We start from the raw sequence: 57,671 nt of genomic DNA, 5'->3' as shown, positions 1-57,671 counted from the left end.
CAGCGCGAGGCGACCCAACCGGCGATGTCTTCGGCGCGCGTGGCGTTGCCGGTGAACTCCAGCATGAACGCAACGGGTTCGCTGCGCGTGGTGCCCGGCGAGCGCGCAACGAAAACCTCAAGCGTGCCGCCGTTGAAATCAACCATACGCGGCGAGGCATCGAAGACCGACTCCGCCGACGGCCGAGGATAGAGCAACAACCGATCGGCGGGGCATCCGAACAACATGGTGAGGGCGTAAACGGTCAACAGCGCCAGCGCGATCTTTCGTCCCCGTCGCCAGGGTCGGCGCGATCGTGCTGGTGCTGGTGCATCGGTCATGTAGCCTCACGCGAGTAGCCGCCGCGCTACTTCGCGGCCCAGTTGAAGCCACGCCGCATGAGGGTGAGGCAGGGCTCGGCCTCGACGATGTTCGCTTGATGGCCTAGCGAGTTGTAGAAGACCTTGCCCTTGCCGTAGTACTTCGTCCAGACGACCGGCATGTCGAACTTCCCGTTCGGCACGTGCGGGCCGTCCGCCACGGGCATTTCCGTGGTCGCCAGCACGCGCGCCGCCGGGTCGACGTGCATGTAGTATTGTTCGCTGGAGACGTCGAAGTCCCCGATGCCCTGCGTGATTTCGTTGCCGGTGTTCAGCACCTTCACGCGGTACTTGGTGCCGTCGTTGCCGGGGTGGCTGACCCACTGGCCACCGGTCATGAACTGCCACTCGGTGTTCTCGCGGAACGAGTCACACATGCCACCATGGCAACCGGCGATGCCCACGCCGTTTTCACGCACGGCCTTAAAGACCGGCTCGCCCTGCTCGTTGGCAAGCTTACCCATCGTCCAGACCGGCACGATCAGCCTAAGGTCGTTCATGCTGCCGACGTTCTTAAACGCGTCGAGCGTGTCCGACATTTCGACTGTGAAGCCATCCTGCTTCAGGACGCGCTCGAAAATCTCGGCGACCTGCTTCGGTTGGTGTCCGTCCCATCCGCCCCAAACGATCAACGCGACCCGTGCCATGTGCTGCCTTTCCGCATTATCTGATAAACCAAGAACGATCCATTCGTTCCGGAGGACGATCAATGTACCACACCGGTTTAATGCCAGCGATTGCTTGCGCGCGTGATCAGTAGAAGGTAATAGACGTACCCGCAGATCAACACGAGCCCTTCCGTGCGGCCCGGCTTCCACCGTCGCGCAGCCACGGGTAGCAACGGGAGCGCGAGCGCCAGCAGAACGGTCGTCTCGACCCGCCAAAAACCGATCGCAAACGGCATGGCCACGACCCTGTCCATCTCGAAGGGATCGACAGCGCCCGCATCGGTCAGCGCTACCGTTCGCACGTACCAGACGACGACGGCGACCGGCAGAATGAACGTGAGCGCGATCAGTACCGCACCCACCTGCGCGCCGATCGCGATGCCCGCGCGGTTTGTCTGGCTCAGGAACGTCGCCTTCCCCACGCTGGGGAGCATCAGCATCGCCGAGATCAGCGTAATGCCCACGACGCCCGGCGATAGCCCGCGTCTGGCGGCAGACAGGTCGAGCGCCCCGCGCACCGCCAGCCACCCCGCCACCACGGCCAGCAGCAGCGTGAGCAGTGCCTGCAGTACAACGAGAACATCCAGCCGCCTGCGGGCGGTGGTGACGGGGACGACGTCCGCATCGGTCAACAACGTAGGCGACGCGTCACCTGCGCGCCACACGGCTCCCACCGCCGCCCCCAGCACCGCGAGCATCGCGGCCTCCTGTAGGCCAATGCGGGCGCCGAAGCCCATCATCAACAAGAGCAATACCACCGGCAGCAGTAACGGCCACGCACGCGACGACGGCGGTAGTTCCAGTTCCGAAGGCCCCGTGAGCACCGTGCCGACAATGATCGCCAGCCCCGCGATCGACGTTCCGAGCACCACCGCCATTACGAAGTCCGCCTGCCCCAACAGCGCCCCCGCCCACGCCACCGCCGCTAGCGGTAGCGAACTGCCGACCGCGAGCCAGCCGGGCGAAACCGCATCATCGGTCACCAGGTCGATCGCCGACCACGCCACCGCGTAGATCAGCATCGCCGCGCCGATCAGCAGCAACGTCCCCACCAGTTCAGGTCCACCAAAAGCGTTCAACATGGTCGGCAGGAGTGTCGGGGGGTCAGGGTGAAATGGCAAGAATTGCCGTACCGCGTGTCAGCGTCATACCGCGACGGGCAGTACCCGCCGGAGTCGGCCGATGACCTCTGGCAACACCGCCAGCGTGCGATCGATCTCCTCGTCCGTCGTGAACTTCGATAGGCTGAAGCGGATCGACCCGTGGGCGTACCTTGGATCAATACCCATCGCCAGCAACACTGGCGATGGTTCCAGGCTTCCACTGCTGCAGGCCGAGCCCGCGCTGGCGTAGATGCCCTGTTCGCTCAGCAACAGCAGGATGGCCTCCGCTTCAAGCCGGTGGAAGCCGATGTTCGTCGTGTTCGGCACGCGCAGGTCAATGCGGCCGTTCACCGCTGACTCTGCAATGCTCGCCAGCACTTCTCGTTCCAGCCGGTCGCGCAGCGTCGCCACCCGTGGCATCTCCTCCATCGCAGTCTGCGCCACTTCCGCAGCCACGCCCATTCCGACGATGCCCGGCACGTTCTCCGTGCCGCCCCGCCGCCCTCGTTCCTGTGGCCCGCCGATCAGCAACGGCGCGACGCGCAGGCCCTTTCGCACATACAACGCGCCGATTCCCTTGGGGCCGTGGAACTTGTGCGACGCGAAGCTCATCAGATCGACGCCGGCGTCCATCACGTCCACAGGCACCTTACCGATGGCCTGCGTCGCGTCGCAATGAAACGCCACCTTCGCAGCCCGGCAGATCTCGGCGATCTCCTTCACCGGAAAGATGACGCCAGTCTCATTGTTGGCCCACATAATGGAGACGATGGCCGTCTGCTCGGTGATGGCGCTGCGCAACTCATCCAAGTCCAGTGAACCATCGCGCGCGACCGCGATCGTGACGATCTCCGCACCTTCCTTCGCCAGTTGCTGGCACAGTTCCCGCGTCGCGGAATGTTCGACGGCACTGATGACGACACGGTTGCGCGGTGCGCGCGATCGCAGCACGCCGCGCACTGCAGTGTTTATGGATTCTGTGCCACCGCCGGTAAACAGGAGCGACGCATCGGTTGCGCCGATAAGCTTCGCGACCTGGCCTCGCGCCTGGTCGACCGCCTGCCGGGCCAATTGCCCAAAGCGGTGAACACTGGATGGGTTACCGTAGCCTTCGCGTAGGAAAGGCAGCATCGCGTCGATCGCTTCCGGCGCGGGCCGCGTGGTGGCGTTGTTATCGAGATAGACCTGTAGCATCGCGTCCGATTGTACGCCGTTTGGCTTACTGGCGTTACGCCGTAACCGTCGGCAATTTCAGTCCTTTCAAAAACTATCGCAGCGAATCGCAACGTCGCGCGGTCTGCCTTATACTCGACTATCGGGAGGACGCATGACCGACGCCTTGGCTAGCATCACCGAATCCATCGGCCCACACCTGAAGGCGGTCGAACAACGCTTTCACGACGAGCTCTCCAGCGACCTGCGCTGCGTGAACACGCTCGTGAAGCACGTCAGCCGTTTTCGTGGGAAGATGTTGCGGCCGTCGCTCGTGCTGCTGGCCGGCAAGGCAACTGGTGGGCTGACCGACGCCCACACGACCCTCGCGACTGTCGTCGAGATGGTTCACATGGCCACGCTGGTCCACGACGACGTGTTGGACGAAGCCGAGCTTCGCCGCAAGGGCGCCACCATCAACCACCTGCGCGGCAATGAGGCTGCAGTGCTGCTGGGCGACTTCCTGATCAGTCACAGCTTCCACCTCTGCAGCAGCCTGCAAAGCCAGTACGCCAGCCGCCTGATCGGCCGCACGACGAACCAACTGGCGGAGGGCGAACTGCTGCAGATCGACAATCGCGGCAACTACGATCTGGACGAGGACACCTACCTCCGCATCATTACCCGCAAGACCGCCAGTCTGTGCGCCGCCTGCTGTCACTTGGGCGCGTGGATCAACAACGCGCCCGCCGAGCACACCGCCGCGCTCGAGACGTACGGCCTGTCCCTCGGCATGGCGTTCCAGATTCAGGACGATGTCTTGGACATCGTCGGCGACACCGGCGTGGTCGGGAAGACGCTCGGCATCGACGTCGCCAAGGGCAAGATGACGCTGCCGTTGATCCACTTCATGCGCACCGCGCCGGCCGAGCACCGTTCCCTGTTGCGCTCCCTGCTGACCGGGAACGACCCCGACAAGGCTGAGCAGATCCGCAACCTGATCCTGCCGTCCAACTCGATCAACTTCGCCGTCAACCGCGCCCGCCAATTAGTCGACAAGGCCCGCAACACGGTTGCCATTCTGCCGCGAACCGATGCGCTGCAGACGATGGACGTGATGGCCGACTTCGTCGTCAACCGCCCGATGTAGCCGCGGCGGAGCCCGCTACTGCTGATGATGCATGAACACGGCTTGACTTGCCGGTCATCCGCTATAAAGTATGTGCTCCACACCGGCAACGGCGTGGCAGCAGAATCCCGGGGCTATAGTGAAATGGGATCACGCGACCATGGCATGGTTGAATTTGGGGTTCAAATCCCCATAGCTCCACTGAAGTTACGACTCGCCAAGGGCTTTCATTCTGAACGCCGTTTCGAAACACCCACCAATTTGACGAGATTTTCCTGCTCATCAGCGGGTGGCAATTTCCTAGTTTCCGTGCGCGGAGATTGGGCTTCGCGATGGGTTGCAAGCGATCCTCTTGAGTAGACGACCGGCGCTGCGCGGCCGCATGACCACGCAGAAGGTCTGGCTCTTCAGCCCGCCACTTCTATGCGGTGATCGGACTGGCCAGGTTTCGGCTCGCAGGGAGCACGACGCGTTCGAATGTCCCGCGCTCCTCGCTCGTCCGGGCGGCAACGCACATGGCGGCGCTGAGGATGCCATCGGCGAGGGTGGCGTGTGAGACGTCGCGGCCCTTGATCACGTCCAGGAAGTTTTGCGCCAGCACGGTGTCGCCGCCGTGGTGACCGCTTGGGACTTCGACCTTGATCGTGTCGACGGCGCTGTCGTGATGTTCGGTGACGCGGATCGTCTCCGTGTGCCACTCGAACTCGAGCGTCGCCTTGTAGCCCGTGATGCGCGCGCCGCGCCAGCCGGCCGATCGACGCGTGACGAAGTTGTGCGCGTACGACGCGTGCACGCCGTTGGCGTACGAAATGAGCGCCGAGGCCGCGTCGTGGTGGCGGATCGAGTCGCTGAAGGCGCATTCGTGATCGTCGCGGCCCATGCCGCCGTCATCACCACGAGCACTGATGTTCTTCGGGCTTTCCGGGCAGGCATCGACGCGGTCGCACGCCGAGCAGCGCAGGTTGGCGGGCATGTGCCCACCGTAAATGCGCCGTGTGCCCATCGTGGCCACGGCGACCGGGGCGGCGCCCACGAGGCGGTTGATGTAATCGAAGTCGTGCGTCGCCTTCTGCAGCCATAGGCCACCGGTGACGTCGTAGTCGCGGTACCACTTGCCAAAGTAGACGCCGCCGTACGGCACGTAGTTGAACGCCTGCACCTGGTTCACAATGCCCAGTCGGCCGGAATGGACGATGTTCATCACCCGAGTCATCAACGGCGTGATGCGCAGCGGAAACGAGACGACCACGCTCGTCTCGCGGCCGACGAACGCGTCATGCAGCGATTGAAGCTGTTCGGAATCGATGCCCACCGGCTTCTCGAGGTACAGCGGCAGCCCCGTCGGCGCCACCTTGATCGCGAGCGGTGTATGGAGGTTGCAGCGCGTTCCGATCACGATGCCATCGAACTCGTCGGCGTGTTCAAGCAACTCATCTGCGGTATCGAAGAACCGCGTGCCGTCGAACGGCACCTTCTGACCCTTAAGTTGTTGCCGAACCATTTCCGGAGCCGGATCGGCAACGGCGGCGAGCGCGACGGTCGCATCTTCGTGCATGAACGTCGACAACATCGACGCGGCGCGAACGCCCAAACCAATTGCTGCGATGCGTATCATGGAAACCTTGCTCCCGCCGAGTGTGGGTCGAACTGCTATCTACTTTAGCGCTGTCGGACGACTAGTTCAGGAAGACCTGCGCAATCCACATCAGATTGGGACGGTTGGTGCTGCCTTCGCCCGGCTCCTGATGAATGCGGATCGCTTGGTACGGCTCGCTCGGCAACTCGACCTTTGTCACCCGTGCGTCGTTTTCGGTCGTACGCTTTGTATCGCGCCAAGTCGAATCGGCTCCCTGCTTCACTTGCACCGTGAAGGCGCGGGAAGGGTGCGACGGTTCCCAATCGATGTGCAGCGCGCCGCCCTTGCGTGGCTCGGGCAGTTGAAATTCGATCCAAGCCGGCTCCTCATCTTCGGCCGAGGCCCAAGCGGCCTTTGACCAATGCAGCGTCGTGCGATCCGTCACGCCATCGACGATCGGATCGATCTTGTAACCCGCATATGCGCTGGACGGCTTGATCGACGTACCGACCGGGAACCCGTTGGCCGTCTGCGACAGCTTGAGCGCCAGCAGTTCCGGGGTCGTCATCTTCTTGAGCCACTTCCGGTCGGGCTTGCCCACGATATTGTTGGCATACACCGAATCGAGGCTGATCGGCGCCGCCGCGAATAGGAAGCCGAACGTCGCGGCGCGGTTGGCAGCCTCTTGGATGCGCTCGACCTCGTGCTCAGGCGCGTAGTCGAGCACGAACACCTTCAGCGGGTGCTTCTCGAGCACGGGCAGGATCTCGCGCTGGGTGCGCGAGAGGTGGTGATCGATCGACTGCGGGTAGTTCATCATGTACGTTTTGCTGTCGAAGTCGTACGTGGCAGTATAGCTCTCCAGCATCAGCGCGTCGGCGATCGGCGCCAGCAGAGGCAGGAGCGGGAAGCCCTGGTTCAGCACGATCGGCGCATCCGGCAGCGCCGCCCGCAATTCCTGCACGAGCTGCACCATGCCAGGGGCAGTTTCCGGATTGGCCATCGCGGTGTCGATCGTGTCGAGGAAGATGCCGTGGTAGCCATCTTCGTTCACCAGACGGCGGGCCTCTCGGACGCGGTCCTCGCGCCACTTGGGGTCGTTCGCGTTCGTATAGTAGCTGAGCCAGATCGGGTTCATGTCCGGCTTGTTGTCGCTATCCTTATCGAAGTAGAAGCTGGCGAACCCGCCGGGCCCGGTGCCATCGCCCTCTAGCGGCTTGGGCGGTTCCGATTCTCCCACGCTGATATAGCCGACCGTGACGACGCCGGCGTCGTTCAGCCGTTTGATGTCGGCCGGCTTCATCTGCGGCGAGTGGAGCACCACCACGTCGTAGTGTGACAGTTCCTCGACCTTGCCCGAGCCGTAGTAGCAGTAGTAGCTGGCCGCAGCCTTCACGCGTGCGCGTGCCGACAAGTGCCGATTCTCCTTCGGCGCCGCCATCTCGGCTGTGGGCTTGGTCGCGGGGGCTGCGTTCGGGTTCAGCGTCACGCGGATCGGCTTGGTATCGGGGGCCTTGTCCAGGCGGTTCATCCAATCGGCGCTCATCGCCCAGACGGCCAGATCTACAGACTTGCTCCGGAGCGAACTCGAGTCCATCGTCACGACGAGCGTGTTTCCATCGACCTGTCGCTGTACCGCCGACACGGGCTCCCAAGCCCACACGTCGCGCGTGTCACCATTGTGCGAGAGCAACTGGTCGCCGCTCACGAGCATCTCGAACCCAAACTTCGGCTCGGCCGGTGGCTGGAAGCCTGTGGTGGCCTTCGTGTCGGTGTCGAAGAAGATCAGGTAGGTGCCGAAGTCGCCCTCACCGGTTGCAGTAACCTTGACGGTGAGACGGCCGTCCGATTCGGTCGTCTCGATTGACGTCACATCACGGGTGGGGTCGTTCGTATCGCCCTTTGGATCGGCATGCAATTCGGCCAACGATGATGCGGTAAGGGTCAGAATGAGGCCGGTGGTGATATTGGCGGCGAAGCTGCGGAAGCGCATGGTTGATGCTCCTTGGAGGCGGTGGGCCGTGTGTCGGAAGATGATCGACGGCGGACGAGGGCGACGACGGCTACTTGTTCACGTACCACTGCAGTTCAGCCTTGGCAGTGACCTGCGGGCCGAATCCGAAATCGAGACCAGTGATGTCGTTGGTGGTCAAACCGGCGATGTCCTTGCCCTGCTCAACCGCGGTCACGTGACCGTCCGCGAACAGCACGTTTAGCCGGCCCCTGCTTCCCGACTTACCGTGGCGCGGCCACTCGACCTGGTCGCTATTGGCAGCCGTGAATGTGTTGGGAGACCACGGGCTGAACAAGATCGTGCTGTGCACTTCACCGACCAGCAGTTTCGTTGAGCTGTTGCGCACCTGCGACCGCTTTGGCCACGAATGACCACTGATGTCGTCGACGCCGTACCCGGTAGGCGACCAAGGGGCGCCGTCGTAGATCGTCATGAAGTTGTTAATGCCGTAACTCGTGTTGAACAGGTCAACCTCGGTCGCAAATGTGAAGGGGCGAAACGGATCCTCGTCCGTCGGGCAGAGGAACACGCTTCCCTGCGGGCTTTCGAAGCCAGGCACGAGTTTGTCGATAAGGATGCGCTGGTGCCAGTAGACGACCAGCCCAATCTCGCCGGCTTCAACCGAGCCGTTGCGGTTCAAGTCGTACGACTGAGGGTTGTAGTACGACGCGGGATTGCGGTCGCCGTCGCGCAGGCCATATTGCTGTAGGGCCAGTCCGATCTGCCGCATGTTTGATGCACATTTCACCATGGCCGCCGAGCGCCTGGCACCGTTGAGCGCCGGCAACAGCATACTGATCAGCAGCGCGATGATCCCGATAACGACCAGCAGTTCGACCAGCGTGAAGCCGAGACGCGTCTTGCGTGACATGTTGAATCTCCGAAGAACAAGGCGGCAGGTTGACAAGTGAGTGTGCACCTTGATAAGCCAAGTGTCAAATCTTTTCCCTAATCTTTTCCGAGTGTCGACCTCAAGGATTAGCCGAGACCGACCATTTTTTGGGCTTCAACGGCTAAATCTTAAGACAAGCATGCTATGACGGCACTTCGATAAACATTTAGAATCACAAGATTGTACTTGCTAATACAACTACGCACTTGTAAAGTTTCAAAATGCCCACAGTGGAACTGCCTAAATACGAGCGGGTGAAACGTAGCCTGATCGAAGAAATTGAGAACGGTCGCTGGGCTGCGGGCACGGTGGTGCCATCGGAAGCGGAACTCGTGCAACGATTCAGGGTGTCGCGCCCGACACTGGTGCGTTCGCTGCAGGACCTCGTTCGCGATGGCTATGTCTACCGGAAGCAGGGCAAAGGCACGTTTGTGGCCGAACGACGAATCGGGCCGCGACCCATCCTGAACGAAGTCGCTCGACAGGCTGCGACGCAAGTGCCGGTCTTCGTCTCCAGTCATACCGCCAGCTTGGGTGGCGATGCCCGCGAGGTACTGCTTCGCATGATGCGCGGCATCCAATCTGCGCTCGGCACCGCTGGGCAAGCGCTCGTGCTGCGCAGCGCCAACGCCGGCGAAATTGACACCGACACGCGCCGCTTTCTGGATACCACCGAAGCCGGGCCGGCCCTCATGATCGAGCCGTCGTTCAGCCCGGCGCTGCGCAACGAACTGGGAAGGCTTGGCTGGACGGTATGGTCGATCAACGAACCGGTTGACGACGGCAATTGTGTCTTCATCGATCAGGAACACGCCGGCTATCTCGCGACGAAGTACATGCTGGACCACGGTCGCCGGCGCGTCGCGCTGCTGAACGGGCCGGTGGATGCATACTGGGGCTTTGGCGCCCGCCTTTCAGGTTACAAGCGGGCATTGGCCGAGGCGGGCATCGCGTTCGACAAGGCGCTGGCGATCGAGGGGTCGCACATCGTCGACAGCGAGGCCGGCCGTGCAATGATGCGCCAGTTGCTCATGGCCGGCGTGGCGGTCGACGGCGTCGTTGGCGCGAGCGATTCGAAGGCGATCGGTGCGATGGCCGCCGCCAAGGAATCCGGTAACGCCGTGCCAGAGGGCATCGCGTTCATCAGCATCGACAACACGCTGGCCGACCGCACCACTGAGCCACTGCCTGCGGTCGCCATGCCGTTCGACGAGGTCGGCCGTCAGGCCGCGTTTCACGCGATCGAACCGACGTTGCCTGGTGCGACGCCGTTCTTCTCGCAGATTCAATTGAAGCCAACTTTAGTGGAACGCTAACAACCGCACTTCACTCGCGTGGGCCGCGCGATCGCGGCTTCCGCACATTTTCAGGGAGAGAATGTATGTCGAGCACGATGAATGTCGGACGCGTCCTGTGTCTCGGGGCCGGACTGCTGCTATGCGCCACCCTGCCGGCCTCGGCCGGTTTCTACAAGACGATCTCATCCGACGGCGACTTCAGCGATTGGGCCGACGTGCCCGTGTACTCGAGCACGAGCGTCAACTCTGGGGTGCCGATCGACCTCGCGAGCGTGAAGCTGGCGAACGACGCGACGAACTTGTACATCCTGCTGACGTTCGCCACACCGGTAAACCCGCAGAGCGGCGCGGGAACGTTCATCGGAATTGACAGCGACAACAATGCATCGACGGGGTTCAGCATCTTCGGCAACCCCATCGGATCGAATGCTGGCTTCCAGAACGATTTCCCGTTCACGCAGACGGCGGCCAGTTTCAACTCGGGCGGCACCGTTGCGGGCGCCACTTACGCCGCCGCGCCGTACTTCACTGAAACCACCATGCAGGAGATCGCCATTCCGTTGACGGCCACTCAGGCCGACGCCTCGACGGGCGGCTATACCGGCCTGCTGTTCCCGGCGTCGTTCACGCCCGCGTTCTACTCGACCGACGGTTCGGGTGACTACATCTCTGAAGGGGCGTACACGCTCGCGGTGGTACCCGAGCCGGCAGCGCTGGGCCTGATGGGCGTCGCCGCCGCCGGCCTGCTCCGCCGTGGCCACCGGGCTCGCTAACGCGCCTGGCGAATTCTGATATCGCTGCCGCTTTTGCCGGTGGGCCCTAACGCTACACCACGCGCGCCGCTACCCCAGTCGGGTTGCGGCGTGCGTGCGCATGATGCGTTGAACAAGTTGCAGGTTCGTCATGTCCACGATCGATTGGGTCATCCTCGTCGTCCCGCTGCTGTTGCTGATCATGGTGGCGGGCTACGTGCGGCGGTACATGCGCGGCGTCAGCGACTTCTTGGCCGCGGGACGCAGCGCCGGCCGATACCTCGTCAGCGTCGCCGACGGTATGGCGGCGATGGGGTTGATCACGGCGATCGGTGCCTTCGAGATGTTCTACCAAGCCGGCACCGCGGTGCACTGGTGGAGCCAACTGGCGGCGCCGGTCGGGCTGCTGATCGCGCTCTTCGGCTTCGTCATCTATCGCTTTCGCGAGACGCGCGCGATGACGATGGCCCAGTTCTTTGAAGTCCGCTATTCGCGGCGGCTCCGCATCTTCATGGGGGCGCTGGCGTTCATCGCAGGCGTCGTCAACTACGGCATCTTCCCCATCGTGGGTGCACGGTTCTTCATTCACTTCTGTGGCTTGCCAACGTCGGTCGACGTCGCCGGATTTGCAGTGCCCATGCTGGCCATCCTGATGGCAGTCTTCCTCTCCATCGGACTGTACTTCGTATTAAACGGCGGGCAACTGCAGGTCATGGTGACGGACTTCCTGCAGGGCCTCGTGTGCGGCGTGTTGTTCTTGGTCGTCGCGTTTGCGGTGCTGTACGTCTTCAGCATGAACCAGATGTTCGAGGCGGCCACACAGCGCGAGCCAGGTAAGTCGATCTTGAACCCGTTCGACACGCACAAGATCAGCGACTTTAACATCTGGTACGTTCTGATCAGCATTTTCAGCTCGGTCTACACCTACATGAGTTGGCAGGGCAACTCGGGCTACAACGCGTCGGCGTTGAACGCGCACGAGGCCAAGATGGGCAAGATCATCGGTGGCTGGCGCACGTTCTCGCAGGGGCTGATGTTCACGCTGCTGGGGCTGGCCGCCATCACGTTCATGCATCACCCCGACTTTGCCGGCTCGGCGGCAACCGCACAGGCGAAACTCGCCGCCATCGGAACGGCTGAGGGGCAACAGATCGCGACCCAGATGACCGTGCCCGTGGCGATCGGCGAGTTCCTGCCGTGGGGCATCAAGGGATGCTTCGCGCTGATCATGCTGTTCCTCATGGTCTCGACCGATGCGACCTACCTGCATTCCTGGGGCAGCATCTTCGTGCAGGACGTCATCCTGCCCTTCCGCAAGACGCCGCTGCGCCCACGGCAACACCTGCTGCTGCTGCGCCTGGCGATCATCGGTGTGGCGATCTTCGCCTTCACCTTCGGGCTGGTCTTTCCGCAGACCGATTACGTCTTCATGTTCTTCAACATCACCGGAGCGATCTTCCTGGGCGGAAGCGGCGCGGTGATCATCGGTGGCCTCTATTGGCGCCGCGCAACGACGGCGGGCGCGTGGTCGGCGATGATCGTCGGGTCGGGCCTGGCTGTCGCGGGCATCCTCGTTCCGATGCTGGTGCCCGGCTGGCCGTTGAACGGCACCACGATGATGTTCATCTCGATGCTGGCGGCGATCGCGGTGTTCATCGTCGTGTCGCTGTCGACCTGCAGTCAGCCGTTCAACATGCAGCGCATGCTGCACCGCGGCCCCTACTCGGTTCGGGAGGATGAAACCCAACGGCCGCTGGAGGACAAGCCACTGGCCAACTGGAAGCGCCTGCTGCTGGGGATCGACGAGAACTTCAGCCGCGGCGATCGGTTCCTGTCCGGCGCATTGTTCACGTGGACGATGACACTGTTCGCCGCGTTCATCATCGTCACCGCGATCAACCTCGTCAGCCCATGGAGCGACCGTGCCTGGTGGCGCTGGGTGGTGGTGAACAACATCTACCTGCCGATCGGGATCGGCCTGCTGACCACCGTCTGGTTCACGATTGGCGGCATCGGCGATCTGCGTCGGCTGTTTCACAAGCTGCGCACGCAACCGCGTGACGTGCTCGACGACGGAATGGTTGTGGATCACCAGAACCTGGAAGACGTGCGCACGGTCTCCCCCGAACCGACCACCGCGATATCCATCGAGCCGTCGTCAGACCCCGACGGCACCCCACCACTGATCGTACTGCCGAAACTTTGAACCCGTAGTCGATCCGATGACAGCACGTTGCCCATCGGGAAGCTGCACACTTTCTGTATCTGGTGAACGGCTACAGCTCGAAGGCGGCGCAACCGGGCCGGGTGATGAACGTGCGATGATCTTTCAACCGCTCACGAGCGGCGCCGACGTCGCTCTCGCGGAAAAGTCCCCAGACGCTTCCGCCAAACCCCGCGCCGAATGCGCTGGCGGCAACTGCGCCTGTCTCTCGCAATAGCCGCTGTAATTCGATCGTCTCCTGAACCTGATTTTGCAGTTGCGTCTCGGCCAGATGCTGGCTTTCGTCGACAACAGGGCCCAATGCGTCAAGTTCATTGCGTGCGATCGCGTCAGCGGCAGCGGGAATCAACCGGGCCGATTCGACCAAAAATTGCTCCAGACGCTCCACCAGATCCATATCCACGGCAGCGCGACGGGCGAGCTCTTGCAACTCAGCCGCCGCCTGAGGGGTAGCGGTAACCGCCTCGCGTAGGCATCGCGCCGATCCCGCGCGCGATTCGTTCCAAAGCCCAACCAGCCGACGCGCACGAAGCGAAACGCGGTTGTACTTCTCCAGCGCAGCACCGGTTTTTTCGGCGACAATGCCCGTGTCGGCGATCAGGAAGTTGAGACTGGTCGGCAGGTCGACATCACGCTCGTGCGACACCGGACAGAATGAGTACACGCTGAGCTTGCCGGGTTTGCTGCAGAGGATGGCGGTGTGATCTTGACTGCCACCGAACGTTCCGACGCCGCGGTCGCCTGCGAAGTCGCGGAAGCTCTCACCATTTTCGATGCAGCCCAAGTATCCCGCCAAGTCTTCGCGCGTTTTGATGTTGCGCTGCAGAGTCGGATTCTGCGATAAGCCGTTGATCCGTGCCAGCACGAGGAAGCAACCGACGATCATCGCGCTGGAACTGGACAGTCCAGAGGCGGGCGGCAAATCGCTGCTCATCGCTATGTCCGCGCCCGTTGTGGCGGTGGCAAAATTGCGTGCCACTCGGCGGGCTACCGTAGCAGGATAGTTTGACCAATGTCCGACTGCCGGCTGAAGTGCGGGATCGAGGGCCGTTACCGCCGTATCGTTCAAGTCTATCGCAGCGAATCGGATAGCGTTGTCAAAGCGCGGAATCGCAACGAAACACATGCCGCGTTCCACCGTGCAGACCAGCGACCGCCCACCGCAGTAATCGGTGTGCTTTCCCAAGACTTCAATGCGACCCGGAACAAACACCGCCACGGCCGCGGCATCACGTGGTTGGCCCGCTGCGATCAACGCCATAGCGGCGCTCGCAAAGCGATCCGCCTTTGCAACGGCCTCCGGGGCGCTCATTCCCGCGCGCGTTAATCGTTCGATGGCGAAATCACTTCGCAGGAGCGCGTCCAACGTTGCGCCTACGGTCGAAGTGGCGAGCGGTGCGGTCACAGGCACACCTCCACGCCTTCGAGCCGATCGGTTACCGGGCCGATGTCTGCCCGGCTTGAGAGGTCCAGCACGGGCGCGTTGACGAGGCAGGCCGTAAATTCTGCGTCATGGTCGATACACCACTGCACCGCATCGGTGATCTCGTACTCGCCGCGCGTGCTCTTGGGGATAGCTCGGCAGGCGTCGAAAATGCACGCGTCGAAAAGCCACAGGTTCATCGACAGGTAGACGTCGGCACCGAACGCGCGCAGCACCGCGTCCGACGGCTTCTCCACGATGCGCAGCAGGCGCCCGCTCTGGTGCTGCCCTACCGCGAAGGATTGGATGCGCTCGGGCGGGATGTTGCTGCCCTTCAGCATGGCCGTGCGCTCGAACAGTGCCACGGCCGGCGCGGGCGATTGTCGCAGCGCGGCCAGCGCGATCAGCGGATAGTAATTGTCACTGTTGAGCATCACGAACGGTTCACCGCCGCTCCACGCTTCCACCGCCGCCACGGCGTTGGCCGTGCCCAGGGGTTGTTCCTGCACGGCGAAGTCAATCGATAACCGATCCGTCTTCAGTTCCTGCCCGTAGTAGCGACGCAGATCGTCATGCTCGGGCCCAATTACGAGACAGATCCGCTTGAAGCCGGCCTCGGCGAGGACGCTGAGGATGTAATCCAGGAATGGACGTTTGATCGGGATGAGCGCCTTCACCCCGCTGTCGGCCACCTTGGATTGGCGGTCGTCGAGCGTGCTGCTGTTATCCTGCTTGCGCATACGCGTACCCAGCCCGCGTGCGAGGATGACGGCGCGATCGGTGGCTGGGGTGGACCACTGCCTCATTTGGCCCCCGTCCAACGAACGAAGCCTTCCATCGCCGCGTATTGCGCCAAGCCCAGCCGGTCGTACAGCACCGCCGTCTCGCGGTTGCGGTCTTCGGCTCGCTGCCAGAACTCGCGCGGATCGGCCCCGGGAAACATAGCCCGGTCCTTTTGACTCTGATGTCGGAAGATCGCCAGCCGCTTCCGCTCGACCTCCTCAGGCGACAGCGGCACCGCCATATCCACACGTTCCGGTTCCCACTCCTGCCACGCCCCGCGGTAGAGCCACACCTGGCAGTCTCCGAACCAGGGCTGGTGCTTGATGCGGGCGATCGCACGCACGATCGCGTCCAGACACACGCGGTGCGTGCCGTGCGGGTCGGACAGGTCGCCGGCGGCATAGATCTGGTGCGGCTTCAACTGCTCGAGCAGATCGACGATCAGTTGCACGTCCGGCTCGCCGATCGGCTTCTTCTTCACGGCGCCGGTCTCATAGAACGGCATGTCCAGGAAATGCAGGTTGGCCATCGGCACGCCGCACTCACGGCAGCCCGCCCGTGCCTCACCCCGCCGAATCAAGCCTTTGATCGCAGCGATCTCCTTGCTGTCCAGCTGTCCGGGCTGCTTGTTGCGCAGGAACTCTTCGATGTGCTGCTCAATCGCATCGGTTTGTGCCGTGCCCACTCCGATGAGGTGCGCGAAGTCGCGCGCGAAGTCGGCGAAGCGCAGCGCGTCGGCATCGAAGACGGCGATGTTGCCGCTGGTCTGGTAGGCCACGTGCACGTCATGCCCGTGGTCCACGAGCCGGATCAGGGTGCCGCCCATGCTGATCACGTCATCGTCGGGGTGCGGGCTGAAGATCAGGCAGCGCTTGGGGAAGATGTCATCACCCGGCCGCGATATGTCGCCGGGTCGCTTGGCGTGGTCCGGCTTACCGCCCGGCCAACCGGTGACGGTGGCGGTCAGCGCGCGAAAGACATTGAGGTTCGTATCGTAGGCGCGACCCTTCTGCGCCAGCAGGTCTTGAAGGCCCCCTTCGTTGTAATCTTCCTCCGTCAGGTGCAGGATCGGCTTGCGGGTCTCTAATGCCAGCGCGATGACGGCCTTTTTCACCAGTTCCGGGTCGTCCCACTTCACCGGGCCACACGTCCATGGCTGCGCGTAACAGGCCAATTTGGCGCTGGATGCGTCATCGAGCACCACGAGCGTATTCGGGTGCCGCTGCAGGAAGCTCGCCGAGACCGCCGGCGTTACCGGGCCTTCCATTGCTTTGGCGATCACGCCGGCCTTGCCTTCACCGAAAGCCAGCATAATGACGCGCCGGGCCCGCAGAATGGTGCCGACACCCATCGTGATCGCGCGGCGCGGCACGTATTGTTCACCGAAGAAGTCACCGGCCGCATCAAGACGTGTCAGCTTGTCGAGCGTGATGATGCGCGTGCGGCTGTCGTCGGAACTGCCGGGCTCGTTGAAGCCGATGTGCCCACTGCGACCGATGCCCAAGATCTGCAGGTCGATCCCGCCCGCTGCCTCGATCTTGGCTTCATACGCGTCGCAGAACGCCGGCACCTTCTCGATCGCCAGAGTACCATCCGGAAGGTTGATGTATGCCGGCGGAACGTCGATGTGGTCGAACAGGTGCTCGTGCATGAACCGCACGTAACTCTGCACCGCGCCCGGCTGCATCGGGTAGTACTCGTCGAGGTTGAACGTAATCACGTTCCGAAACGACAGCCCCTCTTCGACGTGCATGCGGATCAACTCCCCGTAGACGCCCGTTGGCGTGCTGCCGGTCGCAAGCCCAAGCACGCACGGGCGGCCGGAGGCGTTCGTCTCGCGAATGAGCGCCGCGATCTCCGCTGCCACCGATCGACTCGCGTCGTGCGCGGACTTGAAGACGCGATGCGGTAGCTTGGAATGCTGCGGCGATCGATGGGCTGAAGTCATGATAGACAATAAATACATCGTGTTGTATTATATGGCAAGCATAAACTTCACTGGCTTTGCGTTCGGCCTGTGAGACGATGGCAATGAAGATGCAGCATGATACTCATCGGCCGGTGGAACCCATGGGCGAGCGCGAACGTCAGTTCGCGTCGCTCATCTGGCGGCGCGGTCCCATCGGTCGGCGGGAGATCCATCAGCTCACCCGCGTCCACCCAACGCTCACGGGTCAAGCAGTCGCATCATTGATCGACCGCGGGCTGGTGCGCGATGCCGCTCCGCCACCGACCACGGATCGTGGTCGTCCGCAGGTGCCGGTCGAGATCGACTCTGCAAGCCGAACGTTCCTGGGTTTATCGATTGCACCGGGAGTTGTTCGCCTTGCACGGGTCAACGCCAGAGGCGTTGCCTGCGGATCGGAACATGTCGAGCGAGTGACGCGCGATTCGCGGTTGATCCAGACCGCTGCGACGGTGCTTCGCGCCCAGGTTGACCCGTCGGTCTTCTCGATCGGCATCAGCTTTACGGGCGTGGTTGACCCCCAGGCGCGGGCACTGCTGTTCAGCTCGTCGCTGCGATCGTCAGCGACCACCGTGCCACTCGATCCGCTTTACGACGCGGCCGGTGACACGCCGATCGTCCTTCACAACGACATGCACGCGCTGGCCCTTCGTTGGCTGTTGACGCACGGCGGACCCAGCGGTGACGTGCTTCTGGTGGGCCTGGATGACGGGCGGCTGGGCGCGTCGCTCTTGATCGACGGTAAGCCGCACCGGGGCAGCGTGAGCGCGGCGAACGAGCTAGGGCACACACGCTTGGCCGTTGCCACAGACCGGTGCTACTGCGGGCAGGAAGGATGCTTGGAGCGCATCGTCAGCACGCGCCAACTGGCCCGCTTCGGTGCCAAGAGTGACCGCCGACTAAGCGAGGTGCTGGCCGCCCCGAAGCTGGACCGCGCAGCGATGGACCACGTGCTTGATCATCTGGTGACCGGCTTGGCCAACGCCGTGAATTTCATCCGCCCCAAGACGCTTGTGATCAGCAGCCCACTGGCCCGCTACGAAGTATTGGTGTACGTCCTGCGGCGTGAACTGCCGCCGCGCATCCTGCCGGGGCTGCGGCAGCAGGTTTCGATTGAGTTCGCCGACCAGTTTGACTTTCAATCAGCGGAGAATGCGGCGTGGCTCGCATTGGCCGACGTCTTCGGCGGAAACGCCACGGAGTCCGAGGAGCCCTCTTGATTGCGGGCTCGTCGCCCGCAGGTGAGTTTTGATCGGCTGGCAACTGGCCCTTACTTACTTCGATGAGATTCAATCAGATTCCGCAAACTCATCACAGAACACCACAACCCGCGGCTGGCGATCGCGGCCAAGCTCGACGCGAGGACGCGCACCAGTGCCGAGTTGACCTCGGCCGATCACTTCGCCGGTACGCGGGTCGTGAACGCGGTAGTTGCGCGGCACGTCCTCGAACAGCACCGCGAAGCCGTCACCGAACTCCTGATACTTCACCAGCAGCCGTCCCGGCACCACCAGCGCACGGCCGGCGGGCAGCGTCGTGATGAAATCCTCTCGCATGTCTGCGCAGGGCAGACCTGCGAAGATCTTGCCGACGATACCGACATAGTTCGACCCTTCGAACGCCAGCGCGTCACGCCAGTCGGCGTGCTCGGCACAGCACCAGCCGGCGTGCGCTTCGTCGCGCGTGAGCCGCCACTGCCAGAGGCTGCCGGCGCCGTAGACCACGCCCATCGTGCCGCCGGCGCACAGGTTGGCCCATGCCTCGTGTCCCTGCCACCAGCCGACGCCGCGATCAGGATGGCCGATGCGCTCGTAAGTCGGTTCTCCGTTGGCAACGGCCTTTGTGGGAAGGTTGCGCGTCATCTCGGCGACGCGCTCGGGCAGGTGTTCACCAAGGTGGCCCGTCTGGCACCACTGAAAGTCGAGCCAGCGCTCGCCCTGGTTGATGTTCGCATGGTGCATCGGCGCGTAATGCATGCCGGTCGGCTGGCGGTAGCAGTCCCACTGCTCCACCTCGCGACCGCCCGCCGACACGCCCGGTTCGGTGCCATGCCCATCAGCGCCAATCAGCCAGATCGCCGGGCTGGCTCCATAGCGCGCCACGAGGTACCGACAGTAGCGCGCGTACTCAGCCGGCCCCACGACCCGACCCGCAGTGTCGAGTCCCTTCCAACCGTAGCCGTGAAACACCGGCTGATACACCGGCACGATTCCGTGGCGCAGCAGGATCGCCATCAGCCGGTCGAGGTTCTGAAAGTAGCTGACGTTCATCTGGTTCAGGTGACCGTCGGACAAGTCCTCGAACCCGACGTCGAAGCCGTCGAGCGCGGTGCGGTCGCGCGGCCCGACGGCCTTCATGTCAGGTTGAACGGTCATCAGCAGGGCCGCGTTGAAACCCTTAGACCGACGGTCGGCGGCGTATGCTTCAGCCTGCGCCTCCGTCGCCCGCCAAGGCAGTGCCCAAGCCGTGTCGGCGACCATCAGCCACGATGTACCATCGGCGTGGATGACGCTGCGCCCACCGGACGACATTCTCAGCAGACCACGATTCAGCAAGGGTTCTGCCGAGTCGTACGGCGTCGCATCAATCGTGGCCTCGTCCACCAGCCCTTCATCAGCCGGCTGAGAGAACCACTTCCCGACCCACTGCCCCGCTGTTGGCGGCGCGAAACGCACGCGCCACGTGTTTCCCCCGTCCCAGTACGCCGGACGACGCAACGGCGTGCCGTTGCCGCCCACCTGCTGCCACTCGATCCAGACGGTGACATCGGTATATGGATTCACGAAATCAGCTTTGGCGGTTGCAGAGACCTCGACTGGCTGCCAGACCTTCGCAAGTGAGTTCATAGCCCAATGTTATAAATCGACCCGCTGTGTCACGCGAGCCCGGAACGGGCAGGTCGAAAACTCGGACATGAACATCTGCTCATCGCCCCAGAACGTGCCGGGTGACTGCGGAACGTAGACCATAAACCCCCGGCTGCGCGCGTTGCGCAGCAAGTTATAGATGTTCGTGTCCACCTGTGAGATGTTGCGTTCGTCGGCCGCATTGCGGTTCGCCGCCTCACCATCGCCGTGTAGGAACGTGACCAGCGGATAGCTGTGGCTCGCGTTGTAGTTGTCCGGAACGTACAACCGGCCGTAGACGTTTCGATCCGAATTCACGGTGCTGCGGGCGTTGTAGTGGGTGAAGTCCTTCAGCCGATAGTCTGGGCCTGAAGCGCCCTCTAACTTCAGTACGATGTCCGCCATTTGCGCGTGCGCGTCAACGGCGACGAACAAAGTCGTCATCGTTCCGGCCGCTACTAAAGTTCTCACTCCTACCGATCCTGCGCGGTTGAGTGACATTATTGAGATAACGCGGTGACTTCGATCGGTCCCGCGTGCGCTCGGCCCTCTTCGATCACGATGGCAATGCCGCCGCCCTTCAGTGGTTCGACCGCGTCGGTCGCCGTCAGGACCTGTTGGCCGTCGAGCGTGCCCGTGATCTTGGTGCCTTGGACGGTCAGGCTCATCGCGTAGCCGCGTTCACCGAGCGCCCAGTCAGCCGGGGCCTCGGACAGCACGGTCTGAACATCCCGCATTTTCACCAGTTGAACGACCCGGCGGTCGGCATTTGTCGTGAGCAGCAACGCGTAGTACCGCCGCATCCCCTGCACCCGCGCGGCCAAGCCGACGGCAGTGGCCAGCACGGGCAGAACGGTGGTCGCGACGGTGTAATCGGTCCAGTCGCGCGTGCCGTACATGTGCAGTCCACGGCCGCGGTTCTGCGTCACACGGTATTGGTAGTCTGGGACCCAGTAGCCGGCCGAGCTAACGCCCTCGGCCCAGGCGCGAGTCCACGCTGTCCCACCATCCTGCGGGCGCGTCAGAGTGACGGTCGGGGCGCCTGTCCAGTGTAGGCGATCCACGTAAACCGCCCCGCTGGCCCCACCGGTTGCGCGAATCTCAAATCCGACTTCCGCAATCGGCTGCCCACCTGTTTGCGGAATGGTCCACGCCATGTCATGCGTATCGCCCGGCATCAACTCGACCGATGGCCCGGCCACTTGGACGAGCGCGTCGGCGCCGTCGTAATGCCGCAAGAACAGTTGCAGAAGCGCCGGCCGATCGTTCTGCGGATCCGCCTGCACCGTTGAGGTCATCCGCTGGCCCGGATTCAGCGTTGGAGAACAGATCAGCTTGTAGGCGTCGGCGACCTTCAGCTTTTCCGGTGGAGAGAACGTCGCCGTCGTGGCTCGGGCAACGCGGCCAAGCGCCAGCTTGTGGTACGTGATCGCCAGCCGCCCGGCATCGTTCGAAACGGTCGTCGTCCCGTGCGCATCCCATCGTTTGTCGGGCACGAAACCCTGCACGCTACCAGGGAAGCTGAAGTGGAAGCGCGCGCCGTCCTTAGGCTCCCGCGGTGCACGGCCCGCGAGTCGTCGTCCCGCGTTTTCCACGGCAAGCGCCACGTTCGCGGCGTCGGTCATGCATCCACCGGCGTCGGCAGTGGGTAGATATAGCCGCTCGGCAACCGGCCCTCGCCAGTCCGGCCCTGCCTCGATGCCCGCCAGCCCGTTCTTGATGCCCATGAGGCACCCGACGTTGCCGCTGTTGCAGTCGGTGTCCCAGCCGCAGGTGTTGGCGATCATCAACGACTTCTGAAAGTCATCGTCGCCCCACAGAAGCGCCAACGCGATCAGTGCGTGGTTCGGCACTACGTGGCAGTTACCGCCGTACTTGTCGTAACCGTAGTTTGGCTCTACCACTTCCGTCATGGCCCGCTGCCAGTCATCGGTCTTGGCGCGGAACGCGCGCAAATCGTCAATAACGCGGTAGATGATGGAGGTTTTCGGGATGTAGCTCACGCCCACGTCGAACAACTTGTTCAGATCGCGTTCGACGAACGCTTGCGCCTCCATCGCCGCAACCACTTGGGCGGCCAGAATCGCTTCACCATCGTGCGACACCGAAGCGGCCCGGCGAGCGAGCGAGACGGCCAGATCCGGGTCACCCGGGGCCACCATCGCCCAACCATCGATGAAAATCTGCGCGCCGATCTGCTCGGCCACCAAGCGCCCGTTCAGTTCGGCGCTGCCGCTGCGCGGGGCGGCGATTCCATCCTGAAGTCGGATGAACGCGGTGTGTTCCGTGCTGAGCCCCATCCCGCCCCACCACAGGATGGTCTTGTTATCGATGATGTAGTTCAGCCACGTCTGCCCAACCTGCTCGGCCGTTAGCTGACGTCCCGCATGGGGGTGGTCGTCCAGCGCACGAAGGAACGCGAAGGTGCCGGAGATGTCGTCGTCAGTGACGATCAGCTCGACGCCCCGGCGGTCGTGCACGTAATAATTGACCAACCCGATCTTGCTCAGCACGTCACGGTACGACCACCCTTCAATAGGCCGGCCGAGGTAGACGCCGATCAGCTTTCCGAGCACGCCTGCGTAGACACGGTCGGAGTAGTCAGGTGGCAACGCAGTTGGCATAGGTCGTCCATCGATGGTGCGAAAGGGGATCAGGGTCCGCGCCATCAAGGATACAACATCCATCCGTAGCCGTGGGGCACGCTATGCGCAAAAGTGGTTCCGTTTTGCGCCGCGGCTTGCGGGCCGGCTCAGGCGGATCGATGATGGGACGGTGCTGCAACGAGGCGCGAAATCGGTCGCATTGCTCGCGCGATTGGATTGGGGATTCTCTCGCGCGGCGATCCGGGGCGCCAGCCTGCATGCGCACACGGCCGGTTGGCACCTGCACCTGGGCCCGCCCGTGCCGGACATCATCCCCCTGCTGCGCGAGTGGAGCGTAGACGGCGTCATCGGATACGTCCCCAGCGAAAGCTTCCGAACCGCGTTGACCCATGTTTGCCCGAACGTCGTCTCCCTCTCCAACATCGTGAAGGCCACTGGTGACGGGTCAGATCGGCTGCGCGTCGTAAGCGCCGATGACGCAGCCGTGGGCGCCATGGCGGCCCAGCACTTCATCGAACGTCGATTCCGACACTTCGCCTACCTCGGTTACGCCGACATGCTATACAGCGTCGATCGCGAACGGGGGTTTTGTGAAAAGGTGCGATTGCACGGCATGAAGGTGGCGGTTTATCACGCCGCCCGACCGTCCGCGAACACGTTCCCGCGCAGCCTGAAGGCGTTCGACGATGGTGGCTTGGCGAAGTGGCTCCGCGAAATGCCCAAACCCGTCGCAATCCTGACCTGCCACGATGCCTGCGCCATGCAACTGGCCGAGACGTGCCGAATCGCCGGGCTGGCCGTGCCTGAGCAGGTGGCGATCGTGGGGGTGGACGATGACGAGGCGCTGTGCCTGGCAGCGTGGCCCCCACTGTCAAGCGTGCAGTTGCCGGCCGAGCAGATCGGCCGACAGGCGGCGCTCTGCCTGCAACGGATGATGGAGCGAAACGCCACCGAAGCGGCCACGTTGCTCCCACCGACGCGCGTGGTCACGCGACAGTCGTCGGACATCATCGCCGTCGACGACGACGACGTCGCCGGCGCGATCCGTATTATTCGCGATGCCGGCGGCTGCATCACCGTCAGCGAGTTGATGCAACGCCTGACCATCTCCCGGCGCGCGTTGCAGATGAAGTTCCACCGCTTGCTGGGCCGCTCGCCATTAGACGAGATTCGCCGCACCCGCGTCGAACACGTCCAGCGACTGCTGACCGACACCGATCTGCCCATCTACGAGATCGCCCGCCGCACCGGCTTCGGCAGCCCCAAGCGGCTGGCGACGGTCTTCGCACATTTCACCGGCCGAACCCCCACTGCCTGCCGCCGCGGTGCGATGGAGAAAGCCAATTCAGTCCGTCGCAACGAGCGCGTTACAACAACACCAAGAAAGCCGTCCTTACCAACCCGTCGAAAGTAGCACGCGACCATTCGCGATGCACCTAACTGCCGACGCGCCCGACGAGGCTGGCTACCATCGTGATTAACTCCGCGGGCTCAACCGGTTTGACGACGTGCATCTGGAAGCCCGCCTGCACGGCGCGTATGCGGTCCTCTGGCCGCGCGTACGCGGTCAGCGCGACCGCGGGCACTTTTCCACCCTGCGTTGGATCGAGCGCGCGTATGCGGCGTATCAGCGAATATCCGTCCTCTTTCGGCATGCCGATGTCGCTCACCAGCACGTCAGGCGCCTCGGACCGATAGAAGTCGAACGCCTCACCGGCCGACGACGCGGTGCGGACGATGGCCCCACATTCTTCAAGCAAGCGACGTACGACCGTGCGACCATCGGCCTCATCATCGACCACCAGCACGCGAACACCTTCCAACTGCAGACACGCCTGACGGTGCATCTCGGTGTGCAAACTGACCGCCGGGTGTTCGAGGGCCGGCTTGGGTGACGGATCAGACTGAACGCTCGCCAGCGGCAACGCCACCACGATCGTCGCGCCCAGACCGACGCCGTCGCTCTTTGCACGCACGCTGCCGCCGTGCAGTTCGACCAGCTGTTTGACGATCGACAGGCCCAAGCCAAGCCCCCCGTGCTGGCGAGTCGTCGAGGCATCGGCTTGGCGGAATCGGTCGAACACGTGCGGCAGGAACTGCGCGCTGATCCCCTGCCCGGTGTCGACCACGCTCACCTCGACGTGCGAACTGGCATGCTCGAGCGCCACCTGCACGCGGCCACCTCGCGACGTGAACTTCACCGCGTTGTTCAGCAGGTTCCAGAACACCTGCTGCAGGCGGTTCGGATCACCGGAGACAGGCCCGACGGAGGGGTCGAGCACCGCGCTCAGTGTTACGTTCTTCACCTCGGCTGCCGGCCGGACCGTTTCGATCCCGTGCTGCAGCAGCACCGCCAGGTCGACGCGCTGCACGTCCAGGCGCACCTTGCCGCTAATGATGCTGCTCATGTCCAGCAGGTCTTCGATGATCTGCGCTTGCGCCCGAGCGTTGCGCTCGATCGTTTCCAGGCCCGCCCGCAGATCGTCATCGTCGCGTACCCCAGGTCTGTTGCTCAGCAGGCTGGACCATCCCAGGATCGCGTTCAACGGCGTGCGCAGCTCGTGGCTGAGCGTCGCGAGAAACTCGTCCTTCATGCGCCCCGCCCGCTCCGCCTCGAACCGCGCCCCGCGCTCGGCACTCAACAGCTGTTCCCGCTGGTGCTCGGCTTCTTTCTGATCCGTTACGTCCAGATACGTGCCGATGCAGCGGATCGGCCGGAGATGGCCCGCACCCTTCGGTGACGCGAACGTGACTCGCCCGCGAACGCGGATCCATCGGACCGCGCCATCGGTGCGGACGATGCGCTGTTCGACCGCGAACTCGCCGGGGCCGTTGGGGTCCATGGCGGCCGCGACGCTTTCCATCACCATCGCTCGGTCGTCGGGGTGAAAGTGGCCCTGCACCTTCGCGAACGTCAGTGGCTCCTGGTCTGGCCAGCCATAGATGGCCCGCCCGGCCTCGTTCACGATCACGTCGTCGGTCAGCAGGTCGATGTCGAACGTTCCCATGCCGGCAATGGCCAGCGCCAGCCGCAGCCGTTCCTCGCTCTGCCGCTGTGCCGCTTCCGCCCGTTTGCCCTGAGTCACGTCCTTGAAGAGGATCGCGACCTTACGATCCTGGACCGGGCCGGTCCGGAATGCGTAGACGTCGAACCAGCGTCCCATGGGGTCGGAAGCCTGGACGAACCGCATGGGCTCGCCGGTGGTTGCCACGCGCCCGTACATCTCAAACCAACGCTCCTCAAGCGATGGGACGAGTTCGCGCGCGGTCCGCCCGACGGCGTTCTTCAGGCCCGTGTGCTGCTCGAACATCGTGTTCGTCTCAAGGAAGCGGTAGTCGTGGGCTCGGCTGTCCGCGTCGAATATAACCTGTACGACGCATAGGCCTTGGTCGATCGACTCGAACAGCCCACGGTAGCGCTGCTCACTGGCGAGCACTTCCGTCTCCGCCCGCTTGTGCTCGGTTAGGTCGATCCCGTGCACGAAGACACCGTTGACCGCCCCGTCGGCCGCCCGAAGCGCCTGGTAGACAAACTCGATATGCCGTTCCTCCAGCGCGTGTCCGGGCGTGCGCTGCACCATCACCCGCATGTCGCGCCCGACGAACGGCTCGCCCGTCGCGTACACACCATCCAGCAACTCGAAGAAGCCTTGGCCGGCAATCTCCGGCAACGCGTCATGAACGGACTGGCCTAGCACCTGACGGTGCCCGATCAGCTCGTAGTAACGGTCGTTCGCGAGCTCGAAGACATGCTGCGGGCCGCGCAGCACGGCCATGAACGATGGCGATCGCTTGAACACGTCGGCCAGCAGGCTCCGCTCCGTCTCGAGCGCGCCGCGGTCCAGCCTGTTTTCGGGATCTCCACTGGTTTCAGACGAACTCATTCCACCTCAGGCGATTCGGATCCGACGCAGCGGCCAGTCACGATGACCACGCACCCTTACCTCCTCGGGATTCTACGGCGAGCAGGGCAGAACGCGTAGGGCGGGAACGTGGCGGGAACATCCGGATGGACCGCACCGTGATCGCCACCACCAAAGTTGCCACGGCATTGCGGTCATCGGTACGTCTCTTTTCTCGATCTTCGCGATCGATTCGCTCCACCGCTCATTCTGGAACCGATTGGCCAAAGTTGTCGCCGCTCAGGCTCTCGTGACCTAGCACCGTTTCGTGGAACGTCTTGCTGCGCTTCTACAGTTCCTTGGCCATTGCGCAAAAGGTTTCCCCGCACCAGGCTCACCCACGTGTTCGAGCCGCGCAGCCATGTCCGCATCAGCATTATGAAATCTTCGAAGCTGCGAAGCACCTGCCACAGCATCTCGCCATCGGAGCCCAGTCGAGCCAGCAGCGGGCCGATTTCCTTCGCGGGCAAACGGTAGTCCGCGTTGAGGGAGTTGGCCCGCCGGGTCCATCTGAGGCTAAAGCATCGTTGAACATGACGTGTCCGCGCGGGGTTGTTCGGCACCAGTAGCGGAACGGTCACCGCAGGCTGTCGATCACCGGGAAACGCCTGCGTCGCCCGCGGCTTCCAATCCAACCATCGCCAGCAGAGCGGCGACGTTCCGTCGCGCCTCAACCGGGTGGCGCAGCGGGACGTGATCGTGGATTTGATAGTGATTTCGGCGCCCCTGACGCACCCGCGTGAGCACGCCCCCCGCCTCCAGGTCGGCGACAATCGCCTGCACCGCACGCTCGGTAATGCCCACCCACTCTGCCACATCACGCAACCGCGCCTCCGGGTGCCGCCATAGGCAGATTAGCACGTGCGAGTGGTTCGTGAGAAAGGTCCACGGGGGGCGTCCTCCCGCGTGGCCGGGGCCACTTTGGCCACCTGATTTTGCACCGGGCGCACCGGCCCACGATGCGGGCGCGGAACTCGTTCGCACTGGACGACTCGGACGTTTCAATTTCATCATTTGACAACCACCTGCGACAGCATTAACGTACGAAGAATACTTCGCAAATCAAACTTCGTATTTTTCAGTTCGTGATTTTTCGTACAGGTGATCATCGCATGAAGACGGCTTCAGACCAAGCGATTTATCTCGGCACTCCAGTGCCGCTGGCCCCGGCCGGGCTACTGCAGGCGTCCATGGCAACCCCCGAAGCTAAACACGCGAGTACCTTGCCAACTTGGGCACGCGCATGCCAGATGTTGCTCATGGCCGCCGCCGGCCTGTCTGCGGTGGCGCTGGTGTGGCAGATCGTATCGCCACAGCCGCTTCGGGCTGCCGGCATCACGGTCGACCGCCTGAGCGCCGCGCTCTCGCTGCTCGTGGCGGCGGTGGGTGCGGTGACGTTCCGCTTCTCCATTCGCTACATGGACGGCGACCCCCGGCAGGCCCGTTTCCTCGGCTGGATGGCGTTCGCGGTCGTCGCGGCGTTCCTGCTCATGCTGTCGACGAACCTGCTGCTGCTCGTGACGGCGTGGTCGCTGACGAGCGTCGCGCTGCACCAGTTGCTCACGCACTACGAGGACCGCCCTGAAGCAATTCGCGCCGCCCGCAAGAAGTTCCTCATCAGCCGTATAGGTGATGCAGCACTGCTTTGGATGGTGCTGCTCGTCTGGTCGCACTGGGACACGCTCGACCTGCACGCGCTGCTTGCCGCCACCACAGGTCAGCCCGCCAGCGCGGCCACGGTGGGTGTGGCGCTCTCGGTTGTGCTGGCGGCGTTGACCAAATCTGCTCAGTTCCCGTTCCACAGTTGGTTGCCCGAGACGATGGAGGCCCCCACGCCCGTCTCCGCGCTCATGCATGCGGGCATCATCAACGCGGGCGGCGTGTTACTGCTGCGATTCGCCCCGCTGTTGGTCGAGGTGCCCGCGGTACTGCTGTCACTGGTGGTGGCCGGGTCGCTAACGGTGACCGTTGGCACGCTGGCAATGTGGGCACAGGTAAAAGTGAAGCGCTCGCTTGCCTGGTCCACCGTCAACCAGATGGGCTTCATGATGGTGCAATGCGGCCTGGCAGCATTCCCAGCGGCGGCGCTGCACATCATCGGGCACGGGTGCTACAAGGCGTGGGCCTTCCTGCGGGCCGGCGACGTTCCTGCGATCCTGGGCCGCGCCGCACAGCCGGTAGCGCCGGGCCGTACGGTGGCTCGCGTGGCAATCGGCATGCTGGTCGCCCTGCCGGCGATCTGGCTGGCAACGTGGATCACGGGATTCTCCCCACTGCACTCGCCGGGTGAGATGGCACTGGCGGCGGTCGTGGCACTGGCCATGGGCCAGGTGTGGGCGGCCTTGTTCGCCAAGCCGATTGCCGATCACGCTGCGTTAGGCCGCGGCATCACTGGTGTCTCGGTCATCATCCTTGCCACCATTGCGGCATTTGGTTTGTACCGCATCGCGGGCACGTTCCTCGCTCCGGTGCTTGGTGACCTTCAACCGGTGCACAGCGTCTCGACCTGGATAGCCGCGCTCGTCCTCGTCACAACGATGGTGTTCCTCACGGTAATTCACGCCATGCTGCCGGTGTTGGGCCGCAGCGCCGGGGGACGCGCGTTCCGCGTTCACGCCCTGCACGGGTTCTACTTCGGCGCGGTCGCCGACCGAATCGTCGCATCGATCTGGAAGCATCCGAAGGGAAAGCATCATGCTTAGCACCAATAACACGCTCGCCGCATCTTCGCACGATGCGTCCACCATCGCCGCCGACGTGCTGGTCACCTGCAATCGCATCCCGCCTCTGTGGGACTTGCGCAACTACGTCGCGGTCAACCCGTTCCTAGGTTTCGTCGAACAACCCATCGACGCCGCTGCGGCTACGGTGGGCGACGGGCTGGGCGCGCGCGTGCTGCCCGGTTTCGACTTCTACCGCGCCAAATGGGCGCTGGGCGAGTTGAACGCCGCCGAACTGCAGGCTGCCGCCAAGCGGTTGGGCCAGCCGGCGTCGTTGGCCGAGTCGGTGCTCGCTGGCGTACCGTCGCCCGAGGCGTACCGCACGGCGCAGCCGTTCCTTACGTTCGCCGAGCGGCACGATCTCGTGCACGGCACGGAATGGCACGAGACGATGCGGCGCTGGGTGGCGCGGTCGTGCGCAGTCCACATCACCGCCGGCGACGCGATGTGGAACCCGCAAGACGACCGCAGCCTGTACGTCTCCTGGCGAGAGTCAGCTCGGATCGACCGGTCGTTGGAGATCATGGGCCTGCACGGCTTCCGCGCCTTCGCCGATGCCCTGCCAGCTACGCCCGCCGCCGCCATTCAATTAATGCTGGCGCGCGTCGACGTGCCCGCGAGTCAGCGTGTGGCTTACTTTTACCGGCTGCTGGGCGGGCTGTTCGGCTTCGCGTCGTACTTCCGCCGATCGGCTTGGCAGGCGGGCAACGGCGATCTGGGCGAGGTCGGCGACCTGCTCGCGATCCTGCTCTGCTGCGATGCGGGCGTGGTGGAACTTGCCGGTGCCAGCACCGTCGAGCTCAGCGCCGCCGCCCGACCGCAGGAGGATGAAGCGGTTCAATTGGTGCTGCAGGAAGCCTTGGAGGACCGATACGCTAACCACCTCATCGGCTCGCTGCGCGCTCCCGCCGCGGTCACCGGCGCGCGGCCGGCGGTGCAGGGGGTATTCTGCATCGACGTGCGTTCCGAGCCGCTTCGGCGGCACCTTGAGGCGCAGTCCGACGCGATTGAAACGCGCGGCTTCGCCGGCTTCTTCGGCGTCAGCCTCGACTGGCAGACCGACGGCCTGTCCAGCCCCCGCTGTCCCGTGCTGCTCTCTCCGTCGGTCGCGCTGCGACCACGGGCAGCGGTATCGCCAGCCGCGTTGAACGGCGCGACGGCGTACGTGCAGACCGCGCCGGCCGGGGCCTTCGCGTTCGTGGAGCTGCTTGGCTTGGGTTACGGGTTGAAGCTAAGCGCCGACGCACTTACCGCGACGCCCACGCCAGCCAACGATGAGACGACCGCACCCCTCGTGCTGGAACCGGGAACCGACGGTACCGGCGTCGCGCCGGACACAAGGGTGGAGATGGCGGCCGGCATCCTGAAGAACATGGGCTTCACCGATCGCTACGCGCGACTCATCCTGCTCTGCGGCCACGGCAGCGTCAGCGCCAACAATCCGCACGCGGCCGGTCTCGACTGTGGCGCGTGCGGTGGGCATGGTGGCGCGATCAACGCGCGCGTCGCCGCGGCGCTGCTGAACGATCCTGGAGTGCGAACAGCCGTGAACAGCCGTGGCGCAGCCGTACCGGCGGACACCGTCTTCGTGCCCGCGCTGCACGATACGTCGGTGGACGAGGTCACACTGCTCGATCTCGACCGCCTGCCCGCGACGCACGTTGCCGACGTCGATGCCCTGCGGCAGTGGCTCGTCGGGGCTGGCGCCGCGACCCGGCTTGAACGCGCGCCAGCGCTCGGGATGAATGCGGGCTTCAACAAGGCCGATAACAAAGGCGGTTTGTTCAACCGGCTGCGTCAGCGGTCACGGGACTGGTCGGAGGTGCGCCCAGAATGGGCGCTGGCGCGCAACGCCGCGTTTATCGTCGCCTCGCGCCAGCGGTCGCGCGACGTGAACCTTGGCGGCCGCGCGTTCCTGCACGAGTACGACGCCGCTGCGGATGCCGACGCGTCGATCCTCACGCTCATCCTATCGGCCCCGATGGTGGTCGCGTCCTGGATCAACCTCCAGTACTTCGCCTCCACCGTCGACAACGACACCTTCGGCGCAGGAGACAAAGCCCTGCACAACCGCGTCGGCTCGCTCGGCGTCGTACTCGGAAACGGCGGTGACTTACGCACCGGGCTGGCCAAGCAGTCGGTACACGCGGCCGACGGTTCGTGGTACCACGAGCCACTTCGGTTGCAGGTAGTTGTTGAAGCCCCGCGGCCGCGCATCGAGGCCGTCCTCGCTGCCGCGCCGTCGGTACGCCATCTGGTGGAGAACGGTTGGGTGCGACTGTTCGCGTTGGATCCCGCCTCGCCCGATGCGTTCCGCTTTGTACCGAGGCAAGGTTGGGAAGCCGTGGCGACGTGAAGGAAGCAACAAGCTGCGCATGCGACGGCGCTTCATTGTCCGCGCCGCGCTTGGGCGCGTATCACTCTGATGGCCCAGTGCTGGGACGCCGAGCGCCGTCGGCGGCAACAACGGGTCGTTGGCCTGTTCGGGGCGCGGGCGCAGGTTGGGCATGCCGGCGTTGTACAGATTCAGCAGGCCGTCCATCTCGAACAGACCGTTGTGCATATACGGACTGGAGCGGCCAACGTTGCGCAGCGACGGGGTGCGGAACACACCGAGGTCCTCCGGGCGTTTCGCGACCTCGTATCGCCCCAAATCCTGTAGCTTACGGCCGTAGTAGCTCAGGCCGATGTCGTGAGGCTGGTTGTCGGTGAAGTTCGGGCCGTTGTGGCAGTTGGCGGTCGTGCGGAACGGTGCAGGCCGCGCATGGTGTTGTCTTCAAGCGCATCCTTGTTGCCGGCGATGAACTGGTCAAACCGGCTTCGACTGGAAACGACCGTCCGCTGGAACGTCGCCAGCGCTTTGGTCACGGGTTCCAATTCGATCTCGTCGACGCCGAAGACGTCCTTGAACGCCTTCTTGCACTCCGGCGTGTCGTTGAGGCGCTTCAGCATGGCATTGCTGCTGTCGGCCAGGCCGCCCGCCGCTGAACGTGGTTTGTGGCTCAGCATCGCCACCCGCTAAATTTTCACCCGCCACTGATTTACCTTCATTCGATGCACACCATCAATCAAAGCGTTACAATTAGATAGCGAAGGCTAATATTGGTTATTTCAGTTTCACGGAGGAACAGGTGATCCGAAGACCAGCGTTTCGGTTCGTGGGCGTGATGGCGCTGTTGGTGGCAAGCGCACTGCCGGCCTCGGCGCAGGAAGATAGCACGTGGCGAAGCCGGCTCTACCCGGGCGACTGGACGCCGGATCATCAAACGGCGGAGGGCCACTTCCTGCACGACTTCTCGTACGCGGGCTATCACAAAGGGGAACGTCCCATTCCTGACCAGCCGCGCGGCGAGACGGTGAACGTCATCGCGGCGCCGTTCAACGCCGACCCGACCGGCGGCGCCGACAGCACCGCAGCCATTCAGCAGGCGATCGACCACGTCACGAAGCGAGGTGGCGGCATCGTCTACCTGCCCGCGGGCACCTACCGGGTCAAGCCCCCCAAGAAAGGCGTCGACGCTGCGCTGCGTATCTCAGCCAGCCATCTGGTTCTTCGTGGCGCAGGGCCGGACAAGACGTTTCTCTTCAACGATGAGCCGGTCATGCGCAACCAGCGCGTCGTTCGCCTTCGCCCGGACCCGCGGCCCAAACGGTTTGAGACCAATTGGTACCGGGACCAAGAGGGTGACGCGATCCCCGTCGCCGCCGACGTGCAGAACCGGGCAACGCAGATCCGGCTTGCGAGCGTCGACGGTCTAAACGTCGGCGACTGGATCGTGCTGCGCACCGACACTACCGAGGCCTTCGTGCGCGAGGCCGCGTGGGACTGGCTCGTCGAGCACTGGGTCGGAAAATTGGCGCCGCGCGACGGCATCGCGTTCTACCGGCAGATCACGAGCCGCGACGTCGCTTCCCGCACGATCGACCTGGACATCCCGGTACGCTATTGGATGAAGCGGCGCGACAACGCCCGTGTATACCGCGTGCCGCCACACCTGGAAGAGGTGGGCATCGAGAACCTGTCGATTGGCATGCGCGAGCATCCCGGCACCGACGGTTGGGGCTTCAACGACTACCAGACGGAGGGGAAATCGGCCCATGACGTGCACAATTCGTTCGCCGTTCAAATGAACCACGTCGTCAACGGCTGGATTCGCAACGTGCATACCTACCGTCCGCCGGTGAACCGGGGGCCGCACCACCTTGTCTCCAACGCGTTTGCGCTCGGCTTTACGCGCAACGTCAGCGTGATCGGTTGCGATCTGCGCCAGGCCCAGTATCGCGGTGGCGGTGGCAACGGGTACGGCTACGTGCTGGAGGGGAGCGACAACCTGATTCAGGATTGCTTCGGCGAAGAGCTGCGCTACGTCTACGACTTCAAGAGCATGATGACGACCGGCAACGTCGTCCATCGCAGCGAATCCCGCTCGCGCAGCGACTTCCACATGCACTTAAGCGTCGCCAACCTGCTGGACAACCTGCACATGAACGGCGAGTACTTCTACGCAGGCACGCGATACGACTGGGGCGGCCCCGCACACGGTAAATCCACCGATCAGACGGTCTTCTGGAACCTCCGCGGCACCGGCAGCCACAAGGAGCACGACCACGTCATCGACATTAAGGACCAAACCGACGCCGTCTTCGTCATCGGCACCCAGGGCGAGCGCACGACCGCGCACAACGTCGACGGTACCCACAAAGACCGGATCGAGGGCATCGGCAAAGGCGCCACGCTCCAGCCGCAATCGCTCTACGAGGACCAACTGCAACGTCGCCTGCAGCGTGGCCCGGCGAAGGTCGCAAACTGACCGCCGCACACGTTTTCGGTCTGGCGTGCTCGATCAAGTGGGCACGCCAGACGTCGGTCCGATTTCGGTCGTCGGCGGAGTTCGGTAGTCCGTCATTCGTTCGACGGGCTTCCGTTTATCCCTCGTCCGTCTCACGCAGTTTGGCGAGGACCGAGAGGTCTTCCAACGTGCTCGTGTCGCCCTTCGTCTCGACGCCCGATGCGACGTCCTTCAGCAAGCGGCGCATGATTTTGCCCGAACGCGTCTTCGGCAATGCTTCAGTGAAGCGGATCTGGTCGGGCTTGGCGAAGGAGCCGATGGATTTGGCGACGACGTTGGTCAGTTCCTTCTTTAAATCGTCGCTGGCGGCAAAGCCGTTGCGCAGGGTAACGAAGGCGGCCAAACCCTGGCCCTTCAGCTCGTGCGGGATGCCGACGCAGGCGGCTTCTGCGACGGCGGCATGGCCGACGAGGGCGCTCTCAACCTCGGCGGTGCCTAGGCGGTGGCCGGAGACGTTGATGACGTCGTCGATGCGGCCCATGATCCAGAAGTAACCGTCGGCGTCGCGCCGCGCGCCATCACCCGTGAAGTACATGCCGGGCACGTCGGACCAGTATTGCTTGGCGTAACGTTCGGGGTCGTTGAAGATGCCGCGCAACATGCTCGGCCACGGCTTGCGGATGACGAGCAGGCCGCCGGTGTTGGCGGGCAGTTCCTTGCCGTCGCGGTCGACGATGGCGGCATCGACCCCGAAGAACGGCAGCGTGGCGGTGCCGGGTTTCAACGGCGTGACGCCGGGCAACGGCGTGATCATGTGCATGCCCGTTTCCGTCTGCCACCAGGTGTCGGCGATCGGGCATTTCTCGTGGCCGACGACCGTGTGGTACCACATCCAGGCTTCCGGGTTGATCGGCTCGCCCACGGTGCCGAGCAGGCGCAGCGATGACAAATCGTGCTTGTCGACGAACTCGCGCCCGGCCCGCATGAACGCGCGGATCGCGGTGGGCGCGGTGTAGAAGATCGTCACCTTGTGCCGCTCGATGATTTGCCAGAAGCGCGAGAAGTCGGGGAAGTTAGGGGCGCCTTCGTACAGCAGCACGGTGGCGCCGTTGGAAAGCGGGCCGTAGACGATGTACGAGTGGCCGGTGATCCAGCCGACGTCGGCGGTGCAGAAGTAGACGTCGTTGTCCTGCAGATCGAACGTGTACTTCGTGGTGAGGTGCGTGCCCACCATGTACCCGCCGGTGGTGTGCAGGATGCCCTTGGGCTTGCCGGTGCTGCCGGAGGTGTAGAGGACGAAGAGCGGGTCTTCGCTGTCCACCGGTTCGGCTTCGCACTGGTCGGACTGGCCCTTCAAGATTTCATCGGCATACACGTCGCGGCCGGCGACCATGTTGGCGTCGCCGCCGCCGCGCTTGAAGACGATGACGGTCTTCACGCGGTCGGTCTTGGCCAGCGCACCGTCCACGTTCTTCTTCAGCGGTACCGGCAACCCACGGCGGAAGCCGGCGTCGGTGGTGATGATGATGTTGCTCTTGGCATCCTCCACGCGATCGGCGATCGCCTGGCTGCTGAAGCCGCCGAAGATGACGCTGTGGACCGCGCCGATGCGCGCGCAGGCGAGGATGGCGACGACCGCCTCGGGCGTCATCGGCATGTAGATGGTGACGCGGTCCCCTTTCTTCACGCCCTGCTGCTTCAGTGCGTTGGCGAAGCGGCAGACGTCGGCGGTGAGCTGCTTATAGGTGATCTTGCGCACCTCGGGCTTGCCCGATCCATCGACCGGTTCCCCTTCCCACAAGATGGCGACCTTGTCGCCGCGGCCCTGGGCGACCTGGTGATCGAGGCAGTTGTACGCGGCGTTGGTGGTGGCGCCGACGAACCACTTGGCGTCCGGCACCTGCCAGTCGAGCACCTTCGTCCACGGCTTAAACCACTTCAGCCCGGCGGCCTCGCGGGCCCAGAAGGTTTCGGGCGAATCGATCGATTCGCGGTACATCTGGTCGTACTGCTGGCGCGACTTGATGTGCGCCTTGGCCGAGAACGCGGCCGGCGGATTGAAGATGCGGTTTTCGGTCTGGGTGGACTCGATCGACGAAGATTCAGCGGACATGCGGTTGGCCTCCGAGGTGACTTGGATCTCGCAACGCGAGTGTACAACGGGCGCGGCCGCAAGGGTACTGGCGACGCCGAGGGTCCTACGGAAAGGGCATTTGGATGGCGCGACGTCGGCGGCTCACTTCTCGTCCCGCACGCCCCCCATCGACCAGCGGGACTTGCCCACGGAGACGATCTCCTGCGGGCGGGCGACGTACGCGGGGACGCGGACGCTTTCGAGAAAGGCCAGGTTGAACTGGCTGGCGGCCTGCACGGCCTGGCCGATCGACTGACCTTCCTTGCTCTGCACGTGCCACGGCGTGCCGCTGACCGTGCGGTTCTCCCACAGCACCTTGCCGTTGGACTCGAAGAAGACGCGCGTGATCTTCTCGGTCACGCTGACCGTCTCGGTCTCGCGCGAGGGCGGGCCGAAGCCGCCGAAGTTGCGGCGCTCGTAGGTCTGCGTCCTCGTGTCCCCCTGCTCCGTGCGCGCGACGAGCTTGACGGGCCGACCCTCGGCGACCTCGATGCCGCTGCGCTTCAGCTGTTCAGTGATGGCGGCGGCGATCTTCTGGCGCTGTTCCTCGGTGCCTTCGATTGCTACTTCCAGGCTTACGATCTCCCCCGGCTTCACGACAAGCCCGGTATCGCCCATCGCCGCTGCGGCCTTGGCGGCGGCGGGGTGCGGGAGGTCGGCGCTGACGAGGACCGAGCGGTTGCCATCCTTCACGACCGTCCAGGCGCGCCCGCCATGGCCGGCGGTCTTGCCACCCTCGGTGTATTGCCAGACGGTCTGCTTGCGTTCGAGGTCGAGCAAGTCGCCGTTGCCCAGCAGCACGTAGTTTGGCCCGACGCCGGCGAGGCCACCGGTGCCCATCGCCACACCGATGTCGCCGGTGAGCTGGCCGGTGGCAAGGTCCCACTGGCTGATCATCGCGCCGGTCGCGCCGACCACGCGCTTGCCGTCGGGCGTGAAGACGAGCGAGCTGACCGGTCGCGATCCTTCGACCGTCGCCAGCGCGTCGCCGCTGAGCGCGTCGATGATGTTCAGGCCCTCGGCCGTCATTAGCGCGACCTGCTTGCCACCGGGACTGACGGCCGGCACGGAACCGCGCATCCCGTTCATGCGCCATACCGCGGCTGCCTTGGGGGCGTTCCACAGCGTGAGCACGCCACCGCTGCTGAAGGTCAGCACGTGCTCGTCGTCCACGAAGGCGGCGAAGTCGACGTCGTTGGCGTTCTTGTCGTCGCCGTAGGGGACGAAGCTGACCATGTGCTTCGGTGGGCCACTGGCAGCCGTGTCGAACAAGTCGACGCGGTTGCGGGTGCCGCCGAAGAAGCCGTGGGCCACGCCCAGCACGCGCTTGCCACTGGGCGCGATGGCGATGGGGTTGGAGAGCGGGTCGAAATCGACGGCGCCCAGATTGTTGCCGGTGGCGAGGTCGACGCGCTCGATCTGGAACGACCTGATGTTGCCGCCGCCGCCGCCGGTGTAACTCAGCAGCGCCACGTTGCCAGCAAAGATGAGCCGGTCGGGCGTCACGCTGTTGCGATCGCCCTTGCCGCGCAGGATGTGCGATCGGTTCGACAGCTTCTGCGTCGCCGGCACCCCGTCGAACGTGGCCAGCGTGGGCTGCCCACCGGTCGCCAGCAGGTCCTGCACGGTATCGGTATTGGCCTCGGTGACGGGCTTGTCGTAGGCCTTGGGCGCAAAGGGGTCGGTCCGGTCGGCATTGTTCCGCTGCCCAAACGGCGCATCGGCATCGGGCTTGGGGCCGGGCGCTTCGCGCGGCGGGGCCTCCATCTTGTGAAGCATGTTGTTCGGACGCGCATACGGAATGTCGTCCGCATCGTCGCCCACCTTGCGGATGCGCCAGGGCTCTACCCACTCGATGGACGAGCCGGGCGCGTAGTTGATCAGCACCCATCCGTTGACGGCGCGCTTCTTCACCACCGAATCGCGCCACGCGCCGCCCCACTTGGTCTGCACCTTCATGCCGACGCCCGGCTTGAACTCCGGGGCGGCAGGCGCTTTCCGCGCGGGCTTGGCGGTGGGATCGGCGTCGGACCCGTCATCGTTCAGGGGCGCGCCCGCGGCATTGGGTGAGGGCTTCTCGTTCAGGTCGACGTCCGACCCGTCATCGTTCAACGGTGCCTTGCCCGCGGCGGCAGGTGCGCCGGCGGCGCCGGGCAGGCGCACGCGGTCGGCCGTCACCCACTCCTCGGTGCCGTCGTCGTAACGGATGGCATACCTGCGCCCTTCGCGCGCGAGGACCGTCGCCTTTGACCACGTATCGCCCTCGCGCACTTCCACCTGCTGGCTGGGTTCGTACGAGGTTGCCTGACCGAGCGCGGGCTGGACCAGGACGGCGGCCGCGATGCACGCGGCGGTGGCGATACGAATGGATGACTTCAACAGCATGGAACTCCCCAGATCTATAATCAGAAATGCGATCGGCCTTACCAGGGTCCCTACATAATACATCGCGTTAGACCCGTCAAAAAGGATAACCCCGAAAATGCGCACTGGTTCGCGTACTCGCGCAGTGCTCGTTGAGCGCTGGCCGTCGGTGCTATTTCGCCGCATCTGCCGGGCTCGACCGTAAGGCGTGCGCTTACTCGGCGCGTAAGCGTGACTAGTCGCGGTTGAGCCCGCGCTGTATTCTGCAATCTATGGCCGACATTCGCCCCTTCGCTGCGCTGCGTTATTCGTCGAAGGTGACGAGGGACCGCAATCTGTCCGACCTGATCGCCCCGCCGTACGACGTGATCGCCGACGAGCGCAAGGCGCAGTTGATGGCGTCGCACCCGAACAACATCGTGTCGATCGACTTGCCGCACCTGCCGGCCAAGTCAGTTGGGCCGGACGAGGCGTACGTCGGCGCCAACGCGACGCTGCAGCAGTGGATGGGCGACGGCATTCTCGTGCGCGACCGCCGACAGGCGACGTACCCATACACGCAGTCGTACCAGCACAACGGGCGCACGTTTCACCGGCGCGGGTTCATCACGCTCGTGCGGCTGTCACCGTTCGGTGAAGGGCATGTGGTGCCGCACGAACAGACGTACCCGGAGGCGATCATCGATCGTCTAAAGCTGACCACTGCCACGGGCTTGCAGTTGTCGCCGATCTTCGGGCTGTACTCCGACCCACGGCACGAGGTGACGAACCTGCTCTACCGCAACCTGGGCCGCCCGGAAGCGACGGCGACGCTGGACGGGGTGAAGAACGACCTGTGGAGCGTGATCGACGCCGAGGTGGAAAACCAAGTGATCGATTTGCTCGGCCGCAAGCCGATCTACATCGCCGACGGGCATCACCGCTACACGATGGCGCTGCAGTATCAGAAGGACCAGATCGCCGCCAACGGTGGCCAGCCATTGCCGGCCAACCATCCGGCCAACTACTGCATGTTCGTGCTGGTCGGCATGCAGGACGACGGCCTGATCGTGCTGCCGACGCATCGCATGATCGGCGGGCTGAGCGGCTTCGACGCCGAGCAGTTCTGCTTCACCGTCAGCGAGCACTTCGAGTGCAGCGAGGTGGCGGTGCCGCCCGATCATCTGGGCGACTTCGCCGATCAGATGGCCAAGGACGCCCCGCACACGTTCGCGTTGTACGATGGCACCAGTCGGCGATTGTTCACGTTGAAGCTGCGCAACCTGGACGTGCTGAAGCCGTTCGAGCCGAATCACAGCGACGCTTGGCGGCGGCTGGATGTGGCGATCTTACAGCGGTACCTGCTGGACGAAGTGCTGCAGCCGAAGTTCAACAACGGCCAAGCACCAGCCAAAGGCTATACGGCCTACGCCGACGAGATCCCGAAGCAGACGGACGGCAAGAAATACCAGGTCGCGCTGCTGCTTCAACCCACGCCGTTGCACGCCCTGGAAGAACTTGGCAAGCACAACGAGGTGATGCCGCAGAAGAGCACCTACTTCTACCCCAAGCTGGCCACCGGGTTACTGATGAACCCGGTGAGGTAGAGGACCGGCACCGGCCTCCCCGCACAAGGGATTGCGAAGCCGTGGCTCGGGGTTTTCGGGCACTGGCCCGAACAAGGCACGCACATTGCGAATCCAGGAGAGTGATCATCACCCGTATCGCCGCGAGTGCGGCGGCGGGTAGATGGGTGTCCTTACTCTCTGGGTGTCCCCATGCGTTTCATTCCTACCCGCATACATGGTTTTCTCGATTACGGCGTAGCGCTCCTGCTCATCATCTCGCCCTGGATCCTCGGTTTCGCCAACGACGGCGCTGAAACGTGGGTGCCGGTCGTGATCGGCGTCGGCGCGATCCTGTACAGCGCGATCACTGACTACGAACTGAGCATCGCCCGCCTGCTGCCCATGCGCGGCCATCTGGCGCTCGACATCGCCAGTGGCCTTTTCCTGGCGGCATCGCCGTGGCTGTTCAATTTCGACGAGCTGGTCTACCTGCCGCACCTGCTCTTCGGTTTGCTTGAGATCGGCGCGGCGGTGATGACCGACCCGAACCGCCGCACGTTCGATGAGATGCATCAGACGAAGTACAACAGCCCCGGAAGCGCGCACCATGCGTAAGCTACCAGCACTGGATCGAACATGAAATGAAAAGGCCCTGCTCTTAGAGCAGGGCCTTTTCACGTGAATTGGGTTACCGGGAGTGCGGCAAACTAGCCCTTCATGGCTTCCACACCGCCCAGGATTTCCGACAGCTCCGTCGTGATCGCGGCCTGACGGGCGCGGTTGTACTGCATGCTGAGGGCCTTGGCCATCTTGTCGGCGTTGTCCGTCGCACTCTTCATGGCGACCATGCGGGCGACGTTCTCGCTGCTGGTGGCGTCGAGGAAGGCTTGGAACAAAGCGGTCTGAACCGTTAGCGGCAACAGCTCGTTCAACAGCGTAGCGGCATCCGGCAGGAACTCGTATTCGGTGGTGCCCTTCACGTGCGCCTCGGCCTTCACATCGGTGCCGCTGCGGGTGGCATCCATGACGCCGGCCTGTAATTGAGCTTCCTTCTCGGCCGACTGTTGAGCGATGTGCTCGGCGGCCTCGGTGACGCCGGCCAGGGGCAGCAGCTGCATCACCTCGGGCTTCTGCGAGCCCGTGCTGATGAAGTTCATGTAGGCGACGTAAACCGCGTCCAGCGTGCCGGCGGTAAACTGCTCAATAAACTGCCGGCCGACCGCCTGCACGTCAGAGTACTTAGGCGAATCGGCAAACTGGTCGAACCGCTGCGTGATCGGGCGCTTCTGGAAGTTGAAGAAGCTCACGCCCTTCTTGCCGGCCGCGTACAGGTCGATCGTCTTGCCGGCGGCGCTCTGCTCGATGATGAACCGGTTGGCCGTCCGCAGCACGCTGCCGTTGTACGCCCCGGCGAGCCCGCGGTTGCTGGTGATGACCACCAATGCGACGCGGTTCGTCTGCGTGGTGGCGTCCACCCTGCGCAGCAGCGGGTGGCTGACCTGCGACATGTCCATGGTGGCGGCCAGTTCGGCCACCAGCTCGCGCACCTTGCGCGTGTAGGGCTTCGTGCCGACGGCGCGCTTCAGGGCCTTCTGAAACTTCGCCGTCGCGATCATCTGCATCGTCTTGGTGATCTTCTTGATGTTCCGCACCGCCTTGCGGCGCTTCACGATCGCACGAGCCTTGGGCATGAAATCCTCGGTTATTGCAACGGTCAGCCGTCGCGCACCGTCGTGCGCGGCATCCCTTACCTGTGCCGATCCGCTTCCCAGACCAGCGCAACGAGATTAACGGCTACCTCGTCAACCTGCAACGATACCCCGCGCCAGCCCTCGCCGGGCTGGCCGCTTCGATGGCCCGATTTCAGAACGTATTTCGGGCCCCTAGTGCTCCATCAGAGCCCCGACGTCCCTCTTTCAAAATCGATGAACGAAACCAGGTTGTATTAACCAGGAAGGGAGAAACCGAAACCTACCGACCCCCCGAGATCCGGCTGATCGTGGCTTCCAAGATCTTCAGGTCCACCGGCTTCACCAGGTGCTCGTTGAAACCGGCCTCGCGACTGTCGGCGAGGTCACCATCGGTGCCATAGCCGCTCATGCAGATGCCGGGCACCTGCTGATGGATGGCGCGGATCTGCCGCATGAGCTCAAGGCCGCTGCCATCCGGCAGGCCGAGATCGGAGATGACGAGCTGGAACGACTTCTTGCGGAACAGATCGAGTGCCGACGCGATGTCGGTCGCGTGGTCAACCTCGTACCCCGAGCCCTTCAGCAGCCGGGCGATCAGTCGGCCGGTGTCCTCGTGGTCCTCGACCAACAGGATCTGCACGACGCCCCGCCCATCCTGCCCGACGGCCGCCACCGGCTCGCCGGCGGGGTTGTGGGTGGAATGGGGTGCGGGATCAGTAGGTGATTGATCTTGCAAGGGAATATCCACAGGCCAGAATACGTCGCCGTAGAACCAGAGGTTCGGAAACATTTTCACGCAGTTGAAGACGACTTTTCCCGGCCCTTTGAGATATATGACTTGGCACGACGGCGAACAATAAGTGTGATGCAGCTTAACCTAGACCGCCCTCCTTCGCCAGCATCCCAAGATATTGCGACAGGCCCAGCTTGCTTAACTCTGCATTATTGCCCGTTCCCCCTTCTTTCTCGGCCGGAACCGTCATTGTGCTTCTGTCACTGTTGCCGTCGCGGCAACGCGCCTTGCGGTGAATGCCGGCCAAATGCACGGCAGACTCCGGTACTGGCTGAGCGTCACTTCGACCGCGCAATAGCCAACTACATGCATCCGCGTCCATCAACTGCGTTCAAGTTGCTTGAATGCCATTCAAGTCGTTAGAGTAGCCGCACGCATGTCGATGAATCCCGGAGAACGCATCCGCCGACTTCGCCGCCGCCTGGGTTGGACCCTGAAGCAGACGGCCGAGCGATGCGACTGCACCGAGAGCCTGATTTCCAAGATCGAGACCGGCAAGGTCATGCCCGCCGTCGCCACGCTCGCGCGGTTGGCAGCAGCGCTGGGCGTCAGCGTGTCTCAACTGCTCGCCGAAGAATCCGCCGACGGTCCGGTGTTCGTGCCGGCATCCGCCAACGCCTCCGAACAGTTGGTCACCAGCGAACAGGGCTACCGCTTCCGCGCGTTTGCGCCACAGCGGAGCGAGAAGCTCATGCAGCCGTTGATCTTTGAAGCGCAACGCGGCAAGGCCGCGCCGGCGGTAATGAAGCATGACGGTGAGGAGTTCATCTACGTGCTGACCGGCCGCATGAACTACCGCGTCGGCGAGCGGCAGTTCACACTGGGCCCCGGCGACGGCCTGTACTTCGACGCCTGGCAGCCGCACCAACTGGAACCGCTGACGAAGGTCGTGCGGTTCCTGGCGGTCTTCGTCGAACCGTCGCAGGCCCGCCGCGTCCACATCGCGCCCGCAAGCGCACCCCGGAAGCTGGTATCGAAGAGGCGCGCGACCGTCGGTTGACGCAACGCGCGAGCGAGGAAGCCGAATAGAGGAGGAAGGCCATGTCACGCAATGTCGTCATGATCGGCGCGTTCGACACGAAGGGGCATGAGTACGCCCTGCTGCGCCAGCGGTTGCTGGATGCGGGGCTGAACGTGATCGCGGTGGACACGGGGGTGATGCCGGCCGATGCGCCCTTCCGCGTCGACGTCGCCGCGTCCGACGTCGCCACCGCAGGCGGGGCCGACCTGTCGAACTTACGGCAGAACAAGGACCGTGGCGCCGCGATGAAAGCGATGTCGCAGGGGGCCGCGGCCGTCGCCAAACGGCTGCACGGTGAGGGTCGGTTGGACGGCATCATCGGCATGGGCGGCACGGGCGGCAGCAGCGTCGTCACCGCTGCCATGCGGGCGCTGCCGCTGGGCGTGCCGAAGGTCTGCCTCTCGACGATCGCCTCCGGCGACACCTCGTCGTACGTGGGCAGCAAGGACATCACGCTGATCCCGTCGATCGTCGACGTCGCGGGCGTCAATCGCATCTCGCGCATGATGATCGCCCAGGCCGCCGCAGCCATCACGGGCATGGTGAACGCCAAGCCGGTCGCCGCGACTGAGGACCGTCCGATCATCGCCGCGAGCATGTTCGGCAACACAACCGAATGCGTGAACGCCTGTTCCAAGCTGCTGGACAACGCTGGCTTCGAAGTGCTTGTCTTCCACGCCACCGGCACCGGTGGCCGGACGATGGAGTCGCTGGTGGACGAGGGCCTGATTGATTCCGTGCTCGACATCACCACGACCGAGTGGGCCGACACCATCTGCGGCGGCATCTTCGACGCCGGTCGCGATCGCCTGAGCGCCCCCGGCCGGCGCGGCATTCCCCACCTGATCGTGCCCGGCTGCGTCGACATGTGCAACTTCGGCCCGCGGGCCACCGTGCCGCAGAAGTACAACGACCGGTTGCTGTACGAGTGGAATCCGTCGGTCACGCTGATGCGCACCACGGTGGATGAGAACCGCGAGATGGGCCGCATCTTCGCCGAGAAGGCCAACGCGTCTACCGGGCCGGTGGCCTTCCTGCTGCCGTTACGCGGCGTGTCCATCCTGGACGGTGACGGCCAACTCTTCTGCGACCGGGCGGCCGACCAGGCGATGTTCGATGCGATCAAGCAGCACGTCCGGCCGAACATTCCCGTGATCGAACTGGACAACAACATCAACGATGCCGCGTTCGCCGAGCGGGCTGTCGGCCTGATGATGGAACTGAGACAAGCGAAGGAGCAAGTGAAATGAGTCGAGAAATCAAGATATGCCTCGTGGGCGCCGGCCGTCACGCGCGGGGCAATATTTACCCCAGCCTGTACCGCCTGGCGAACACGAAGATCGTCGCCACCTGCGATTTGAACGCCGAGGCCGTGCAAAGCGTCGCGGCACAACATCGCATTCCCAAGGCCTACACGAACGTGCAGGAAATGCTGCGCGAGGAGCGGCCCGACGCCGCGATCGTCTGCACCGGCCCCGCGGGGCACGCTGCGGTTGCGGTGGAGGTGATGGAGGCCGGTGTCGACGTCTACACCGAAAAGCCGACCGCCCCGTCGCTAACTGACGCGTTGCGCATGCTGGAGACCCAGCAGCGCACCGGCCGCATCTGCATGACGGCGTACAAGAAACGGTTCGCGCCGGCGTACGTGAAGACGAAGCAACTGATCGAAAGTCCACAGTTCGGCCAGCGGGCGGCGTTGAACATCGTGCGATCGAGCGGATCCGGCGCGATTCCCGCAGAGCAGATGCGCGGCCACATGCTCGACTGGACCTGCCACACGTTGGACCTCGGCGTCTTCCTCTGGGGCAAGGTGCACACCGTCACCACCACCGCGGTCAACCGTGACGGCAAGTACGCGTGGTCCGTCGCCATGCAGCACGAGGGCGGCGCCATCAGCCACCAGGTATTCACGAACTGCCCCTCGCACCCCGAGGAAGCGGTCTACATCTGCGGCAGCGGCAGCGTCGTCATTCACGTTGAGAACTCGATCGACATGACCGCCACGCTAAAGGGCAAGCCGTTCGACGGCCACAGCCCATCGTTCACCACGGGTTCCGACCATTCCGACATCCAACAGGGTTTCGCCGGCGAGTTGATCGAGTTCGTGAACGCCGTACGCGATAAGCGCGAGCCCGAGGCGAACATTCGTCAGGCCTGCCACACGATCGCGATCTTCGAGGCCATGTGGACCTCGGCCCAAGATGGCAAGCCCGTGAAGGTGGAGTTCCAACAATGAAGATCGGCATTTCCCGCAACACCGACGGCATCGATGGCGCCGCCGAGTTGATTCGGTGCGCCGCGCAGTGCGGCTTCGGTGGCATACAGTTTAAGACCAATCAGCTGCGCGCGTGGCACTTCGACGCGAGCATGCTGGACCAGCTTGGCGTCGGCGCCCGGGCGCTCGGCCGCGGCGGCGTCGTATTCCACCCGAACTCCGACCCGGCGACCTGGCCGGAGGTGAACGACTCGGTGATGCGGTTCGTCACCGCCGCCGGTGGCGAGCACGTCTGTTACTGCTTCTGTCCGCAGGCCGACAAAGGGCATACGTACGACAGCATCGCCCGCCAACTTACGGAAGCCGGGAAGCTGTACGCCGACCGCGGCATCGGCTTTTCGTTTCACAATCACACTGGGTCGATGATGGGAACGCAGGAGGAAATCCTGCGACTGTGCGACAAGCTGGACCCCGCGGTGTGCGGCTTAACGTTCGACAGCGCCCACGCCGCCGCGTGTGGCATTGTCGATCTGGACGCCGCGATTGAGGCGATGCGGTCGCACATCAACAACGTGCACCTGAAGGACCTGAACGACGCCGGCAAGTTCTGCCCGCTGGGCCAGGGCAAGTTGGCGCTGGGGGGCGTGGTCACGGCGTTGCAGCGGATCGATTTCCAGCACTGGCTGATCGTCGACGAAGAGTCGGCGGGCGTCGGCTGCGGTGAGGCGTGCGACATTTCTATGAATTTCATCAAGGCGCACGGCTGGTCCGGCGCGGCAAACGGATAACGACTATGGCTTTCACACGGCAACAATTGCTCGACCGGCTGCGCAAGAACATCGCCAGTGGCGTGCCGATCGTCGGGGGTGGCGCGGGCAACGGCATCAGCGCCAAGTTTCAGGAAGTGGGCGGGGTCGACCTGCTGATCATCTACAATTCCGGCCGATTTCGCATGAACGGCCGCGGGTCGCTCGCGGGTTGCATGCCTTACGGTGACGCCAACGCGATCGTCATGCAGATGGCGGGCGACGTGCTGACGGTGGTGAACGACACGCCGGTGCTCGCGGGCGTGTGCGGCACCGATCCCACGCGCCTCATGCCGGTATTCCTGAAACAGGTGAAGGAGAGCGGCTTCTCCGGCGTGCAGAACTTCCCCACCGTCGGCCTGTGCGACGGCGTGTTCCGCGCCAACCTCGAAGAGTCGGGCATGGGCTACGACCTGGAAGTGGCGATGATCAACGCCGCCCACAAGCTGGACCTGTTCACGTCACCCTACGCCTTCGACGTCAGCGAGGCCGAACGCATGACGACTGCCGGGGCCGACGTGATCGTGGCGCACATGGGCCTGACGACCAAGGGCTCGATCGGCGCGCAGACCGCCAAGACGCTGGACGACTGCGTGCGCGAGGTGCAGGCGATCGCCGACGCATCGAAGGCCGTCCGCGACGACGTCATCATCCTCTGTCATGGCGGCCCGATCGCCACGCCCGATGACGCCGCCTACGTGCTGCAGCGAACGCGGGGCGTACACGGCTTCTACGGCGCGTCCAGCGTCGAACGCCTGCCGGTCGAAGGTGCGATCGCCGAACAGATGCGGCATTTCAAAGCGGTTCGCTTCGGCGTGAAAAAGTGACGTGCGTTCTGCCATCGCACGCGCACGTGATAAACTCCCGGCCTTGCGGGAGCACACGTGACGGATGACGACGCAGGCGATGACGTGCAACGCGCCGGCCCCACGCCGGCCGTTGGGCCTGCGCAGCGCCGGTGGCGCACGACGGCCGCACGGTTCCTCGCAATCGCGGGGCCGGTACTGGTGGCAGTTGCATACCTGTGGTTCGCGCTGCACTACATCGGCGCGTTTCGCTATCAGATGAACCCCGACGGCGTCGGGTACCTGTCCGTCGCGCATCAGTATGCCACCGGCCGTTTCGCCGATGCGGTCAATGCGTACTGGAGCCCACTTTACAGTTGGCTGCTCGTGCCGTTCCTGCTGGTGCGGGTGGAACCACTGCTGGCGACGAAGATCCTCGGCCTGCTGATCGGTGGCGCGACGATCTACGGCATGTGGCGGATTGCGCGCAACGCAGCCGTCCCGCGCAACGTCAACCTTCTGATCTGCGCCGCAGCCATTCCGCTCGTGGCCGATGCGGCGTACCAAGTGACCACGCCAGACCTGCTCGTGGCGTGTGCGATCCTACATTACCTCGCGGCGCTCACCGATCCATCACAACCATGGCGATGGACGCGTGCGCTGCGGATCGGTATGTGGGCCGGCATCGCCTACCTCGCCAAGGCGTACGCGCTGCCATTTGTGATCGCCCACTTCCTCCTGGTCCGGTTAATCGAGTTGATCCGCAGCGGTCCGGCCAGCCCGCGGGGCGCGATCCTCCGTTCGAGCGCGATCTCGCTGCTCGCGTTTATCGTGATCGTTGGCGCCTGGAGCACGGTGCTCACCCGAAAGTTCGGCTATGTCACCACCGGCAGCACCGGTCGCTACAACCTGCGGATCGACGCGCCGAACTCACCGGGCCAGGTGATGCACTTCGCCGGCTTCCTGCCGCCTCCGAACGAGACGGCCGTCAGCGTGTGGGACGACATCACGTATCACGTTGATCTGGTGCCGCGTTGGAGCCCGTTTGAGTCGGCGGAGAATCGGCAGTGGATGCAGCGCAACGTCAGCCGCAACTTCGATGCGCTGATGAAGCAAATCGAATGGATGACGCCGTGGTGTTACCCGATCCTGCTGCTGGGCGGGTTGCTGGTCCTGTCGCGGGCCGACCTGCGACCGCGGCGGCCGGGATTCATCCTGGCCACGGCGTTCCTGCTATACCCGTGCGGCTACCTGGTGTTGCACATCGAACGGCGATTCCTCGCGCCGGTAGGACTCCTGATGCTGCTGATGGTCGCCTACCTCATCGGACGCGCCGCAGCTCGTGGGCTGCTGAGCGGTTGGTGGCGGCGCGGCATCGCCGCGGCAGTGGTCGGGGCGACGTTCATCGGGAATCCGTGGGACAGTCTGGAGAAGTCGCGAGGCACCGGCCGATCGACCGTGGAACTGGCCGACCGGTTGCGCGATACGCTGCCCACCGGCGCAACGGTGGCGTCGGACGGCCGCTGGGGCGAGACGCTCTACCTATCCTACCTGCGCGGCTGGCACTACTACGGTGAACCCAAACCAAGCCAACCGGACACAGCCATCCTCGACGACCTCGATCGCCTAAACGTCGACTACCTGCTGGTCTGGCGCAAGCGCCACAACTGGCCAGCAAAGTACGGTTGGACGGAACTACCGATGTCGCCGGCCGTGCCGTTCAAAGTTTTCCGGCCACCAGTCGCCACAAAGCCCACGAGCATCCCGGCGACGCAGGCGTCAGCCATGGTCGCGGAATGACCTCGTAGGGGCAGGCACGAACGCTTGCCGTGTGATGCGTTTGTTGATTGCGCGCTACGGCAGGATCAGCGCATCCGGGAAATCGCTGACGACCTTCGCCCGCACGTCTTTGGCGGCCTGGTAAGTCGGCAATTCGGGAATGACGACCACGCTGCGACCTTGCAGGTCCGACTGGCGCGTCGGCGACAGCCCGCGCGCGCGAAGTTTCTGGATCACCTGGTCGGCCGGTGTCGGCGTAGCAAAAGTGGCCACCTGAACGCGGAACGCCTTGTTACCGGCACGCTCCGCCGCCCGGCGGGCCTGCTCGCTGTTGGGATACGTTCGCTGGACCTGTTCGAACGTGTTGTTGGCCTGATCGAACCGTCCCAGCCGTTGCTGGCTCAGGCCGATGCGGTACATCGCCCAGGCGCGGTCCTCCTGCGTCGGCAGGTTCTTCGCAGCGGCGTTCCAGTTGCCCAGGGCCGTCGTGTAGTCGTCCTGGAAATAGGCGACGTTCGCCAACGCGGACCGTATCTTCGATTCCTCCGGCTCCGGTGGCTTCTGCGCCAGCGCCTGTTCGTACAACGCGCGGGCGGCGGCGAGATCAGCACTGGCGGCCGAGGGGACGGGCTTCGGCCGCGATTCGACCGCGCGGCCCTTCAGGTAGTACGCCTGCGCCAGCGATTTCGACGTGTTCTCCTTCGCCGCGATCTGCTCGTCCGCCGCCGCGGTAACGGCAGCGTAATCCTTCGCCGCCAGCGCCGTGTTTGCCCGTTGCAGTGGCGCCGGCCCCGCCTTGGGGTTCTTGGCGGGTGGCGTGCAGCCACCGATCACCAAGGCCGTTAAAAATATGCCGCTAGTTATAGTCGCTCGCCCGTTTCGCATCCGTGCCTCGTTGGGATAGATTGTTGTGGTTCGGTCCGTCGTCCGTGGTCGATCGTTCGTTGCGGGTCGTGCGAAAGTCACGGCATCAACAACGACCGACCGCGAACGCCGGACAACTGACGACAAAACCACTGACAAAGGATCAATCATGCTCGTCGAATCCCTATTCGCCCAGGCCGCTAAGCAACCGACGGACATCGCGATCACGGACGACCGTGGCTCGATGACGTGGCAACAACTGGCGGCCGCGGTGACGGGGCTGAGCATGTACCTGGCCCAGCAGACCACCAAACCGCGCGTCGGGATCCTGCTGCCGGCCTCCGCCGGCTTCGTCGCCAGTTTCTACGGAACGCTGCTGGCAGGCAAGACGGCCGTCCCGTTGAACTTTCTGCTTGGCGAGCGCGAGATCGCCCACTGCATCGCCGACAGTGGCGTCGACACGATCGTCACGATGCCGCTGCTGGCCGCGAAGTTGAAGGACGCGCCACTGAAGATCGTCGACATCACCGCGCTGCCCACGCCCCCCGCCGGTGCGCTGGGCGCGCCGAAGTTCCCACAGCAATTGCCGAGCGACGTCGCGACGATCCTCTATACCAGCGGCACCAGCGGCCTGCCCAAGGGCGTGATGCTGAGCCACGCCACGCTGCAGGGGGACGTGGATGCCGCGATCGAACACGCGCAGTTGAAGGGGCAGCACAAGTTCTTGGGCATCATTCCGCTGTTTCACAGCACCGGTATGCTTGCGACGATGATCGCGCCAATCCGCCTGGGCGCCAGCATGGTCTACATCGCCCGGTTCAGTCCGGTGGCGACGATCAACGCGATTCGCGACCACAAGATTTCGGTGATGGCAGCGGTGCCTAGCATGTACGGCGCGCTCTGCCGGCTGAAGGAAGCGGGCCCCGCCGACGTCGAAAGTCTGTACGCCCCGCTGAGCGGTGGCGAGCCGCTGCCGGCGGCCATTCGCGAGGCGTTTGCGGCGAAGTTCAACAAGCAGATTCTGGAAGGCTACGGCCTGACCGAGACCTGCGGCCCGATCGCCGTCAACGTGCCGCACGCCGCCAAGCCGGGTTCGGTCGGCAAGCCGATTCCCGGCGTCGAAGTGCGCATCATGAATGACGACAACCAGCCCACGACCGGCGACGAGCCTGGTGAGGTCTGGATCAAGGGCCCACCGGTGATGAACGGCTACCTGAACAACGCCGAAGCCACCGCCGCCGCGCTGACGGCCGATGGGTTTTTCAAGAGCGGCGATCTCGGGAAGGTTGACAGCGACGGTTACCTGCACATCACCGGTCGCAAGAAGGAACTGATCATCGTGGCCGGCGAGAAGCTGTTCCCGCGCGAATTGGAAGACGCCATCATGACGCTTCCCACCGTCGCCGAGGCCGCGGCGATCGGCAAGAAGGACGACATGCGTGGCGAGGTGCCGGTGGCGTTCGTGGTTGCCAAGGAAGGCCAAACCGTGACGGCGGAGCAGGTCCGCGACGCCGCTCGTTCACAGGGCTTGGCACAGTGGAAGCTCCCGAAGGAAGTGTTCGTGGTCGCCGAACTGCCAAAGTCGCCCACGGGCAAGGTGTTGAAGCGCGTGCTGGCGGAAAAGCTGAACGCACCCGCGTAGGTATCCGGTGTCATCCCGATGGGAGCCTTGGCGACCTGAGGGATCTCGAACAGCCGAGCGATTCGCGGCCTCTCGAGATCCCTCGCTGCGCTTCGGGATGACAATTCGCGCTTGGCGTGCTATTGGCAGTTGTTCCAACTACCGCTCCGGCACGATCATGTGCCCGTGACGGTTCAGCATGTAAGGCCGATCCCGCGGCCCCGGATAAGTCGGCGGGATGCTCGGCACGTGGCGATACGTGGATGACAGCCGCTGGATCTCGGCCGGGTCAATCAGCACCCATTCCCCCTCTGGCAGTTCCGATAGCGGCCGCCCCGTCCAGGCGGTGATCGGGTCATCAGCGTCCGCGCGAACGTTGAAGATCGTGCGGTACGGCACCTGAGACGACCTCGCTTTGTGCAGGAACGTCTGAGCGTCGCCAACGAAATGCACGACACCACCGGCGTCGTAAATTCGCTGCAGTTCCATCGGCTGAAGGAAACTCACGTCTTCCATTGCGAACACTCCCTGCCGACCGATCTCCGCGAACCGCGCGAGGCGCGTATGCATTCCGCCACCCGATTCGAACGCGCCGAGCCAGCCGAGCAGCGCAGCCAATGCGATCGTGATCGCCGCGATCCAGCGTGCCGCTCGTTGACGTTCGACCAAAGCGACGGCGATGGCCATCAGCGGTATGGCGGGCACGAAGAACCGCCCGATTCGGTGTGTGAAGCCGATCCAGAACGCCAGCTGCACGATCAACACTATCCCGATAACGCAGGCCACCTGCGCCCGCGCGCGGCCGGCAAGGGCTAGTCCAACAATTGCCAATGGCACGAGCGCGTAACCGTACTGCCACTGCACCACCACTTGATGCGCGATGGCGGTGATTGGCCCCTGCCCGTTCGGCACGGCGGCATGGGCGGCGGCGTAACGCTCGACCTGGCCGGGCGAAAAATCACCGGCGCCGAACACGCTGATGGCGTTCGGGAAGAACGGGTTGCCGGACCACGCGAGATTGCGGAATAGCCAAGGCGACAAGATCACCATCGCCACCACACCCATCATCACCGCCGATCCGAACGCTCTACCGACCGGTTTACGGAATGCCAAGGCGGCCAGCACGACCGCAAGCGGCACGGGCGCCAGCAGCATCGGCCCGGCCGTCAGCTTCACGCCGCACGCGAGACCCGCGGTCACGCCGGTGATCAGGGCCGCCATCCAGAGGCGATTGCGGCTTTCATCCGCGAGCGATCCAACGGCGACGATCGTCCATCCCACCGCCAGCGCGACGTACAATAGCAACGCCGTCTCCACGTACCCCACCGACCCCAGCATCGCGATCCACGGCAAGCTCGCCGCCGCCGCAGCGGCCAAGGTGGCGCCCGCGCGCGAAGCGAACATGCGCGCTACACCGTAGACGGCGATCACCATCAGCACCGCGTAGGCCAGGCTCATGAACTGCGAGAAATACATGCCCGCCCACGCCCCGCCGTGCAGGTGCATGCCGAGCAGGTACTGCATTTCGACGTTGAACGGGAAGTACGAGAAGACGTTGTGCGGCAACGGCACGATACGGCCAAGGTCGTACCACTCGCGCGGCACCTGCAGGTGATAGGAGACGACGTCGTACGGATGCGGGTCGTCCGGCTTCCACATAAACCCCGGCAACACCGATGCCGCCACCGTCGCCACCGCCAGCGCCGGCATGGTCGCGATGAACAGCCAGTGCCAACCGGCGGGCTTTCGCAGCCACGCCCGAAGGTGAGAAGACAAATCGTCGTCTCGCGTGAACCGCGTTCGATCCACCCGGATGAACCAAAGGATAAACGACAACACGGGCAGCGCGATCGCCGTCGGGCGGTTCAAGAGTCCGACGAGTCCCAGGCCGAGCGCCGCGAGGCTAAATGCGCCCAGTCCGATGCCAGCGGCCGTCGCGAAGGCGAGCGGCTTGCTCGCGGTCCACCGCGCCGGCCGCACGAGCAGATCGCCAAGGCAGGCAGCGGCCAGCACCCAGAGAACGACGAGCACGCCGTCGGCCAGCAGGAGCGACAGGATCGACATCCACGCATCCTGGGCATAGCCGACGACGATTACGCCCCACGTCAATGCGCACGCCGCGACCAGTGCGCCGCGCGAGTTGACTGGTGACGCGGCATCGGCTGTCGAGTTCGCAGATGTCATCACCATGTCGAGTGTCTCGCTCATAAAGTCAGATCCGGGTAACGAAGTCGCAGCCAGCGGCGCAGTTCAGCCACGCCACCCGTCGCCACAGCAACGGCGGCCTCGGAGCTGGCAAGGGATCGCAGGACGTCGCTCCGCTGCTCTGCCGGCAAGCCGGATCTCACGATGCTCGGCCGAAGTTCCGCCACGGCGCCGGCCAACGCCACCCACGTTGGTTCGAGCGCCGCAGCCAGTTGATCGCGGACCGCCGCTGCGATCGCTGGACTGGCGCCGGCGGCGACGGTCAACGTGATCGAACCGGCCCGATGCACCGCAGGCACCGTGAAGTCACCCGGGTTCCCGCCAGCGTCGTCCGACCGGTCCGCCCGGCCAACGAGGATGCCGCGCTGTCGCGCATCCCGGGTGACGGCATCGTTCACGGCCATTGAGTCGGTCGCAGCGAATGCAAGCGACGCGCCATCGAGATGTTGTGGGTCGTACGTCGCCGTCACCCGCTCGACGTAACCTGGCAGTTGCGCGTGAAACGTCGGGCTGACGCAACGCACGCGCGTCGCGCCCGCAGCGGCAAGACCGGCGGCCTTGCGGACAGCCACCAATCCTCCGCCGACGATGACGATCAGGCGGTCGGTGACGTCAAGTTGAATGGGATAGGCATGGGCCACGGTCTTCGCGATGCTATCTGCACATCACGCCGTTGGCGAGCGGCGACCGGGCAAGGACGGCCGTCTCACCAGATCGCGGCGTTCACTTCCTGCGGGCGCGCAGGTCGTTGATTGCTTGTTCCTTCCCGCGGGCCTCCACTTCGATCCATGGCACGTCGCTATAAGCGGCCGGCAAGTCGGTAATGAGCTGACTGTGGTTGCGGTCGCGGAAGGCGGTGTTCCCGTTGGACAGGTGGACGAGCTGCCACCCTGGCCGTGGCCAGGTGGCGCAGGCGGCGCGCGTCAGCCGGCGAATGCTGGGGTGATCGTAACTGTCGAGCTGTTCCTTGATCGCGTGATGCAGATTGTCGAACACCATCGGCACGTTCGCCGCCCGGCAGATGCGCAGGATGTCGGTCGCGGAGTAGCTGTACTCGTCGTTCTCCAGACACAGGCGCGATCGCACCGCAGGTGACAGTTGGCTGATGGTCTCCAGCAGACGTTCCGCCCGATCCGCCTTGCCGCCATGGATGATCATCGCGGCCCACGGGCTGCGCGGCAGGCCGATCAGGTCGAACGCCAACGCGTGCTTTTCCAGGATCATCACGCTCGTCTGCACGACCTTCGGGGTGTCACTGCTTAGCACGACGAACTGGTCGGGGTGAATGACGATGCGGATCTTCAACCGTTCCGCCCGGCGGCCGATGGAGGACAGCAACGCTCCATAGCCGCGCAGCACAGCGTCGCCGATCGGTTCGTCGCTCATGGGGAACAGCGACGACGTCACGCGATACAGTCGAATGTCATGGCGGTCACAGTACGACAACGCGTTGTGGAACCGGCTGATGTTTTCCCAGTAGATGCGCTCCAACAGCGCCCGCCGGGCGGCGTCATCGGGCAAGGCCAGGTAAGCGGCCCGCGTGGTCGTGCGGTAGCGGCACTCGTTACTAAAGGTGATGCAGACGAGGCCGTACTGTGGCTGTTCGACCTTGGTCGCCGGCTTTCGAGGCGCGGACGGTTTGGTGGACGCTCGTGGCATAGCCAACGTTACGCAACATTCGGGCCACTGGATGCCAAAGCGGTTTGAGCCGCGAAGGAAAGAAGCCGAGGACGAATCACCCTTCCACGCCCCGCCAAAGGTAGTACGTCGCGATGGTTCGCCATGGCCGCCAGCGGTCGCCCAGGGGCAGCAGCTCCTTGGCGGTCGGGCGGGTCGGCAGGCCGTAGAGGCGCTTGTAGGATTCCTGCAGCCCGAGGTCGTCGATCGGGAAGACGTCCGGGCGGTTCAGCACGAAGATCAGGAACATCTCCGCGGTCCACCGGCCGATGCCCTTCACCGGAATCAGCGACTGAATCACCTCTTCGTCCGTCATCTTCGCGAACCGGCGGACGGGAACCTTCCGGTCGATGAAGTGGTCGCACAGGTCGATCAGGTAGCCCCGCTTTTGCCGGGAAATGCCGCACGAGCGGATGGTCGCCTCGTCGTCGCTCGTCAGAAACGCCTTGGCCAGCAACGGCGTCGGCTTGCGGCGTGGGAACTGGTCGCGAAAGCGGTTGAACAGCACCGTCGCGACCTTCGTGCTGATCTGCTGCGTGAAGATCGATTGAGCCAGCACGATGAAGTAGTCGCGCCTCGGCTTTAGCCCGCATGGGCCCACGCGCTCGATGACGGACTTCATCACCGGGTCTACCTTCGACAGATGCGCTGTGGCTTTTGACCAGTCAGGCTTCTGCGTTGGGTCCGTGAACCACATGCAGGCATCTTAGGCGAGGGTGGATGGTCTGGGCGCGACCGGGTTCGTTTCCACCGCCGCATGCTTCGGGAGAGAATCGGTGCGACCTGACGAATCACGTGCAGGCCAGAGCATGTCATCCCGAAGGGAGCGGTAGCGACCTGAGGGATCTCGAATGACGAGCGATTCACGCCACTGGGAGATCCCTCAGGTCGCCAAGGCTCCCATCGGGATGACAACCTGTATGGGCGGTACTCGCTCCAAACGAAAGCGGGCCGGCACTTTCGTGCCGGCCCGCTCGTTTCGTTACGGAAAGTCTCTCGGAACTGCCTTGGAGACTACCGGAGCTGCTGCCAATAGTCGGCGGGCATATCCTGAGCGAGCTGGAGCGCGCCGACGGCACCCGCGTACAGCGGTTCCTCGACGATCGTCACCTTGCCGCCACCGACGATCTTTTCCATCTCGACTTCGAGACGCTTGTTCAGGCCACGCATCAGGCCACCACCACCCGACAGAAGGATGTTCTGACGCAGGCGTTCCTGGTATTCGGGGTTGAACGTGCTGACCAGCTTGTGGATGCCTTGAACGATCGGGTCGATCAGGATGCTGCACGCGTCACGCATGATGCCCGTGATGTCGTGCGGTGTCGGCTTACCGGCGACGGGCAGCAGGACCTCGATCTTGTCCTTCGTGTCCGACACGTAGCCGTACTGTTCCTTGAACGCCTTGCACATGTTCAGCGTGATCGAGGCCTGCGGGTAGGCCTGCTTGATCAGCTCCATCAGCTTGGCGTCGACCGCGTCACCGGCGATCGGGATCGTCACTTCGTCTTCTTCCGTCGGCACCGTACCGTGCATACGGCACAAGTCGCTCGTGCCGGCGCCGATGTCGATGACGAGGATGTCGCTCATCTTCTCCATGCCGTAGGCGACCGTGAACGGTTCGCTGACGAGCATGACGGCGTCGCAGCTGTCCTTGGCGGCGTCGATCATCGCCTGCTTGTTCTTCGAGCTGGCGAGCGACGGCACACCGATGACGGCGAAGATCTGCTCGTCGCGGCCGGGCTCCATCATCTCCACCAGGTGGCGGATCAGGTCCTTGGAGGCCTCGACGTTGCGACCCTCGGGGTCCTGCGTGCCACCCTCACCGTCGAACGTGCCCTTGATCACGCCCTTCTCGAGCGGACGGTACAGTTCGACAGCCAGGCGGTTGTCCAAGGCGTGCTTGCCGAAGATCACGTCGGCCTTCAACAGCTTGCGCGACACGGCGTCCTTGGGGTAGCCGACGTAG

General features: G+C 64.0%; 45 protein-coding genes and 1 tRNA gene (2 of these 46 cut by a window edge). 19 read left to right on the top strand and 27 right to left on the bottom strand.

Translation table 11 applies throughout. The annotated features are described in order from the left end of the window. The 4 genes from VGN72_12845 to nifS form a co-directional block, all read right to left on the bottom strand. Positions 1 to 320 carry the 5' end (the start) of an alpha/beta fold hydrolase gene (locus VGN72_12845; GenBank protein ID HEV7300249.1) on the bottom strand. The gene continues 568 nt to the left of window position 1, outside the view, so 320 of the gene's 888 nt are visible here — the first part of the coding sequence; the start codon lies at positions 318 to 320; its stop codon lies off the left edge, out of view. Between the two features lie 26 nt (positions 321 to 346). Continuing rightward, complete coding sequence (locus VGN72_12840) at positions 347 to 1,006, bottom strand: ThuA domain-containing protein (GenBank protein ID HEV7300248.1); 660 nt, start codon at positions 1,004 to 1,006, stop codon at positions 347 to 349. 77 nt (positions 1,007 to 1,083) lie between these two features. Next, a complete protein-coding gene (locus VGN72_12835; protein HEV7300247.1) occupies positions 1,084 to 2,109 on the bottom strand; it encodes a hypothetical protein in 1,026 nt (341 codons plus the stop codon). 63 nt (positions 2,110 to 2,172) lie between these two features. Beyond that, a complete protein-coding gene (gene nifS / locus VGN72_12830) occupies positions 2,173 to 3,324 on the bottom strand; it encodes a cysteine desulfurase NifS (GenBank protein ID HEV7300246.1) in 1,152 nt (383 codons plus the stop codon). 133 nt (positions 3,325 to 3,457) lie between these two features. On the opposite strand from nifS, the gene VGN72_12825 reads away from it, so the two are divergent. Together VGN72_12825 and VGN72_12820 are read left to right on the top strand one after the other, a co-directional pair. Then, positions 3,458 to 4,432 carry a polyprenyl synthetase family protein gene (locus tag VGN72_12825; GenBank protein HEV7300245.1) on the top strand — a complete coding sequence of 325 codons (975 nt, stop codon included), beginning with the start codon at positions 3,458 to 3,460 and terminating at the stop codon, positions 4,430 to 4,432. Between the two features lie 109 nt (positions 4,433 to 4,541). Further along, a tRNA-Ala gene (locus VGN72_12820) sits at positions 4,542 to 4,612 on the top strand. A 220-nt stretch (positions 4,613 to 4,832) separates the two neighbouring features. On the opposite strand, the gene VGN72_12815 is transcribed toward VGN72_12820, so the two are convergent. The 3 genes from VGN72_12815 to VGN72_12805 all read right to left on the bottom strand — a co-directional run bounded on the left by VGN72_12815 (position 4,833) and on the right by VGN72_12805 (position 8,872). Continuing rightward, a complete protein-coding gene (locus VGN72_12815) occupies positions 4,833 to 6,026 on the bottom strand; it encodes a Gfo/Idh/MocA family oxidoreductase (protein ID HEV7300244.1) in 1,194 nt (397 codons plus the stop codon). A gap of 61 nt (positions 6,027 to 6,087) precedes the next feature. Beyond that, positions 6,088 to 7,980, bottom strand: coding sequence for an endo alpha-1,4 polygalactosaminidase (locus tag VGN72_12810; protein HEV7300243.1), 1,893 nt, complete (start codon positions 7,978 to 7,980; stop codon positions 6,088 to 6,090). Positions 7,981 to 8,050: 70 nt separating this feature from the next. Continuing rightward, positions 8,051 to 8,872 carry a prepilin-type N-terminal cleavage/methylation domain-containing protein gene (locus VGN72_12805; protein ID HEV7300242.1) on the bottom strand — a complete coding sequence of 274 codons (822 nt, stop codon included), beginning with the start codon at positions 8,870 to 8,872 and terminating at the stop codon, positions 8,051 to 8,053. 242 nt (positions 8,873 to 9,114) lie between these two features. Between VGN72_12805 and VGN72_12800 the strand changes: the two genes are divergently transcribed. The 3 genes from VGN72_12800 to VGN72_12790 all read left to right on the top strand — a co-directional run bounded on the left by VGN72_12800 (position 9,115) and on the right by VGN72_12790 (position 13,149). After that, positions 9,115 to 10,209: a GntR family transcriptional regulator gene (locus VGN72_12800; GenBank protein ID HEV7300241.1), complete on the top strand. Its 1,095-nt coding sequence runs from the start codon at positions 9,115 to 9,117 to the stop codon at positions 10,207 to 10,209. 65 nt (positions 10,210 to 10,274) lie between these two features. Beyond that, entirely contained in the window at positions 10,275 to 10,964 is a 690-nt protein-coding gene (locus tag VGN72_12795) for a PEP-CTERM sorting domain-containing protein (GenBank protein HEV7300240.1), read from the top strand. Between the two features lie 130 nt (positions 10,965 to 11,094). Next, a complete protein-coding gene (locus tag VGN72_12790) occupies positions 11,095 to 13,149 on the top strand; it encodes a hypothetical protein (GenBank protein ID HEV7300239.1) in 2,055 nt (684 codons plus the stop codon). 70 nt (positions 13,150 to 13,219) lie between these two features. On the opposite strand, the gene VGN72_12785 is transcribed toward VGN72_12790, so the two are convergent. From VGN72_12785 to nagB, 3 genes are all read right to left on the bottom strand, one after another. Beyond that, positions 13,220 to 14,572: a galactokinase family protein gene (locus VGN72_12785; protein HEV7300238.1), complete on the bottom strand. Its 1,353-nt coding sequence runs from the start codon at positions 14,570 to 14,572 to the stop codon at positions 13,220 to 13,222. Then, complete coding sequence (locus VGN72_12780) at positions 14,569 to 15,330, bottom strand: sugar phosphate nucleotidyltransferase (GenBank protein HEV7300237.1); 762 nt, start codon at positions 15,328 to 15,330, stop codon at positions 14,569 to 14,571. Before VGN72_12780 ends, VGN72_12785 begins: the two co-directional genes overlap by 4 nt. Positions 15,331 to 15,392: 62 nt before the next feature. After that, positions 15,393 to 17,321 (bottom strand): glucosamine-6-phosphate deaminase, encoded by a 1,929-nt coding sequence (gene nagB / locus VGN72_12775; GenBank protein ID HEV7300236.1) that lies wholly within the window; start codon positions 17,319 to 17,321, stop codon positions 15,393 to 15,395. 89 nt (positions 17,322 to 17,410) lie between these two features. Here nagB and VGN72_12770 point away from each other — a divergent pair, with 89 nt between their 5' ends. Beyond that, complete coding sequence (locus VGN72_12770) at positions 17,411 to 18,559, top strand: ROK family protein (protein HEV7300235.1); 1,149 nt, start codon at positions 17,411 to 17,413, stop codon at positions 18,557 to 18,559. 69 nt (positions 18,560 to 18,628) lie between these two features. Here VGN72_12770 and VGN72_12765 read toward each other — a convergent pair whose 3' ends face one another. From VGN72_12765 to VGN72_12755, 3 genes are read right to left on the bottom strand one after another with little or no spacing between them, the layout of a single operon-like run. Then, complete coding sequence (locus tag VGN72_12765; protein HEV7300234.1) at positions 18,629 to 20,185, bottom strand: DUF4038 domain-containing protein; 1,557 nt, start codon at positions 20,183 to 20,185, stop codon at positions 18,629 to 18,631. A gap of 9 nt (positions 20,186 to 20,194) precedes the next feature. Beyond that, positions 20,195 to 20,629, bottom strand: coding sequence for a hypothetical protein (locus VGN72_12760; protein ID HEV7300233.1), 435 nt, complete (start codon positions 20,627 to 20,629; stop codon positions 20,195 to 20,197). 56 nt (positions 20,630 to 20,685) lie between these two features. Next, entirely contained in the window at positions 20,686 to 22,809 is a 2,124-nt protein-coding gene (locus tag VGN72_12755; protein HEV7300232.1) for an ADP-ribosylglycohydrolase family protein, read from the bottom strand. Positions 22,810 to 22,960: 151 nt separating this feature from the next. On the opposite strand from VGN72_12755, the gene VGN72_12750 reads away from it, so the two are divergent. After that, complete coding sequence (locus VGN72_12750) at positions 22,961 to 24,205, top strand: XylR family transcriptional regulator (GenBank protein HEV7300231.1); 1,245 nt, start codon at positions 22,961 to 22,963, stop codon at positions 24,203 to 24,205. 22 nt (positions 24,206 to 24,227) lie between these two features. On the opposite strand, the gene VGN72_12745 is transcribed toward VGN72_12750, so the two are convergent. Both VGN72_12745 and VGN72_12740 read right to left on the bottom strand, forming a co-directional pair. Further along, positions 24,228 to 26,675, bottom strand: coding sequence for an ATP-binding protein (locus VGN72_12745; GenBank protein ID HEV7300230.1), 2,448 nt, complete (start codon positions 26,673 to 26,675; stop codon positions 24,228 to 24,230). Between the two features lie 612 nt (positions 26,676 to 27,287). Beyond that, the gene (locus VGN72_12740) at positions 27,288 to 27,518 is read right to left on the bottom strand and encodes a hypothetical protein (GenBank protein HEV7300229.1); all 231 of its coding nucleotides are present in this window, start codon (positions 27,516 to 27,518) and stop codon (positions 27,288 to 27,290) included. A 425-nt stretch (positions 27,519 to 27,943) separates the two neighbouring features. Between VGN72_12740 and VGN72_12735 the strand changes: the two genes are divergently transcribed. Further along, a complete protein-coding gene (locus VGN72_12735) occupies positions 27,944 to 29,395 on the top strand; it encodes a proton-conducting transporter membrane subunit (protein ID HEV7300228.1) in 1,452 nt (483 codons plus the stop codon). Next, the gene (locus tag VGN72_12730) at positions 29,388 to 31,769 is read left to right on the top strand and encodes a DUF2309 domain-containing protein (protein ID HEV7300227.1); all 2,382 of its coding nucleotides are present in this window, start codon (positions 29,388 to 29,390) and stop codon (positions 31,767 to 31,769) included. The genes VGN72_12735 and VGN72_12730 overlap by 8 nt, the downstream gene beginning before the upstream one ends. 323 nt (positions 31,770 to 32,092) lie before the next feature. Here VGN72_12730 and VGN72_12725 read toward each other — a convergent pair whose 3' ends face one another. Further along, the gene (locus VGN72_12725; protein HEV7300226.1) at positions 32,093 to 32,422 is read right to left on the bottom strand and encodes a cytochrome c peroxidase; all 330 of its coding nucleotides are present in this window, start codon (positions 32,420 to 32,422) and stop codon (positions 32,093 to 32,095) included. 122 nt (positions 32,423 to 32,544) lie between these two features. Here VGN72_12725 and VGN72_12720 point away from each other — a divergent pair, with 122 nt between their 5' ends. Next, positions 32,545 to 34,224: a glycosyl hydrolase family 28-related protein gene (locus tag VGN72_12720; GenBank protein ID HEV7300225.1), complete on the top strand. Its 1,680-nt coding sequence runs from the start codon at positions 32,545 to 32,547 to the stop codon at positions 34,222 to 34,224. A gap of 115 nt (positions 34,225 to 34,339) precedes the next feature. Here VGN72_12720 and acs read toward each other — a convergent pair whose 3' ends face one another. Both acs and VGN72_12710 read right to left on the bottom strand, forming a co-directional pair. Then, positions 34,340 to 36,316: an acetate--CoA ligase gene (gene acs, locus VGN72_12715; GenBank protein ID HEV7300224.1), complete on the bottom strand. Its 1,977-nt coding sequence runs from the start codon at positions 36,314 to 36,316 to the stop codon at positions 34,340 to 34,342. A gap of 123 nt (positions 36,317 to 36,439) precedes the next feature. After that, a complete protein-coding gene (locus VGN72_12710; protein ID HEV7300223.1) occupies positions 36,440 to 38,722 on the bottom strand; it encodes a hypothetical protein in 2,283 nt (760 codons plus the stop codon). A 251-nt stretch (positions 38,723 to 38,973) separates the two neighbouring features. Here VGN72_12710 and VGN72_12705 point away from each other — a divergent pair, with 251 nt between their 5' ends. Both VGN72_12705 and VGN72_12700 read left to right on the top strand, forming a co-directional pair. Next, complete coding sequence (locus tag VGN72_12705; GenBank protein ID HEV7300222.1) at positions 38,974 to 40,287, top strand: DUF1015 domain-containing protein; 1,314 nt, start codon at positions 38,974 to 38,976, stop codon at positions 40,285 to 40,287. Positions 40,288 to 40,458: 171 nt separating this feature from the next. Then, on the top strand, positions 40,459 to 40,863 hold the full coding sequence (locus tag VGN72_12700) for an SPW repeat protein (GenBank protein ID HEV7300221.1): 405 nt from the start codon (positions 40,459 to 40,461) through the stop codon (positions 40,861 to 40,863). A gap of 92 nt (positions 40,864 to 40,955) precedes the next feature. Here VGN72_12700 and atpG read toward each other — a convergent pair whose 3' ends face one another. The 3 genes from atpG to VGN72_12685 form a co-directional block, all read right to left on the bottom strand. After that, positions 40,956 to 41,939 carry an ATP synthase F1 subunit gamma gene (gene atpG, locus VGN72_12695; protein ID HEV7300220.1) on the bottom strand — a complete coding sequence of 328 codons (984 nt, stop codon included), beginning with the start codon at positions 41,937 to 41,939 and terminating at the stop codon, positions 40,956 to 40,958. Between the two features lie 280 nt (positions 41,940 to 42,219). Next, positions 42,220 to 42,675, bottom strand: coding sequence for a response regulator (locus VGN72_12690; protein HEV7300219.1), 456 nt, complete (start codon positions 42,673 to 42,675; stop codon positions 42,220 to 42,222). A gap of 136 nt (positions 42,676 to 42,811) precedes the next feature. Beyond that, positions 42,812 to 42,985, bottom strand: coding sequence for a hypothetical protein (locus VGN72_12685; protein HEV7300218.1), 174 nt, complete (start codon positions 42,983 to 42,985; stop codon positions 42,812 to 42,814). Positions 42,986 to 43,108: 123 nt separating this feature from the next. Here VGN72_12685 and VGN72_12680 point away from each other — a divergent pair, with 123 nt between their 5' ends. Genes VGN72_12680 through VGN72_12655 form a run of 6 tightly spaced genes read left to right on the top strand, consistent with a single transcriptional unit; the run spans position 43,109 to position 49,359 of the window. Further along, positions 43,109 to 43,732: a helix-turn-helix domain-containing protein gene (locus tag VGN72_12680; GenBank protein HEV7300217.1), complete on the top strand. Its 624-nt coding sequence runs from the start codon at positions 43,109 to 43,111 to the stop codon at positions 43,730 to 43,732. Positions 43,733 to 43,773: 41 nt separating this feature from the next. Beyond that, positions 43,774 to 45,003: a Tm-1-like ATP-binding domain-containing protein gene (locus VGN72_12675; protein ID HEV7300216.1), complete on the top strand. Its 1,230-nt coding sequence runs from the start codon at positions 43,774 to 43,776 to the stop codon at positions 45,001 to 45,003. After that, positions 45,000 to 45,989 carry a Gfo/Idh/MocA family oxidoreductase gene (locus VGN72_12670; protein ID HEV7300215.1) on the top strand — a complete coding sequence of 330 codons (990 nt, stop codon included), beginning with the start codon at positions 45,000 to 45,002 and terminating at the stop codon, positions 45,987 to 45,989. Before VGN72_12675 ends, VGN72_12670 begins: the two co-directional genes overlap by 4 nt. Further along, entirely contained in the window at positions 45,986 to 46,756 is a 771-nt protein-coding gene (locus VGN72_12665) for a sugar phosphate isomerase/epimerase (GenBank protein ID HEV7300214.1), read from the top strand. The genes VGN72_12670 and VGN72_12665 overlap by 4 nt, the downstream gene beginning before the upstream one ends. Positions 46,757 to 46,761: 5 nt before the next feature. Beyond that, positions 46,762 to 47,601, top strand: coding sequence for a phosphoenolpyruvate hydrolase family protein (locus tag VGN72_12660; GenBank protein HEV7300213.1), 840 nt, complete (start codon positions 46,762 to 46,764; stop codon positions 47,599 to 47,601). Positions 47,602 to 47,658: 57 nt separating this feature from the next. Beyond that, on the top strand, positions 47,659 to 49,359 hold the full coding sequence (locus tag VGN72_12655) for a hypothetical protein (protein HEV7300212.1): 1,701 nt from the start codon (positions 47,659 to 47,661) through the stop codon (positions 49,357 to 49,359). A 54-nt stretch (positions 49,360 to 49,413) separates the two neighbouring features. Here the strand turns inward: VGN72_12655 and VGN72_12650 are convergent, their stop codons facing one another. Next, positions 49,414 to 50,223: a tetratricopeptide repeat protein gene (locus VGN72_12650; GenBank protein ID HEV7300211.1), complete on the bottom strand. Its 810-nt coding sequence runs from the start codon at positions 50,221 to 50,223 to the stop codon at positions 49,414 to 49,416. 148 nt (positions 50,224 to 50,371) lie between these two features. Between VGN72_12650 and VGN72_12645 the strand changes: the two genes are divergently transcribed. After that, a complete protein-coding gene (locus VGN72_12645) occupies positions 50,372 to 51,844 on the top strand; it encodes an AMP-binding protein (GenBank protein HEV7300210.1) in 1,473 nt (490 codons plus the stop codon). Between the two features lie 138 nt (positions 51,845 to 51,982). Here the strand turns inward: VGN72_12645 and VGN72_12640 are convergent, their stop codons facing one another. The 5 genes from VGN72_12640 to mamK form a co-directional block, all read right to left on the bottom strand. Beyond that, positions 51,983 to 54,031 (bottom strand): hypothetical protein, encoded by a 2,049-nt coding sequence (locus tag VGN72_12640; protein ID HEV7300209.1) that lies wholly within the window; start codon positions 54,029 to 54,031, stop codon positions 51,983 to 51,985. After that, positions 54,028 to 54,669: an NAD(P)-dependent oxidoreductase gene (locus VGN72_12635; GenBank protein ID HEV7300208.1), complete on the bottom strand. Its 642-nt coding sequence runs from the start codon at positions 54,667 to 54,669 to the stop codon at positions 54,028 to 54,030. Before VGN72_12635 ends, VGN72_12640 begins: the two co-directional genes overlap by 4 nt. A gap of 82 nt (positions 54,670 to 54,751) precedes the next feature. Further along, a complete protein-coding gene (gene uvsE / locus VGN72_12630; protein HEV7300207.1) occupies positions 54,752 to 55,687 on the bottom strand; it encodes a UV DNA damage repair endonuclease UvsE in 936 nt (311 codons plus the stop codon). Between the two features lie 76 nt (positions 55,688 to 55,763). Then, positions 55,764 to 56,327, bottom strand: a complete 564-nt coding sequence (locus VGN72_12625; GenBank protein ID HEV7300206.1) for a hypothetical protein — start codon at positions 56,325 to 56,327, stop codon at positions 55,764 to 55,766. 392 nt (positions 56,328 to 56,719) lie between these two features. After that, positions 56,720 to 57,671, bottom strand: the 3' portion of a protein-coding gene (gene mamK / locus VGN72_12620) for a MamK family actin-like protein (GenBank protein HEV7300205.1). The gene runs 170 nt beyond the window's last position; only the last 952 of its 1,122 coding nucleotides appear in the window; the start codon falls outside the window, past its right edge; its stop codon occupies positions 56,720 to 56,722.

It is taken from the genome of Tepidisphaeraceae bacterium (genome assembly GCA_035998445.1).
Lineage (GTDB): Bacteria > Planctomycetota > Phycisphaerae > Tepidisphaerales > Tepidisphaeraceae > DASYHQ01.
This window is presented reverse-complemented; position numbering and strand designations above follow the sequence as displayed.

Excerpts from the sequence above, each read along its gene's own strand:
- nagB (HEV7300236.1), bottom strand. The coding sequence starts at position 17,321 with ATGACTTCAGCCCATCGATCGCCGCAGCATTCCAAGCTACCGCATCGC.
- VGN72_12805 (HEV7300242.1), bottom strand. The coding sequence starts at position 8,872 with ATGTCACGCAAGACGCGTCTCGGCTTCACGCTGGTCGAACTGCTGGTC.
- VGN72_12745 (HEV7300230.1), bottom strand. The coding sequence starts at position 26,675 with ATGAGTTCGTCTGAAACCAGTGGAGATCCCGAAAACAGGCTGGACCGC.
- VGN72_12795 (HEV7300240.1), top strand. The coding sequence starts at position 10,275 with ATGTCGAGCACGATGAATGTCGGACGCGTCCTGTGTCTCGGGGCCGGA.
- VGN72_12840 (HEV7300248.1), bottom strand. The coding sequence starts at position 1,006 with ATGGCACGGGTCGCGTTGATCGTTTGGGGCGGATGGGACGGACACCAA.
- VGN72_12780 (HEV7300237.1), bottom strand. The coding sequence starts at position 15,330 with ATGCGCAAGCAGGATAACAGCAGCACGCTCGACGACCGCCAATCCAAG.
- VGN72_12725 (HEV7300226.1), bottom strand. The coding sequence starts at position 32,422 with ATGCTGAGCCACAAACCACGTTCAGCGGCGGGCGGCCTGGCCGACAGC.
- VGN72_12660 (HEV7300213.1), top strand. The coding sequence starts at position 46,762 with ATGGCTTTCACACGGCAACAATTGCTCGACCGGCTGCGCAAGAACATC.
- VGN72_12645 (HEV7300210.1), top strand. The coding sequence starts at position 50,372 with ATGCTCGTCGAATCCCTATTCGCCCAGGCCGCTAAGCAACCGACGGAC.
- VGN72_12730 (HEV7300227.1), top strand. The coding sequence starts at position 29,388 with ATGCTTAGCACCAATAACACGCTCGCCGCATCTTCGCACGATGCGTCC.
- VGN72_12680 (HEV7300217.1), top strand. The coding sequence starts at position 43,109 with ATGTCGATGAATCCCGGAGAACGCATCCGCCGACTTCGCCGCCGCCTG.
- VGN72_12705 (HEV7300222.1), top strand. The coding sequence starts at position 38,974 with ATGGCCGACATTCGCCCCTTCGCTGCGCTGCGTTATTCGTCGAAGGTG.
- VGN72_12640 (HEV7300209.1), bottom strand. The coding sequence starts at position 54,031 with ATGAGCGAGACACTCGACATGGTGATGACATCTGCGAACTCGACAGCC.
- VGN72_12815 (HEV7300244.1), bottom strand. The coding sequence starts at position 6,026 with ATGATACGCATCGCAGCAATTGGTTTGGGCGTTCGCGCCGCGTCGATG.
- VGN72_12710 (HEV7300223.1), bottom strand. The coding sequence starts at position 38,722 with ATGCTGTTGAAGTCATCCATTCGTATCGCCACCGCCGCGTGCATCGCG.
- VGN72_12810 (HEV7300243.1), bottom strand. The coding sequence starts at position 7,980 with ATGCGCTTCCGCAGCTTCGCCGCCAATATCACCACCGGCCTCATTCTG.
- nifS (HEV7300246.1), bottom strand. The coding sequence starts at position 3,324 with ATGCTACAGGTCTATCTCGATAACAACGCCACCACGCGGCCCGCGCCG.
- VGN72_12760 (HEV7300233.1), bottom strand. The coding sequence starts at position 20,629 with ATGACGACTTTGTTCGTCGCCGTTGACGCGCACGCGCAAATGGCGGAC.
- VGN72_12800 (HEV7300241.1), top strand. The coding sequence starts at position 9,115 with ATGCCCACAGTGGAACTGCCTAAATACGAGCGGGTGAAACGTAGCCTG.
- VGN72_12765 (HEV7300234.1), bottom strand. The coding sequence starts at position 20,185 with ATGAACTCACTTGCGAAGGTCTGGCAGCCAGTCGAGGTCTCTGCAACC.
- VGN72_12670 (HEV7300215.1), top strand. The coding sequence starts at position 45,000 with ATGAGTCGAGAAATCAAGATATGCCTCGTGGGCGCCGGCCGTCACGCG.
- VGN72_12700 (HEV7300221.1), top strand. The coding sequence starts at position 40,459 with ATGCGTTTCATTCCTACCCGCATACATGGTTTTCTCGATTACGGCGTA.
- atpG (HEV7300220.1), bottom strand. The coding sequence starts at position 41,939 with ATGCCCAAGGCTCGTGCGATCGTGAAGCGCCGCAAGGCGGTGCGGAAC.
- VGN72_12625 (HEV7300206.1), bottom strand. The coding sequence starts at position 56,327 with ATGAAGTCCGTCATCGAGCGCGTGGGCCCATGCGGGCTAAAGCCGAGG.
- VGN72_12790 (HEV7300239.1), top strand. The coding sequence starts at position 11,095 with ATGTCCACGATCGATTGGGTCATCCTCGTCGTCCCGCTGCTGTTGCTG.
- VGN72_12665 (HEV7300214.1), top strand. The coding sequence starts at position 45,986 with ATGAAGATCGGCATTTCCCGCAACACCGACGGCATCGATGGCGCCGCC.
- VGN72_12755 (HEV7300232.1), bottom strand. The coding sequence starts at position 22,809 with ATGCCAACTGCGTTGCCACCTGACTACTCCGACCGTGTCTACGCAGGC.
- uvsE (HEV7300207.1), bottom strand. The coding sequence starts at position 55,687 with ATGCCACGAGCGTCCACCAAACCGTCCGCGCCTCGAAAGCCGGCGACC.
- VGN72_12825 (HEV7300245.1), top strand. The coding sequence starts at position 3,458 with ATGACCGACGCCTTGGCTAGCATCACCGAATCCATCGGCCCACACCTG.
- VGN72_12650 (HEV7300211.1), bottom strand. The coding sequence starts at position 50,223 with ATGCGAAACGGGCGAGCGACTATAACTAGCGGCATATTTTTAACGGCC.
- acs (HEV7300224.1), bottom strand. The coding sequence starts at position 36,316 with ATGTCCGCTGAATCTTCGTCGATCGAGTCCACCCAGACCGAAAACCGC.
- VGN72_12770 (HEV7300235.1), top strand. The coding sequence starts at position 17,411 with ATGCAGCATGATACTCATCGGCCGGTGGAACCCATGGGCGAGCGCGAA.
- VGN72_12735 (HEV7300228.1), top strand. The coding sequence starts at position 27,944 with ATGTTGCTCATGGCCGCCGCCGGCCTGTCTGCGGTGGCGCTGGTGTGG.
- VGN72_12835 (HEV7300247.1), bottom strand. The coding sequence starts at position 2,109 with ATGTTGAACGCTTTTGGTGGACCTGAACTGGTGGGGACGTTGCTGCTG.
- VGN72_12675 (HEV7300216.1), top strand. The coding sequence starts at position 43,774 with ATGTCACGCAATGTCGTCATGATCGGCGCGTTCGACACGAAGGGGCAT.